Origin of the sequence: Aliterella atlantica CENA595 (assembly GCF_000952155.1) — a bacterium.
Lineage (GTDB): Bacteria > Cyanobacteriota > Cyanobacteriia > Cyanobacteriales > Chroococcidiopsidaceae > Aliterella > Aliterella atlantica.
The window spans coordinates 1-56,216 of the sequence record NZ_JYON01000032.1 but is presented as its reverse complement, the minus strand read 5'-3'; the positions used below and the strand labels follow the sequence as shown (position 1 = coordinate 56,216).

The following is a 56,216-nucleotide window of genomic DNA, read 5'->3' as shown; positions in this document are numbered from 1 at the left end:
TTTTTGGCTTTTCAACTATAATGTTTTCATGGTTCGGTGCGCTGCTAGTGAGTTGGGCACTCGCTTTGCTGTCTCCTTCCTCTCTGGCGCTTTACTAATGTAGCAATACTCCTTTGGCTTTGTCAACTGTTTTGTCCACTTTTTTTGAAAAAAACTTTGTTTTTGGTTGCAACCCTTATGTAGCAAGGAATTGAGTTAAATTATTCTTGTGAACGTATGGGGAAATAATTTTAGTGGTAAAGAAAGTTGGCATTTTGCCGCCTTGGATAGCAATCGATCCTTTATTGCGGGACTGGTTGTTAGAGGATATTGGTAGGGGCGATCGCACGACACAAAGTTTGCTTGCAATAGAAGTAAGACTGGGAACTGCTCAGTGGGTAGCTAAAGCTCCTGGAATAGTTGCAGGCTTACCAATAGCAGCAAGAGTATTTCAACTTCTAGATGAAAAAGTAAGCTTTGAAGCTATAGCTGATGAAGGAGAACGTTGTCAGCCAGGGCAGGTAATAGCTCAAATTGATGGAAAGCTGGGTGCTTTACTAACTGGGGAACGGGTAGCTCTAAATATAGCTATGCGCTTGAGTGGAATTGCTAGCTTGACTTACGATTATGCTGCTCAAATCGCGGACTTACAGGCTCGATTGGTGGATACGCGCAAAACTACACCAGGATTAAGACTATTAGAAAAGTATGCAACTGGAATAGGTGGAGCAATAAATCACCGAATGGGGTTAGATGATGCAGTGATGATTAAAGATAACCATATTGCCGCTGCTGGTGGAATTGGTGAGGCGATCGCCCAAATCCGCGATAGAATACCTTATCCTTTAACGATAGAAGTAGAAACAGAAACTTTAAAGCAGGTAGAAGAAGCCTTACAGCACGAAGCAGACATTATTATGTTGGATAATATGCAGCTTGAACTCATGCGGGAAGCTGTGCAGATAATTCGCGATCGCAATAGCAAGGTAAAAATTGAAGCTTCAGGCAATATTACTTTGGTAAATATTCGGGCTGTGGCAGAAACAGGTGTAGACTACATTTCTACTAGCGCACCTATTACTCAGGCAAAGTGGTTAGACTTGAGCATGAAAATACAAATGTAATGGTGTAGCCCAAAGCTAAGGCGATCGATATTAAAAATATGCAAAATACAGTAGAACTATTAAGACTTGAGTTTAAACGGGCTTTAATCGCTGCCTTTGGTGATGAATATGCAGCGATAGATTCTATGCTCGTACCTGCAAGCAATCCTAAGTTTGGCGATTATCAGTCAAATATTGCTTTATCTTTAGCTAAACGGTTAGGAAAGCCGCCAAGAGAAGTTGCACAGAAAACAGTCGAGCAACTGAATTTAACTGATATATGTCAAATGCCGCAGGTAGCTGGAGCAGGGTTTATTAACTTAACTCTAAAACCAGAATATTTAGAAGCACAGCTTAAGAGCATTTATGCAGATTCCAGATTAGGACTTATAGAAGCAAAAACGCCTAAACGGGTAGTGGTCGATTTTTCTGCGCCGAATATTGCCAAAGAAATGCACGTAGGACACCTGCGTTCTACTATTATTGGCGATTGTATTGCCCGTGTCTTGGAATTTCAAGGTCACGATGTACTTAGGCTCAATCATGTAGGCGACTGGGGTACTCAGTTCGGAATGTTGATTGCTTATCTACGAGAAGCTTATCCTGAAGCATTAACTACTGCTAATGCACTAGATTTAGGGGATTTAGTAACGCTTTACCGTAAAGCCAAGCAGCGCTTTGATGAGGATGAGGTATTTCGAGAAACGGCTAGGCAGGAAGTAGTAAGATTACAAGCAGGAGCAGAAGATACGCATAGAGCTTGGTTGTTGTTGTGCGAACAGTCACGGCGCGAGTTTGAAGTAATTTATAAGCTACTGGATATTCATTTAACTGAGCGGGGAGAATCTTTCTATAATCCTTTACTACCAGCAGTAGTTGCAGATTTAGATCGCTTAGGATTGCTAGTAGAAGATGCAGGAGCAAAATGCGTATTTTTAGAAGGGTTTACTAATAAGGAAGGCGAACCGCTACCGTTGATCGTGCAGAAGTCAGATGGCGGTTACAATTATGCGACAACCGATTTAGCTGCTGTACGCTATCGCATTGAGCAGGATCGGGCAAATAGACTAATCTATGTTACTGATGCTGGACAAGCTAATCATTTTGCACAAGTTTTTCAAGTAGCTAGACGCGCTGGTTGGATTCCAGATGATATTGAGATCGATCACGTCGCATTTGGTTTAGTTCAAGGTGAAGATGGTAAGAAGCTAAAAACGCGATCGGGAGAAACTGTCAAGCTAAGAGATTTGTTGGATGAAGCGATCGCGCGTTTTCGTGCTGAGTTGGAAACTAGATTGCAAAAAGAAGAGCGCGAGGAAACTGAAGAATTCAAAGCCAATGTTGCTAAGGTAGTTGGCATTAGTGCAGTTAAATATGCAGACCTAAGCCAAAACCGTACCAGTAACTATATTTTTAGTTATGACAAGATGTTAGCACCTCAAGGCAATACAGCGCCTTATATGTTGTATGCCTATGCTCGAACTCAAGGTATTAGTCGTCAGGGTGAAGTTGATTTTGAGCAGTTAGGAGACAACGTTGGTATTTTCTTACAGCATGAAACAGAATTGATATTAGCAAAACACTTGTTGCAATTAGATGATGTTATTGGTGCTGTAGAGCAAGATTTATTTCCTAATCGTTTGTGCGAGTATCTATTTCAACTGAGTCAGAAGTTTAATCAATTTTACGATCGCGATCGCGGTGTTCCAGTTCTAAACGCTGAGGAACCTTTACGAACATCTCGATTGGTGCTGTGTAATTTAACTGCTAGAACTTTAAAACTAGGATTGTCTTTGTTAGGAATACAAGTTTTGGACAGGATGTAAAACTTGCAAAAATCTCACAAAGCTTTGTTAAGGAGTGTTGGCAGCTAATAGCTTCTGATATTCTTGCTCTGTAATGAGATCGTAGGTACTTTGCAAGCGATCTACAAATACTATGCCATCTAGATGATCGAGTTCGTGTTGGAAGATACGAGCGACAAAATCTGTTAGTTCTTGTTTGTGCAATTTGCCATTGCGATCGCTATACTCGATTTCGATAGCTTGGTGTCTGGGAACTAAGCCTCTAATCCCTGGAATACTCAAACAACCTTCCCATCCTTTGGCTACCTCTGTTGAACTTGCTAGGATCTTGGGATTAATCATTGGGGTAGGTTCCATTTCTGGAGCGTTAGGATATCTGGGGTTGGGGCGAGAAGCTACAATAAATATGCGATCGCTCGATTGCACTTGCGGCGCAGCAATTCCTACTCCATTAACCTGGATGACGGTAGCAATTAAGTTATCGACTAATTTCTGAATGCGTGAAGATTTAATATCTTCGACTAACTGAGCTTGAGAACGGAGTAAAGGATGTCCTAGTTGGATGACTTCTAGTATTTCAGCCATGAGTTATGAAGCTAAATAGAGTATGCGAGGAGCGCTCGATCTGGGAAACAATCTCTAAGTTAACAATAATGCGATCGCCTTGCTATTAAAGGAAATTTTTAAGCCTTCTCAAAAGTGCGAGCTACTTGCGCTCAAAAGATGCAATTCCTTGCTGATGAGATTTTAATAGCTGATTTAGAGCTTCCAAAGCTGTAGTTTGAGAACGAACATGAGCATCGATAAATAAGCCAATTGCTTCCACTATCTTATTTCGCACTTCCTCTTCTGGTTGGGTAGCTGGAAAATCTAGCCAAGCTGTACCTGTAGTGTCATCTTTGGGATGAGTAATAGAGAAATGGTTTGCTCCTTCTAGCAGCAGTAGATAGCTATCATTTCTACCACCAGCGATCGCTTCAGTAAATGTGCGTTTAACTGGAATAGTAGCATCCTCCCAAGTTACTCCGTAAAGAGCGCCATTATTAGCAATTACTCCATCGCAGGTTCCGCCAATCAGCATTAGCGGTAAAACATCAGGTAAAGGTAAGATTATGCCTGCATCATAACCTAACTGCATAACTGCGGCTGAATGTGCGCCATAGGAGAATGCAGCTACAACTTGAGGAAAAAATTGTGGATTGGCATTTTCGATCGCAACTCTACCTCCAGCAGAATGCCCGCCTAATATAACGTGCTGTAAGTCAAGCATTCCTGCCAATACGCCCGTAGATTGCAAACTTTCTAATGCTGCTAGCAGTGTTGGCAAAGCTGAAGCTGTTGGACTTTTACCATAAGTATTTGGAGTTAAGTTTTTCAGATCAACACCTGGAGTAATAGCTACTATTCCAGGGAAGTTTTGGGCAACCCAAGAAAACGTTACTACTACAAGCCCGCGTTCTGCCAATTTAACAGCAAGCCATTGATACGAATCAATTCCACAATTGATGCCATTGAAGAAGATCGCAACTTTAAAAGGAGCGTGTTGAGAGTCGGCTGGAAAAATGCCCCTGTTTTGTTCTGGGTGACTTCCTAATACCTGGGCTGGATAGAAAATTTTCAGATGAATAGTGTCGTAGGGAGAGGAAGCGTTTTCGACTTTGACAGCTTGAAAAATTGCTTTAACACTCATGTCGCTAAGTATTTAGAATTTTTACTCTTACCCTTAACAGTATGAGTCTTTGTAGCTTAAAGACTTAGATGTTCAGATACAGTATCCAAAGGTTCGCAAAAGCTGTCTATGCCTTGTTGGATTACATACATGAGAACGGGAGTTACTAATAAAGCTGGGCAAAGCTTTGTTGCTGCTAGATGTCCCACCACTGGGGCAAAATTGTTTGCGAACAAGCTACTTCTAAATTCCTCAGCGCAAATAGCAGCGCGACACTTCTTTGCCAAACTATCTAACCATTCTGCATTTGCTATATCTGGTTGCTGCCCTACTCTAATTGCTAATACCACTGCTGCATCTTCTAAATTGCCTTCGCAATCTTCAATTTCTCTTAAAGCAGCGATCGCATCAGGATAGTCTCCTAATTGCTCCTGAAATCTAGCAATATCTTCTTGCGTAACTTGAGTCATAGCTTCCACACTTAAGTCAGGTAATTTTAATTTTGACGGACTTAAGGAATAATTGGCAAACAAAAAGCAGTGGAGTCGATCTTTCCACTGCTGTCGGAGCATAAGCTTTATTTATTTAATTACAAGCCAACTAATTCGCGCGATTCAAAGTCTGTTAGTTGTTGAGCGATCGCGCGTCTTGTCTCTAACTTGGCAACGCTAAACTGGTTGCGGAGGTATTCTAGGTGAGCTAAAGCATTGGCTTTCTCTGCTGTCAAACGCATTAGAGTATTAGTTGCTGTTTGGTACTCCCTATCTGTCAGCAGCACTTCAAACCGCCGCGATCTGCGTTGAGCGTCGTTTTTTAAATCTATATCGAAAGCCGATATCCGATCTGCATTACCTTCTACTCGATTGAGTAGTTGTTGTACTGCCATAATTTCCGAATCTAGCTCATTTACCCTTTGCGCCGCTTCTGCGATCGCTCCTGGGTAATGACTAAGTTGCATTGTCATCATATATGCTGGCTGCGAACTTGCAGTAGTTAAAATGGAATAAGATTAGGCGACTAACTCTTGCAATTGTGGATGAGCAGGGGTTACTGCTGCCGCACTCAATGGTAGTTGCTCGGCGTGCGCCATTGGTACTTGCTCTAGTACGTTGATTTCGATGTTTACAGACACTAAGTAACTGCCAGGTTCCGCGCCAATAGCATCAGCAATTAACTTAGCAAGTTCTGGGCGCTTGGCTGTAATTGGATCTCTGAGGCTGCAACGATCCCATTCATGCTTGGCAGTTGGGTTTAAATTGAGAATATAGTGCTTGGTCATAAGTCAAAAGCTTGCATTTATCTATCAGAACCTACAGAGCCACTGAGCAAAACTAGCTTCACGACCCTACCTCTATATTATAGTACATCTGTACTAAATAGAGTAGTAAATTAACGCTCTTTGGGCAGCTTTTTACCATCATTAGGAGCTTTAGACAATTCGCCAGGCTCGTTTAACCAGACAGATTGTTGCGGCAGTGGGATATCAATTCCTGCACTATCAAAAGCAATTTTGATGCGGCGGCGGTACTCCCTAGCTACCTCCCACTGCTTGAGAGGTTGAGTTTTAATCCAGACGCGAATCATCAAACCGCGATCGCTAAATTGTTCTACTCCTAATACTTGAGGAGGTTCCAAAATGTAGTCTTGCCACTGCGTTTCGCCATCCATCCCCAAGCCGATAGACTTAATTAAATTTAAAGCTGCATCAATATCAGTATTGTAAGAAATAGGAATATTGAGATCGGCACGCGACCATCGACTAGAAAGATTGGCTACAGTCTTAATTTCGCTATTAGGAATCGTAATCAAACGTCCCTCAGAGTCTCGCAACTGAGTAATCCGCAGATTTAAGTTTTCCACTAAACCGCCAAAAGTACCGACATTAATGACATCGCCGATCGCATACTGATCTTCTAAGATGATCAAAAAGCCATTGATTGCATCCTTGATTAGATTCTGCGATGCCAAAGAGATACCGACACCAATTAAACTAGCACCAGTTAAAATCGGTACAATATTCACGCCTAAAACAGATAAAGCAACTAGCGCACCGATGGTAAACCCGCTTAAAGTAGCAATACTTTTAGTTACGCCAGAAATTGTCGCTACTCGCAGTTGCAAACGCAGCGAATCTTCTTGCGTCAGCATCAGCGTATTATTGACTAAAACTGAAGTAGAGCGATCGATCAAAACATAACTCAGGCGGATAACCACATAAGTTCCTAACGCTACCAGTCCTACCATCATCGGATCTTTCAAAACCATGAAAAGCCATACGGGTACTATCCGCGTGTAGGGAAATAGTCTTAAAATTAGCAGCGTACCACCACCCCAAACAACCGCTTGAGCAAGTTGCGAAAGCCGTTGACGTATTTCTTGAATATTTCGCTGTTGCTGCTGGCTTAACTGCGTGCTTACAGCATCAGATGTAGACATAGTAGCCATAGGTATAGGTGGCAGCTTTATCCGATGTTGCCAGCGGCGAATTGCCCAGCTAGTTAAAACCATGCCGCAGAGAATTCCCCCAGCGATCGCTCCTTGAGTCCGCAAATAGCTGGCTTGACGTTCTTGTTTTGCTGTTTTTAATTCTTGTTCTAAAGATGTAGCAATAGTTTGAGCATACTTATCTACATCAGATTCTCCCTGCAATTTGGCATCTTGAGGCGTAATGGTCAGTAAGGTTTGGTTATCGACCACAATATCGCGAGAATTCTTATTGTTTTTGTTAAGCTGCGGCTCAACGTTAATATCTGCGGCATTACCAGCAAAGTATTGCTGGCTAATCGTCCGCAATCGCGTTTCAACTGTTGCCAAGCGCTGCAACAAAGAATTTCTATCTGTAGCTGTAATTTTAAATAAACGTCGCCCGTCTAGCCTTACCCAAGCATCAACAGGTTGGCTGCTAGGACTTGGCTGCGGAGAATTGGAATTACCAAATATATCTGGGATAGTTATCTGCGCTGATGCAGGAGAGATAACTAAGATAGTGAGTGCAATTGCTCCCATACTAACGCAAGCAGCTTTTTTGGGTGCGATCGCCCTAGATATAAATCGCATTATGACACCTCCTTTTAAGTACCCTAGATTATGATAGATGTTCACAATCTTAGTGAATACGGTTAAGCTAGGTGAGACTATTTAGTGAAAGTATTTAAGGAATCTTCTTAATGACTGCAACCTCTACACGTATAAAACATGAAGTAAAAGACTTATCCCTAGCGCCTTTAGGCAGACAGCGGATTGAATGGGCTGGGCGGGAAATGCCAGTTCTCAAACAAATTCGCGATCGCTTTGCCCAAGAAAAGCCTTTTGCGGGTATTCGCTTAGTTGCTTGCTGCCACGTTACCACAGAAACGGCACATTTAGCGATCGCTCTTAAAGCTGGCGGTGCAGATGCTTTATTGATTGCTAGCAATCCTCTTTCTACTCAAGATGACGTAGCTGCTTGCTTAGTAGCCGACCACGAAATTCCTGTATTTGCTATCAAAGGCGAAGATAATGAAACTTATCACCGCCACGTACAAACAGCGTTAGATCACCGTCCTAATGTAATTATTGACGATGGTAGCGATGTTGTTGCGACTTTAATCCAAGAACGTCAAGAGCAAATTGCTGACTTAATCGGTACAACTGAAGAAACTACTACCGGAATTGTCCGCCTCAAAGCGATGTTCAAAGATGGGGTATTGACATTTCCAGCAATGAATGTTAATGATGCCGATACCAAACATTTCTTTGACAACCGTTATGGAACGGGACAATCTACATTAGATGGAATCATCCGCGCTACCAATATTTTGCTAGCAGGTAAAACAATTGTCGTTGCAGGTTACGGCTGGTGCGGTAAAGGTACAGCGCTGCGGGCGCGGGGACTAGGCGGTAATATAATTGTTACCGAAATCGATCCTATTCGGGCAATTGAGGCGGTTATGGACGGCTTTAGAGTCATGCCGATGGCAGAAGCAGCCCCTCAAGGTGATATATTTATTACGGTTACTGGCAACAAGCACGTAATTCGCGCCGAACACTTTGAAGTGATGAAAGACGGTGCGATCGTTTGTAATTCCGGTCACTTTGACATTGAAATCGATCTAAAATCTTTAGGTGCAACAGCCAAAGAAGTCAAAGAAGTACGCAACTTTACCCAACAGTATCAATTACCCAACGGTAAATCTGTAGTAGTTCTAGGTGAAGGTAGACTAATTAACCTAGCTGCTGCGGAAGGACATCCTAGCGCAGTAATGGACATGAGTTTTGCTAACCAAGCTTTAGCTTGCGAATATTTAGTCAAAAACAAAGGCAAACTAGAACCAGGCTTGCACTCTATCCCTGTTGAAGTAGATGCGAACATTGCCAAGTTGAAGTTACAAGCAATGGGTATCAACATTGACAGCCTGACACCAGAGCAAACTGAATATATCAATTCCTGGGCTTCGGGAACTTAATTTAATGTAACATTGACTTTTAACAAGAGACATAGCAATCTATGTCTCTTTTTTACTACCTGTTGAGGCAAAGGAAATAGATTAATGGTCGAATGGATTACAAATACAATGACTTCTCTAGGATACTGGGGAATCGGACTATTAATGTTTTTGGAGAATCTATTTCCGCCTATTCCCTCTGAATTGATCATGCCTCTAGCTGGATTCACTATTTCTCAAGGTAAGATGGAATTTGCCCCAGCCGTGTTTGCTGGTGTAATGGGTACAGTTATAGGGGCATTGCCTTGGTACTATGCAGGTAAGGTACTAGGAGAGCAAAGGTTAAAGAGTTTAGCCGATCGCTACGGTAAATGGTTAACTATATCTAGCAAGGATATTACCAAAGCTACAGGCTGGTTTGACAGGCATGGCGGGATGGCTGTATTTCTGTGTCGTCTCGTACCAGGAGTTCGCACATTAATCTCGCTTCCTGCTGGCATTAGTCATATGCATATGCTGCCATTTCTACTTTATTCAACTATTGGCACGACAATATGGGTAGGCTTCCTTACTTATGCAGGCTACGCACTAGGAGATAATTACGAACTGGTAGATGAATATCTTGGTCCTATATCTAAAATTGTCCTAGCTATAATTGTTGCAGCCTTTGGCATCTGGGTAGCAAGAAGACTTATGCGCCGTCATACCTAAATATAGTTACAAAATCGCCTAAAGCTGATAGTTTCAGATCGAGACATCAATATTTGAGAAGTACAGCTTGAAAAAACGTTCTAACTACTGGCAATTATTACCTTATATCCGATCGCAGTGGCAAACTATCGCTAAAGGCTTTATTTGCATACTAGGCTATGTAATTGCGACTTTATGCTTGATTTATTTAGCCGGAAAGTTGCCAACTCCGTTTGCTCAAGGTAATGTAAAAGCGATCGCTCAAGTAGCGGCTGTTGCTTTAGCTGTATTTTTAGTTAGGGGTGTATCTCAATCTGGGCAAGATATTTTCATGGCGAAAGCAGCGTTAAAGGTTGCTTTAGATGTCCGCAAGCAAGTTTACGCCCACATGCATAAGCTTAACCTCAGTTACTTTGAAACTACCAAAGCTGGGGATTTATCTTATCGGCTGACAGAAGATGTAGACAGAGTTGGGGAAGTAGTTAACAAACTATTTCATGACTTTGTGCCTTGCGTACTTCAGTTAGTCGCAATTCCTATCTACATGATCTACCTCAATTGGCAGCTAACGCTAGCTTTACTTATAGTTGCGCCGTTGATGGGAATATTAATTGGTTGGTTTGGCGAAAGGTTACGTAAATTCTCCCACCGCAGTCAAAATCGCGTCTCTAACTTGTCGGCAATTTTAACAGAAGTATTTAGCGGTATTAGGTTAGTTCAAGCTTTTGCGGCGGAAAACTACGAAATTGCCAGATTTAGCCACGAAGCAGAAGCTAGCCGTCAAGCGAAGTATTCTGCAGAGAGGTTGAAGGCTATTCAAATTCCGATTGTGGGATTTCTAGAAGCCTTAAGCATCTTAATACTGCTGTGCATTGGTGGTTGGCAAATCGCCCAGGGCAACTTAACAGTACCAAAGTTTTTTAGCTTTTTGACAGCGGGAGTAACTTTACTCGATCCAATTAGTCACGTAACTAACAACTATAACGAGTTTAAGCAAGGCGAGGCATCAGTAGATCGAGTATTTGAAATATTAGCAGTTGAGCCAACAGTAGTAGAAAAGCCAAATGCGATCGCACTTCCTCCAGTTACAGGTAAAGTAGAATATCGTCGCGTTAGCTTTGCCTACAAGCACGAACAGCCCGTACTAAAAGATTTAAGCTTACTTGCCCTGCCTGGAGAAACGATCGCCCTAGTAGGTGCTTCTGGGGCAGGAAAAACGACATTAGTTAACCTTTTACCTCGTTTCTACAATCCTTCATCTGGCGAAATTTTCATTGACGGTATTAATATTGCTGATGTGACGTTAAGTAGTTTGCGACGACAGATTGGCATAGTACCGCAAGAAACTGTATTATTTTCTGGTACGATCGCCCAAAATATTGCTTTTGGGCAAACCAACTTAGATATAGAGGCAGTACAATCCGCCGCCGAAGTTGCTAACGCGCACCAATTTATTAGCCAACTGCCAGATGGATATTTTACGTGGGTAGGAGAAAGAGGCGTAAACTTATCAGGCGGACAAAGACAAAGACTTGCGATCGCTCGTGCTGTATTACTCAATCCGCAGATACTAATATTAGATGAAGCGACATCTGCATTAGATTCAGAGTCAGAGGCTTTAGTCCAAGAAGCACTAGAAAGAGTAATGCGCGATCGTACAGTATTTATTATTGCTCATCGTTTGACGACAGTGCGAAGAAGCGATCGCATTTTAGTAATTGAAAAAGGTCAAGTAGTAGAATCGGGTACTCATGAAGAGTTGCTAACACTTTCAAGACAATACGCACATTATTACAGCCAGCAGTTTAGTTAAGTGTTTTCGTAGCAATTAATGCGATTTAATGGTGTTTCCGAAGGTAGATGTAATAGCTTCTAGACTTTGTTTACTTGAGAAATGCAAGTTGAGCAATGTAAGCAAAACGGCTGAGGTTAATTATGGCGCTTCAAGGCGTGCTATTAGATATTGATGGTACTTTAGTATTGAGTAACGATGCTCATGCCCAAGCTTGGGTAGAAGCGTTCGCAGATTACGGATACGAAATAAAATTTGCAGATGTTCGTCCTCTAATTGGCATGGGGGGAGATCAAGTAGTACCTAGAATGGTATCAGAACTGTCAGGCGAAGAAGGAGCAGGCAAACAAATTGCTGATAGACGCAAAGAATTAATTATTGAAAAGTTCAGTCCAAATTTAGCACCTGCACCAGGTTCGCGCGAGTTGGTACAAAAACTAAAGCAAGATGGCTTCAAGTTGGTAGTAGCTAGTTCAGCGACTAGCGAAGAACTATCAAGCTTGTTAAAAGCTGCTGAAGTAGAAGATTTATTAGGTGAAGAACCAACTACAACCTCTGACGATGCAGATTCCTCCAAGCCTGCGCCAGATTTAGTAGAAGCAGCCTTAGAAAAGGGGCAATTGCAACCTAAACAAGCAATAATGTTGGGCGATACGCCTTACGACATTGAAGCAGCATCAAAAGCAGGTGTCGGTGTAATTGCATTTCGCTGTGGAGACTTTGATGATACACAACTTGCAGATGCGCTGGCAATTTACGACAATCCAGCAGACTTGCTAGAACATTACGAACAATCGCCGCTAGGAAAAAACGGTTCAGGTAAATAGGCAATAGACATCTCATAATCCTTAGAGTAGCCAAAAACATCTGCGTCCATCTGCGTTCGTACTCATCTTTGAAACAAAAAGGAAGCTGTATGGTGCGTTGCATGACAACGAACCATACTATTTTCTATTATCTGTGCGTAAATTCTCTAAAATAGCTTGACCAGTTTTATTTCTTAAGCGAGACTAAAGGCAAATTATTAGGCTGGAGGTCTTGACGATGACCGCCCCGCAAACGTGCCAAAATTATATTAATGGCGAATGGCTGCAAGCAAAGTCGGCAGCTACTTTAGAAAGTCGTAATCCCGCTGATAATCGCCAAATAGTTGCAACTTTTCCTCGTTCTGATGCAGTTGATGTAGATAAAGCTGTTGCAGCAGCAAGAATTGCTTACAAAACTTGGCGCTTAGTTCCCGCACCCGCACGCGCCGAACTTGTATTTAGATTAGGGGAATTACTACGCGATCGCAAGGAAGAACTTGCCCAGTTAATGAGTCAGGAAATGGGCAAACCCATCACAGAAGCGCGGGGAGATGTTCAAGAAGGTATCGATTGCGCCTTTTATAATGCAGGAGAAGGTAGGCGCTTATTTGGGCAAACAACGCCCTCAGAAATGCCAAATAAGTTTGCCATGACTGTAAGAATGCCTGTAGGCGTATGCGCTTTAATTACTCCCTGGAATTTTCCGATTGCTATCCCCTGTTGGAAAGCTTTACCCGCCCTTGTCTGCGGTAATACAATTATCCTCAAACCTGCGGAAGACACTCCTGCTTGCGCTACTTTTCTAGTTCAGCTTATGCACGAAGCTGGTTTTCCGCCAGGAGTTGTGAATTTAGTTCATGGTATCGGCGCAGAAGTAGGTGCAGCTTTAGTCGAACATCCTGGTATTGACTTGGTATCATTTACAGGTTCTTCAGAAACAGGTGCGTATGTAGGCGCAACTTGCGGGCGCACTCACAAGCGCGTTTGCCTGGAAATGGGCGGTAAAAACGCTCAAATTGTCATGGATGATGCTGACTTAGAACTTGCCTTAGAAGGTGCATTATGGGGCGCATTTGGGACTACCGGACAGCGGTGTACTGCTACTAGCCGCTTAATTTTGCACCACGATATTAAGGAAAAATTTACCAGTATGCTGCTAGAACGTACGGCGGCGTTGCAGATAGGTGCAGGTAATAATCCATCTACTGAAATAGGACCTTTAATTAACTCCAAACAACTCCAGCGCGTAAGTCATTACTTAGAAATAGCCCGCGCTGAGGGAGTTAAGGTATTAATTGGTGGAGAAATAGCCAAGGATGGCGAACTACAACACGGCTACTTTTTTCAGCCAACGATATTAAATAACGTTACTCCTCAAATGCGGATTGCTACTGAAGAGATATTTGGACCTGTAGTAGCACTAATTGAAGTAGATTCGTTTGCAGATGCGATCGCAATTCTCAACGATACACCTTACGGTTTGTCTTCTTCAATCTACACCCGCGATGTTAACCGCGCTTTTCAAGCGATGCGCGATATTGAAGCTGGAATTACCTATATCAATGGTCCTACTATTGGCGCGGAGGTACATTTACCTTTTGGTGGTGTTAAGCAAACAGGTAACGGACACCGCGAGGCTGGAACTACAGTTTTGGATGTGTTTACTGAATGGAAAACTGTGTATGTAGATTTTTCTGGTAGTTTGCAACGCGCCCAAATTGATAATCGAACTTAGAAGTTAGTTTAAGGTAAGAATTTAGGAACGCAGATGCACGCAGATGCACGCAGATGTAAGATGAAAACTTTTGCAGCTTATTACTGGTTAAAAGAACAACATATTTTCCTGCAAGAGTTCTATTATTTTAGTCTTCGTAGGCAGACTTCATTTGTGTAGTTGCGGTTTATAACCGCCTCTAATCTTGCACCAATTCTATTATCTAGAATTTCTAAATTGCAACATTCTTTCTAACTTTTTTTTCGCTGTTGCTTGCAAGTCTACAATTCTGTCTGTTTCATCGACAATTTCACCTGTTACTACTTCTAGTACGTCTTCTAGCGTTACTACACCTGCAACAACTCCATATTCATTTACTACTACAGCAAGATGTTCGCGGGCTTTTTGAAAGCTTTTAAGTAGCTTATCTGCTTTAATTGTCTCTGGGACAAAACTAACTTTACGAGTTAAGGTATCGACTTTTTGTTCTTGCTTACCTTCTACTATGGCTGTTAACAACTCATCTTTTAAAGCTACTCCAATTACTTCATCTATAGATTCGCCAACTACAATAATTCTGGTATGTTGGGAAGCAATAATCTCTCTTTTACTTTCGCGCAAGCTTAAATCGCCGCGTATATAAGTTAATGTTGTTCTCGGTGTCATTAATTCTGATGCGGTTAAGTCGTTCAACATAAAAACTTTTTCGATCATTTCTGCTTCATCACCAGCAATTATTCCTTCTTGCTGCCCAATATTGACCAAAAACTTAATTTCTGTTTCGTCAGTGGTTTGGCGTTTTCTACCCTTAGTAAAAGGTGCTGTAACTTTTTCTATTACCCATACTAAAGGTGTAAATACAAAAGTAAGTGCGGTAACAGGTATAGCGGCTAATAAAGATATTGTTTCTGCATAGCGTTCGCCTAGCGTTTTCGGAATAATTTCACCAAAAATAATGATGAGAAAAGTTAACACTCCAGAAAATATACCTATTGCTGCGTCACCAAGGATAGATTCAGCAACTCTAGCGATCGCAATACTACCAACTATATTAAAAATATTGTTAAGTACGACAATACTACCAATCGGTCGATTCATGTTCTCGCGAATGGCTAAAAGTGCTACTGCTGAACGGTTATTCGTCTGCGCTAACTGTCTTACTCTCAACGCCGAAACTGAAAACAATGCAGCTTCTACACTGGAACAAGTAGCAGAACCCAAAATCACAACAACCACAGCAATAATCAATAAAAACATAAAATTTCACACTACTGAAATTGGCAGCTAGATATAGCAATTTTACTTAAATAATAATTTTAGGCTAATTCCTAATACTACATATATCTCGCAAGAGTTGCTTCTAATATCCAATAGCTAACAAAGTTTTAAAAAACTAGGCTTAATTTCTGGATTTATAAAGCTAATTGTGCTATCTCAGACACAGAACAAATATATATTCGCAAATATAAAGTTATTTAGACGTTGCTAGTTATACGAGTAATGAAACTGATGCGATCGCAGTTTTGTTTTACTCTAGGAGGAACCTACAATATGCTAAGTTTGCCTACTAATCGCCCCTCACCGCATATTCCGCGTTTGGTGACTACTTTACCTGGTCCTCGCGCTCGTAGTATTATCGAACGCGATCGCAATGTTACTTCCCCATCCTATACTCGCGGTTATCCTTTAGTAGCAGCAAAAGGCGAAGGCTGCACGATTGAGGATGTAGACGGTAATATATTTTTAGACATGACAGCGGGAATCGCCGTCACTTCTACGGGACATTCTCACCCAGAAGTTGTTAAAGCAATTCAAAACCAAGCTGCTAACCTGCTGCATATGTCAGGAACGGATTTCTACTACGAACCAATGGTAGAACTAGCCGAAAAATTAGCCGCCCGTAGTCCCTTTCCTCTACCTTTAAATGGGGCGCAAGCTAAAGTATTTTTTACTAACTCTGGCGCAGAATCAAATGAAGGTGCAATTAAACTTGCTCGTTATTATACCGGACGCGCTGGCATAGTTGCTTTTTTGGGCGCTTTTCACGGGCGCACTTATGGCGCAATGTCTTTAACTGGTTCTAAAATCGTGCAAAGACAGCGTTTTGGACCTTTGTTACCAGGTATAACGCATATTCCTTACGGTACTCATGCAGGGCTAGATTATTTAGAAGAAAAATTATTTTCCACTGTATTACCGCCCCAAGAAGTAGCCGCGATGATTGTCGAACCCATCCAAGGTGAAGGCGGCTATATAGTACCAGAAGATGGTTTTTTGGCGCGGATACGCGATATTTGCGATCGCTATGGCATTTTGATGATAGTAGATGAAGTACAGTCGGGGATGGGTAGAACTGGTCGCTTATTTGCGATCGAACATTGGAATGTTATGCCCGATATTATCACCCTAGCTAAAGGCATTGCTAGCGGTTTACCACTAGGAGCAATCTTAGCGCGACCTGAGATTATGACTTGGACACCAGGATCTCATGCTACAACTTTTGGAGGCAATCCGGTTGCTTGCGCTGCGGCTAATGTGACGCTGCAACTGTTAGAAGCTAGCTTGATAGATAATGCAAAAGATATGGGCGAGTTATTAGTTGCTGGATTAACCCAACTTGCAGCTAAATATGACTGCGTTTCCTTACCGCGAGGTAAAGGACTGATGGTAGCAATCGATTTACTCGATAGTAGCGGTAATCTCGATTCTACCTTGCGCGATCGCCTTGTTGACGGTGCTTTCTACAAAGGCTTACTCCTACTCGGTTGTGGAAAAGCTGCAATTAGATTTTGTCCGCCTTTAGTTATTGATAGCGTCCAAATTCAAGTTGCTTTACAAATTCTTAGCGATTTATTGGCAGAAATACTATGAATAGCCAATTTACCCGTCAACTTTGGGATAGATTATGGCAAAACTACATTGCGAGAGTGACTTACGCTCAAACCTACCAGCAAATGATTTTAAACGCTGGGGGAACTATTGCTAACGATCATATTGCTTTTCGTTCGTTGCGACTATCTATTGACGGCAAAAATTTAGGCATTAACTATTTAGGGGCTATTGCTGAAGCTTTAGGGTACGAGGTAGCTGGAGAATATACATTTCCTGAAACGAAGCTATACGCCCGTCACTACCAACATAGCGACGATTTGCCCAAGTTATTTATTAGCGAACTGATTGTAGAAGAATTACCGGATGCGATCGCATCTTTAATCTACAACACTGTAAGTTCTGCTTCTATCTTAGAGCGATCGCAGATTGACAAATTAATTGCTGCATCAGATATAGAAACTATTGCTCAAATCTATACTCGTCCTTGGTTGCCTCCTAAACTGTCAATAGTTGAAAAAGTTAATGCTGCGACGCAATATGGGGCTTGGGTATTGCTACATGGATACGCAGTCAATCACTTTACAGGCTATATCAACAGCCAAAATACTCCTCAATACCCAGACATCGAAAATACCGCCAGCGCCCTATCAAAACTAGGCGTACCGATGAAAGCAGAAATTGAAGGTAGCAAAAGCAGCGGTTTACGCCAGACAGCAACTTTTGCGATTAATGAAATGGTTTCTGTTGTTGAAGATAGCAGCAATCAAGTTATCCAGATTCCTTGGACGTATGCTTACTACGAACTTGCCGAGCGCAGTATAGTTGAATTAGAGCCAGGTAAAAAGATGCTCTTTAATGGGTTTAAAGGCAATAATGCTCAAAATCTATTTGAAATGACTCGTAAATCATAAATTGTAGGGTGTGTTGACTTGCAACGCACCCTACCAGATTGGCGATCGCACTAAAAATAGGCGAAAATATTTTAACTAACAGCGTATTCGGTGAATTGACGTTTAGAGGCAGAATGGCAGCCAATGACAATATCGCTCTTAAATACTGCCATTTCTACAAGTTCTTGGGCGAGTCATGCTTGACAGTAACAGCTTGCTATAGGAATACCTTGTAGATTTCACTGCGATCGCCCAATTAAACCATAGAGCGAATTTTACAACGTTTCTAAGTATTTGAGCAAATCTGCCATTTCTTTAACATTGGGCTGAAACTGAGGCATGGGGGGAGTTTCGCCGCTAGTAACTTGGTGAATCAATCCATAACGAGATTTGCGCTTGGAAACTCCTTGCAAGCTAGGACCTACGCTACCATCTGCTTGCAAGCCGTGACAACCCGCGCAGTTCATTTGAAATATTGCTTGTCCTTGAACTAAGTCTCCTGGAAGTGTCAGTACGCTTTTTATATAAGGATCGGATAATTGAATCAGATGAATGCCAAAAATTACAATAGCCAGTGTCAGCAGCGCCGCCATAGCCAATAAAGCTAGCTGCTGAATGAAGTCAGGTTTGGAAAGCTGCTTGTCCAAATTTACAATTTGAATCAGAATTTACAAAAATGTTTTATCTACCTACACATAGCTTAAAAGTTCTTGAAGAACTCGGCAAGTAAATGACGATTATCAACAAAATTCTCAGGAGGCAAACTCTAGGATCGCTATGTGGCTGTACGCTAAATAAGTTTCACTACGTTTTTCTTAACATTTCCTTATCAAAAAGACTTGTTTCACTTATGGATTAGAGGCGAGCGCCTGCTGAGACTATAATTTTTAGTTTCAGGAAATATTTTTAACGAATTCTAAATTATCGTCATTTTTTAGTATATATTTAATAGTTTCTTTGCAAAACAGTTAGAAATTATTGATAAAACGTTACATTTTTCGCTATTTTTGCTCGATAAAGTAGTAAAAATTTCCTATTAATTAGGAAGTCATATTCAGTATAAAGGCTTATTATGATTGAAATTAGCTAAATATCAATCAATTAAACCAATAAAACCTTTTGACCAATTGCTTAACATTTACTTACAAAGCCTATCAGTAATGGTTGTGATAAGATATGAAGCGCTAGCAGAAAGAAGGGTAGTTGTAAATAAGTAGCAAGACAGAAGTAGAAAGCGATCGCTAATATTTCGATACAGCCCTGATAGCGAGAAAGTATGCAGACAAATTTGGGAATGCGATCGCAGCGCAATGTAAGTAGTGTTGAAACCTAGATAGAAGTTGTAATATCAACTACCTACTTTTGAGATCCAAACAAAATAGGAGAATTATGTATGAGTACCGAATTAAATGCACCAGCCATCGATTTAAGTAGTTTAGAAAAGGCAATTCATATTTCTAGCCAAATTCAACCGCATGGCTTACTGCTTGTTTTGCAAGAACCTGAGTTAAATATTGTCCAAGTTAGCAGCAATGCAGCAGATATTTTCGGTATATCTTTAGCAGAAATTCTCCAAAAGAACTTAGAGGACTTACTAGATCCATTTCAAGTAGAAAAAATTAGGTCAGGATTAAAAGAAGAAAATCTTGAATATATTAATCCTGCCAAAATTTGGATTAGAAAAAAAGGAGATGAATATTCAATATTTGATGGTATCTTCCATCGTAACGCTGATGGCTTCCTAATTTTAGAATTAGAACCTGCTCTTTCTCAAGACAATATTCCCTTTTTGAGTTTTTATCACTTAGCTAGAGCATCTATCAATCAATTACAAGCTACATCAAACTTACGCGATTTCTGCCAAATTATTGTGGAAGAAGTACGAAAAGTTACTGGCTTCGACAGAGTAATGCTGTATAAATTTGACGAAGACGGACATGGTTCAGTAATTGCTGAACAAAAACTAGCAAGCATGGAACCATATCTAGGCTTGCATTATCCAGAATCAGATATTCCCAAACCAGCCAGAAAACTATTCAGTTCCAACTGGATCAGACTAATACCAGATGCTTATGCCCAATCTGTAGAAATTTTACCAGCAATTAATTCAACTACACAACGCCCTCTAGATTTAACTTTTTCCATTCTCAGAAGCGCTTCAGGTTGTCACTTAGAATACTTACACAATATGGGTGTAGGTGCTTCTTTAACTATTTCCTTAACTAAAGATGGTAAATTATGGGGATTAATAGCTTGCCATCATCAATCGCCTAAATATGTATCATACGAACTGCGTAAAGCTTGCGAATTTTTAGGCAGAGTAATCTTCGCAGAAATATCTACCAGAGAAGAAACAGAAGATTACGACTATCGGATGCAGCTTACATATATTCAATCAGCTTTAGTTGAATATATGTCTCAGGCAGAAAACTTTATTGATGGGTTAGTAAAACACCAGCCCAATCTTCTATCTCTAGCTAGCGCTCAAGGAGCAGCCGTTTATTTTGGCGATAATTGTACGAAAATTGGTGAAACTCCCAAAGAAGAAGACTTAAATTACTTAGTCCAATGGTTGAAAAATAATCTCCAAGATGAAGTATTTTATACCGATTCTTTACCACAGATTTATCCAGATGCGGAGAGATTCAAAAATGTTGCTAGTGGGATGTTAGCCATTCAAATATCTAAACGCAATTATGTCATGTGGTTTCGTCCCGAAGTCATCCAAACTGTTAACTGGGGTGGAGATCCAAATAAAGCTTTTGCTGCAACCGAAACAGATGGAAACGTTCGTTTATCGCCGCGTAAATCTTTTGAACTGTGGAAAGAAACAGTAAGTTTAACTTCTTTACCTTGGAAGCAGGTAGAAATTAAAGCAGCTTTAGAACTAAGAAAAGCAATTGTCAATATTGTCTTGCGCCAAGCAGATGAACTTGCTCAATTAGCGCAGGATTTAGAGCGCTCTAACGCAGAATTGAAGAAGTTTGCTTATGTAGCATCCCATGACTTGCAAGAACCGCTCAATCAAGTAGCAAACTACGTACAGCTACTAGAAATGCGCTATCAAGAACAACTAGGAGAAGATGCTAAAGAATTCATCAACTTTGCTGTTGAGGGCGTAAGCTTGATGCAAACTCTGATTGATGATGTACTTGCCTACTCTAAAGTAGACTTACAGGGAGTAGAATTTCAGCTAACCGACGCAGCAACAGCTTTAAACCGCGCTTTGAACAATTTACGCGGGCGTAGTTTAGAAACTGGCGCGGTAATCACCCACGACGAATTACCAACGGTAATAGCTGACAATACGCAATTGATGCAGCTATTTCAAAATTTGATTGGTAACGCGATCAAATTCCGCAGCGACAAACCGCCGCAAATCCATATCGGTGCTTCTAGATTGGAAGATGCATGGCTATTTTCAGTCAAAGACAATGGTATTGGGATTGAACCACAATTTAGCGATCGCATTTTTGTGATTTTCCAACGCCTGCATACCCGCGACGAATACGCTGGTACGGGTATGGGGTTAGCAATTTGTAAAAAAATTGTAGAATGCCACCGAGGTAGAATCTGGGTAGAATCAGAACTGGATAAGGGCGCAACTTTCTACTTTACGATTCCAGTCGGGGGACGCGAACTTGAGCGTAGAAACGGACGAAAAGCACAAAACAATATTCTTAGTCGAGGACAATAAAGCCGATATTCGCTTAATTGAAGAAGCCTTAAAAAATAGCACCGTACCGCACCAAGTAATTGTGGTGAGAAACGGTATGGATGCTATGGCTTACCTGCGTCAAGAAGGCGAGTACGCCAATGCATCTCGCCCAGACTTAATTTTGCTAGATTTAAATCTACCCAGGAAAGACGGGCGCGAAGTTCTAGCAGAAATCAAAGCCGATCCCAAGCTCAAAAGTATCCCTGTAGTAGTGCTAACAACTTCTAGTAACGAAGAAGATATTTCTCAAAGCTACGAGTTGCACGTCAATTGCTACATCACAAAATCGCGCAACCTCAGCCAATTATTTACAATCGTCAAGGGAATTGAAGATTTTTGGCTAAAAACAGTTACTTTACCCTCAGCTTGAAGCAGGAGTAGAAGATTATGCCTGCATCAACAGAAATTTTGTTGATTGAGGATAGCTTGGCAGAAGCTAGACTACTACAGGAGTTTTTGCAAGCAGCTAAGAGCAAGCAGTTTAGACTTACCCACGTTAAAAGGCTGCAAGCAGGTTTAGAGCAACTGCGATCGCGTTCCTTTGATATCATCTTGCTAGATTTGACACTGCCCGATAGTCAAGGATTAGCATCGCTAGCACCCTTAAATAAAATAGCTCCTAGCCTGCCAATTGTTGTGTTGACAAATACCAACGATGAGGAACTAGCAATTGAAGCAGTACGCCAGGGGGCGCAAGATTACCTAGTAAAACGGCAAGTAAATACAGAAGTATTGGTACGATCGCTCCTATATGCGATCGAACGCAAACAAGCGGCTGAATCCTTGCGATCGGCAAACGAAGCGTTGCAAGTGCAGTTTCAAGAACGAAGTGTAGAACTTGCCAAGGCGCAAGAAGCAAATCAGGTAACGTCTGAATTTGTCTCGATGCTATCTCACGATTTTCGCAATCCCCTAACAACTATCTTGCTATCTACTGGCTTGCTGGAATATAACGGTCATAGATTGACCAATGAGACGAAACTTACTCACTTTCAACTCATTCGTTCGGCGATCGCTAACATGAATAATCTCTTAGAAGAGGTGATTTTAATTGGCAAAGCTGATGTAGGTAAACTACAATGCAATCCGACTGAGTTCTCATTAGAACCTTTTTGCCGTCAGTTGGTGAGCGAATTTCAATTGACTATAAGCGATCGCCATCAACTGATATTTAGTAGTTTTGGCGAGTTTCCCAAACAGTCATGGGACGAAAGTTTGCTCAGGCATATCTTAACTAATCTGTTATCTAACGCGATTAAGTATTCGCCAGCAGGTGGCTTAATTAAATTTGAGGTAACTGCTCAAGCAACAGCAGTAACTTTTAAAATTCAAGATTCAGGTATTGGTATTCCCCAAGAGTACCAAAAGCAACTGTTTCAACCATTTACCCGCGCTGAAAATACCGATACAATTCCTGGCACTGGTTTAGGACTTGCGATCGTAAAAAGATGTATAGAAGCTTATAAAGGTCAAATTAGCGTAAATAGCGAAATTGGACTTGGAACAACATTTACTGTCGTGTTGCCATTACCGGAAACGCTAACCTAAAATTCGTCTTCTTCCAAAGTAGGCGATCGCGCCCAAACTTAGCAACACAATTTCCTTCCCCTTGTCCCCTTGTCCCCTTGTCTCCTTGTCCCTTTGTCTCTTTGTCTCTTGAATTACAGACTTATGCAAGAGGTCTATCTGCTTGATAGCAGTAGGTTTGAGCGTAGTCTATCAACTCTGGAAAGAAAGCACAAAAGTCAGCTTCAAGTTGCTGGTAGTTGGCGATCAAATCTTCAATTCCATCTGCTAAATTATTTTGCCACCTAATTCTAGTTGCTATTCTTCTCAAAGCATTATCGATCCCCCCAATCTCTTGATAAGAGGCTAATAAGTCATAAGCCTTCATCATGGGGATTATTTGCAGCAGCGACGTAGGTAATATTGCTTGATTATCTACCAATATTTTATAAACGTGACTAGAAAAAGCTTCTAAAGCCACGTCTGAATATTCGCTCCAGTGTCTAGCTAGAAAATGGTCGTAGAATACATCCACCAGGATGCCAGAGAATTTACGTCTTGGCTGGGCAATTAACCTCTTACTAGCACGAAAGATGGGATGGGAGTCAGTATAGGTATCTACACTTCTATGCAACTCAATACCTTTTCTGATTTCCTCCGTATATAAAAACTTAACTGAACCTTTGGCAAAGTCTCCTAAAAGATTGCCAATCAAGGATTCTGGCGTATCTTTGGCTAAAAATAAGTGCGCTAGATAATTCATTTTTGCTATTTATCTTACCCTTGCCAAGACTGTATTGGCATCCCTTGGCAATTTATGCGATCGCCTTATCAATCCCACAAACTAAGTCAATAAGTCCTGACATTTTTGCTTGACAGTAAGAGCAAATGTCATATTTTCATAACATTACGATCCCCGAAAACTTAATAAACACGTAAAAAGCCTGGAAATCGTCCCTGACTCCCCTTGATCTCTAGTATGACTTCGAGCTAAATATTAATTAACAAAGCGATCCCCGCGATCCCAAAGAAATGCTGTTACGAGCATTCTTGACCAGTCAAGCCACCAAACGAATAAGTTTAACTAGGCTCAAGACTGAAGTAAGACCGTAGACCGCTATCACTCCAGCGTAAAAATTGCATAACTTACGGTTCTATGCTTTTTGCTAGTTAAACGAAGTTTTTGCCGCGAAGAAAAAGATCGACTGTCTATCGGAGAACACATCATGGCAAAAGAACGCCCACCATTAGAAGAGATGACACTGCGGCAACTACGTAAAGTTGCCAGCGAATGCAGCATCTCTCGTTATAGCCGAATGCGTAAATCGCAACTGCTGGCGGCAATTCAACAAGTCCAGCGCACGAAAGTTCCTGTCATCCCCACCCAATCACTGGAGGCACAAGAAGCAGTGGAAGCAGCAAAATTTGAATTAGGTCAAGAAGATCGCCTTGGTGGTTCTCTAGCTGATGTAGACGAGGGTTTAGCCGATTTGCCAGCAGGTTACGGCGAAAGTAGAATTGTCCTCATGCCCCGCGATCCGCAATGGTCTTACACATACTGGGACATCCCCAACGAGCATAAAGAAGAAATGCGCCGTCAAGGCGGACAACAATTAGCTCTGCGGATTTATGACGTTACTGATATTAATATCGAGTACCAAAGCCCCCACAGCATTCAAGAATATCCTTGCGACGAACTAGCGCGGGAGTGGTATTTACCAATTCCAGTCAGCGATCGCGATTATGTTGTCGATATCGGTTATCGTTGTCCTGACGGTCGTTGGCTAGTTTTAGCTCGTTCTATTCCCGTCCACGTTCCGCCTGTATATCCCAGCGATTGGATTGAAGACCAATTTATTACCGTCAACTTTGAAGAAGACTTACGCGGTAAAACCTTGTACGAACTCGTACCCCCAGCAAAACGCATGGGAATGGCAGCCAGTCAACAAGGTACTGCTTACGGCAACCAAATTTACGATGATATTTTTGGTATGGCTCAAGGTGCGGAAGCTCAACGGGTTGCAGGTTCGCTATTCGGGTCGATGCAGCAAGCACCAATGCACGAGCAAACTATTAGTTCCTACGTCTTCCCTTCTGGCGTAGGTATGTGGGCAGTTCCTACCGCATCTGGCTTAACGATGTCTGGCGTAGGAATGTCTGGTGCTGGTTTTGCGTCAATGGCTCCTATGCGTCCGCGCCAGTTCTGGTTAGTTGCTGACGCTGAATTGATTGTTTACGGTGCAACTGAGCCAGATGCTACGGTAACAATTGGCGGTCGTCCAATTAAGCTCAATCCCGACGGTACTTTCCGCTTCCAAATGTCATTCCAAGACGGCTTAATTGATTACCCAATTCAAGCTGTTGCAGTAGATGGAGAGCAAACCCGCTCGATCCAAATGAAGTTTAACCGCGAGACTCCTTCGCGCAATACTAATACTAAGGAAGAGGCTGTACCGGAGTGGTTCGCCTAAAGTATAAGTAATAAATTGAGTTAGAGTCCCTGGCGATCGCCAGGGATTTTTTCTTGTTTAAAACAAAAGTGGAGGGCAAATAAAATTCGCGATTACCAAACAAAGTACGCCTGTGCGAACTACTAAAATTTTAAACAATCGCTGCACACTTACAGCTTTTTCAATAAATCCACTGGTCACTGGTCACTGATTACTGCTCACTGTCAAAAACCCACCCCGCGATACAAGTAAGCAATGTGAAAATTAATTACCATCAGTAAGTATTACCTATTTCACCCCAATAGCAGAGTTAAGGTAGTAGACCTTTTGCACAAGATCGAGAAAGGGTTAAAAACTTTTACTTCGTTGCTCCTCACACAAATTTATGACACCTCAAGAAGTTGCCAGCACGCTTGTACAATTATTTGAGCCAGCAGCAATAACAACGATCGCTCCTGGTTCGTGGCAGGTAGAAAGCGCAAATTTTCGGCTATTGGTTTTGCTCTCTGAAGATCAATCTTGGCTGCGAGTATTGCTACCAATTATTTCTGCTCAAGTAGCGCAGCCATTTATGGAACAATTTTTAGAAGCAAATTTTGACGAAACTCAAGAAGTGCGCTATGCCTTACACCAGGGTGTAGTTTGGGGTGTTTACCAACACAGTCGCGAGAGTTTAACGCAAAACGATCTAGCACAGGCGATCGCGCGTTTGATATCTTTACATCAAACCGGATTAACAGGGGTATTCAATCAATTAGTTGAAACTCGCATCGGTCAAATTGTGCAAACAGCCAAGCAACAAGGGCAAACTCTAGAAGCAACATTGCAAACTCTAGATCGTTTTTATGAGGAAGGTATACTAGGCGACCTCGAACAAAGCCCAGAATCGCGCGAGCAAACACTAACCGCTTGGCGGCAACAGTTAGAACGTCTCTGGTCGCAAAAATGAAACTTTTATGGATTTAGTTAGCATTCTCAAGCAAGATTACCAGCACTTTCCAGCCGATCAAACCTACAGCATTTATGCCCAAGATATTTTTTTTCAAGACCCAATGAATAAATTTCGCGGCATAAATAAGTACAAAACAATGATTAAGTTAATCGATACCTTATTCATTGCGGTAAAGATGGATTTGCATGATATTTCCCGCCAAGGGGATACGATCAAAATGCAATGGACTTTAAGCTGGAATACTCCCTTACCCTGGAAACCGCGCATTGCTGTTCCAGGCTGGAGCGAAATGAAAGTCAACCAAGACGGATTAATTAATTCTCATGTAGATTACTGGAATTGTTCGCGTCTTGATGTCTTGAAACAACATTTTTTCCCCCGCAAGCAATAGAATTGCTTTTCTAACCCGCGATTAGGCGGGTTTTTAAGTGTTGATTCATAACTAAGGATAGCGATCGCATTTTCGCAAACTTGGTAAAGTAAATAAATATTACAAATTCTCATACAGGACAAAACTATCTATGCGCGTAATCCTCATGACAGGTAAAGGGGGAGTCGGAAAAACCTCTGTAGCTGCGGCGACAGGGCTGCGTTGTGCCGAACTTGGCTATCGCACGCTAGTTTTAAGTACCGATCCTGCTCATTCCTTAGCAGATAGTTTTGACCTAGAACTAGGACACAATGCCCAACAAGTACGCCCCAATTTGTGGGGAGCCGAATTAGACGCATTAATGGAATTAGAAGGCAATTGGGGAGCAGTAAAGCGCTATATCACCCAAGTATTGCAAGCTCGTGGTTTAGACGGCGTACAAGCTGAAGAACTCGCTATTTTGCCAGGAATGGATGAGATATTTGGTTTAGTACGGATGAAACGCCACTACGACGAAGGCGAATTTGACGTATTAATTATTGATTCAGCGCCTACAGGTACAGCTTTGCGACTTTTGAGTTTGCCAGAAGTGAGCGGCTGGTATATGCGCCGTTTCTACAAACCCTTACAAAATATATCGGTAGCCCTAAGACCGCTAGTAGAGCCATTTTTCAAACCCATTGCTGGTTTTTCCTTACCCAATAAGGAAGTAATGGACGCGCCTTATGAATTTTACGAGCAGATTGAGGCATTAGAGAAAGTATTGACAGACAATACTCAAACATCAGTGCGTCTAGTCACCAATCCAGAAAAAATGGTGATCAAAGAATCTCTCCGCGCTCATGCATATCTGAGTTTGTATAACGTAGCAACCGATTTAGTTGTAGCTAATAGAATTATCCCCGCCGAAGTTCAAGATCCATTCTTCAAGCGCTGGAAGGAAAATCAAGAGGAACACCGCCAAGAAATTCACGAAAACTTCCATCCGCTACCAGTCAAAGAAGTTCCTTTATATTCTGAGGAAATGTGTGGATTAGCAGCTTTAGAGCGATTGAAGGATACTTTGTACAAAGATGAAGATCCTACCCAAGTTTATTACAAAGAAACAACCTTAAAAGTAGTGCAAGAAAACAATCAATACAGCTTGCAACTCTATTTACCTGGAATTCCCAAAAATCAAGTAAACCTGAGCAAAACAGGCGACGAACTTAACATTACAATCGGCAATCATCGCCGTAATTTAGTTTTGCCGCAAGCTTTAGCAGCATTGCAGCCTACAGGGGCAAAAATGGAGGAAGATTATCTAAAAATTCGCTTCTCTGAGCCTGTCAACGTTTAGTTTTCGTAGGGTGCGTTGCTCCAGCAACATACCCTACACTCTATCGTCCAGAATTATAGGGTCATCGGCACAAATTCCATAGAAGGCTTCTAAGGATGGCGCAGCAGCAGTTGATGACTCAATAGGCTGGTAAATTACCACTACTTCTATATCGCGATCGCTTAATCCAACAGGAATATCAAGATGAAGAATACCATCTTGCCCAACTCGTTGATATATCTTAATGCTCTCCATCAGTAATTCATCCTGTTTCTTGCTTTAGACTGCCTCTGGCGATCGCAGTTTTAACCGTACTATTACCATTTTTATATTGAAGTGCGATCGCATATATTTTAGGGTGCGCTGCTGGAGCAAAGCACCCTACATTCTTATTAAATTTTATGCATAAATTATCTTTACTGCCTCTGTATTAATATTAATACATTACATCAATGTATTAATATTTAAATGAGGTAAAAGACTGTGAATGATAAGTTTACAGAAATTGTAAATCAGTGTAGAAAACCAAATACTGAGTTACTGAGGAAAGCACTTATAGGTAGAAGAGAATTTTCTGAAGCTGAAAGTAATTTCATAACTTACATGGCTGGATATTCTCACTATGAATTTGCTGAAAGTTTATTTCCAGCTTTTAACCTAGCTTTTATAACAGGTACGGCACTATTGTTCGATAGAAATAATAAAAAGCTCCATGTCAAGATTCTAATCAACGATCAATCTCATTACTGTAAGAAGTTACATTTTGGTAATATAGAGCGTGATTACAGATCTCCAGTGTTTTGGAGTCGCACGGCTTTTAGGGATCGAGATGGTTTATATATTGATAGCCTGGGCAAGAGATTACGCGGAGCGTCTGGAGAGAAGGTTAGAGCTTACATTGCACAAGGAATATCAAGCGTACATGAAAACGTCATATCTTATCAACAAGCCATACAAGGTTATTGTTTAGTTACTCATTTCGTGAAGGCGGCTGAACCCAATGTAGATATAAATTTGAAAACTCTTTTTAGTAGAGCCACAGCTTGTATATTTGTTAACTGTCTATCTAATTCTCGTAATGTATCGATTGAGAAGTTGCAGCAGAGAGACGACCTTTATCAATCACTGAAAAGTATATACTGGTATGTACTAAATACCCGAAAACCTGAATTAGTTACTTATTTTTTACAAAAGATAGAAGCCAATTTTCAACTAATTCCCTATATAGACACAGGGCATGACTATCTCCAAGAAGTAAGACATGAAATTGAGACAAAAATATTAGCAATTCTTTCCTGTAGTTGGGTTGAGGAGAGAAAACCAACACCTTGATGATTCACCTATGAGGAAATAAATGCGAAGCTACTACCAAGGATAATAAGCAAGGATTTTGTTGCGTAGTGCGATCGCCTCTCCTGTAACGTTGCTCTGGCAAAGAACTCTACTTTGTTACTTTCAAGAACTACTTTGCCGTTGCTTGTTGCTGAGTGTATTCCTGGATTAACCGTTGACAATCAATGGATGCTGCTACTGCTTGTGCCATCAGACGCTTACCAGTAGCAAAGTTCTTAGCTCTAAAGGCAATTGTTGCTTCTTGGCTGAGTTGTGAAGCTTGAGCAGATTTAGCTCTAATTTGTGCTTGAATCTCGTTCATTGGTCAACCTCTGCAATTAAAAATCCTAAGTTTTCAGCTACTTGATACAAATTATCAGCCTGACTTTGCAGCAAGCTTGCATCTGCAAAGTTATCTTCCATAACAGCTTGTTCTGCCTCTACATAAAGATTAGCAACAATTTCTTGTAGAGCAACATAGGCTTGCTCTAATGCTGCTTTTGTTCTTGCTTCTATCTGAATTACCTCAGCCTAAATTTGTTGCTGTTAATTGTAATTCATCGCTGTATAGTGCGATCGCCTCTCCCATAGGCACGTTGCAAGTCAACGTACCCACTTTGTTACGCTATAGTCAAGTTCAACTTCAAAACTGCGCTAACTATGTCAAAAACTATCACGGCTGTCTACTCTAATGGCGTACTGCACCCTGAAGATCCTTTACCACTAAAAGATGGGCAAACTGTACTGATTCAAGTTTTACAAGTTTTAACTGATGAAACGGCTTCGTCAATCGAAGAGGTAATTCAGTCTCTAGTAGCAGCAGGTATAGTCACTCCTCCTTCTCGTCGTGATGATATCGAACCAGTTTCCGAAGAAGCCTGTCGGGAACTAGCGCAAAGGCTTGGGCAATATTCTGGTAAGCCCCTATCAGAGATAATTATTGAAGAACGAGGCTCAATTTGACTTTATCTATTACACAACAAATGCAATTAGTTTTTCTGTCTGCGGATAACCGCTTGGGTAATGTAGCGATCGCACAAGGATTGCTGTTTGACAATCCTAACAATTATCCCTAATTAACTCTTAAGTGCGAATTTGTACGGGCATAATCAAATATGTCATTTTCAAGCTACCCAAGGGTGTCAAAATAATCGGGCTAGTAGCTGTATTTACTTCCATTGTAATTTCATTGGTAGGTAAAGCTTTCAACCCATCCATCAGATACTTAATATTAAAAGCAAAATCTAAATCTTCTCCAGATATTTGCGCTTTGATTGATTCTCTCCCACTACCAACGTCTTGAGCTTCTACAGATAAAGACAATTCTTCATTTAAGCTGTCAATACTAAATTTGACAATATTGTTCTTCTGGTCTGCCATCACAGCAATTCTCTCCAAAGCACTTAGTAGCTGCTTGCGCTCTAGAGTAATTTGGCGCTCAAATTGGCGGGGAATTAATTGCCGATAAGCTGGATATTGTCCTTCCAATATTCTGCTAGTTAAGCGTTGCTCTGCCCACTCAAATATAATCTGCCCTTGCCCTTGATGCATTGCTAATGGCTCGGTAGCATCGCCTATCCCTAACATCCGTTCTAATTCGCGCAGCGATCGCGCTGGTACTGTTACCTCTAGCCCCGCAGCCGCATCGCCAGTATTAGTAGTTTCTACTACCGCCAATCGGTGTCCGTCAGTAGCCGCAAATTCTAAGGAGTCTTGCTTAACTGTCAAATGCAACCCTGTAAGAATTTGCTTGGTATCATCGCTACTGGTTGCAAATAAAGCAGAGCGCAGCCCATCCATTAAGGCTTCTACTGGTAGATATATAGCCTCTCCCTCTTCAATTACTGGTAATTCGGGAAATTCATCTACTTCCATACCGCGCACTTGGTAGCGCCCAGAGGCAGAAATAAGGCTAACCCCTAAAGCCCCCTCTTGCGTTTGTTCTAGCCTGATTTCTCCTGCAGGGAGACGCGAAACAATATCGCCCATCAATTTAGCTGGTAGGGCAATTTCTCCGCCGACTTCTACTTCTGCATTAAAGCTTGTTTTTATCCCCAAACTCAAATCAAAAGCTGTCAAACTTAATTGCTGTGTTTGCGCGTTTGCTATCAACAACACGTTTGCCAAAATTGGATGCGTCGGGCGTGAAGGTACGGCACGACTTACGAGGGAGAGATGAGCGTTTAGGTCAGTTTGATTGCAAACTAATTTCATTGATGTTGAATTCCCTGTAAGAGCGTGTGAAAACTTGGCAACTTCTCTAAGCTAATAATTTAACTGTTTTGTGGCTTATTCCCACACTGCTAAGTTATTGCTAACCCAGCAATGCTACAAATCCAATTTGGTTGAGAAAAATATCCTAGCATCTATAGTGTATAGTATATATGTACTAAATATCAATTACTGCATATAGACTATTACTATCTAAATAATATTTTTAATTAGTAGTAGTAGGGGCTGTGGAAACTGTGGAAAAGATCCTGTTTTCTGCTCTGCAAGCACTCTCAAGAGCGTAGCTGCCTGTGGAAAACTTGTGGAAAAAACCTTAAGTTTTCCACAGAGTAATTATACTTAGTCAAGTTTTCCCTGCAAAAAGACGAGTTTTCCACAGAGTTTTACCCAAGTTTTCCCCAAAAAAAAGTGGTTTTTCCACAAGGCATTTAGATTAATAATTTTTTATACGTTGGTTAAGTTAGAGATAAGTTTCAAGAACGAGTCGCCAAATTAATCCGATCGCTCAACTGTCGTAAAGTTTGACCTAGATGCGGATCGGTGGTAGACATTTGGGCAATTTTGTCGCAACTGTACATCACAGTAGTATGGTCTTTGCCGCCAAATTCTTCGCCAATTCTCGGCAAGCTCAGTTTAGTATGTTGCCGCATCAAATACATTCCTATTTGCCTTGCCCAACTAATTTCTCGCCGCCGCGAAGCACCTTTAAGCTCCTCAATCGAAATATCAAACTGCTCGGCGATCGCCTTTAAGATTATTTCTGGCGAAGAATCAAGTTTTTCTCCCACAGGATGCAATACAGGCGCGAGATTTTCTACTGTCATTGGCAATCCGGAAATCGAAATATAAGCAACAGCCCGAATCAAAGCTCCCTCTAGCTCTCTAATATTAGATGTGTAATTGCAAGCAATATACTCAATCACATCTCTAGGCAAGCGCATATTTTCATATTCGGCTTTCTTTTGCAGAATTGCCATCCGAGTTTCCAAATCAGGCGATTGAATATCAGCAATCAAACCCATCGAAAAGCGCGAACATAACCGCTCTTGCAAACGCGGGATTTGGTTGGGTAAGCGATCGCTAGCAATGACAACTTGCTTGCCAGCCTCATGTAAAGTATTGAAAGTATGGAAAAACTCTTCTTGAGTAGATTCTTTACCCTCAATAAATTGAATATCATCTACCAACAGCACATCTGCAGCGCGATAATGTTCGCGGAAGCTTTGCGTACTATTGTTGCGAATCGAGGCAATTAGATCGTTAGTAAACTTTTCTGTAGAGACATAAAATATTTTAGAATCGGGGCAAATTTCCCAGCGATAATGTCCGATCGCTTGCATTAAATGAGTTTTCCCCAATCCTACACCACCGCATAGAAACAAAGGATTAAACTCGCGTCCTGGCGATTCGGCAACTGCTAGCGAAGCTGCATGAGCCATACGGCTATTTGCACCGACAACAAATCGAGAAAATACATATTTAAGATTCAATTCTGTAGGTCTAGAATGCGTATGCGATAAATTTTGCGGCATCAATTCAGGTTCGGCAACTTCGGTTTCTCTAAATTGAGTTACCCCTTCACCATTAGCAACCGTAATTTGAATTTCAACAGGACAACCAATGATATCTTGGACTACATCGGCGATCGTTTTGACATAATACTTTTGCAACCAGTTACGAGCAAAAGGGTTAGGCGTGCAAATTACCAAACAATTATCCTCCAACTGTTTAGCACTAGCAGTTTTAATCCAAGTTTCAAAGGTAGGTCTGCTCAACTGTACTTGTAAGCGTTCTAGTACCTGACTCCAAAGAGTCTCAAGCGTAAGTTCCACCTTTAACCACCTCTGCTGTTAACTGTCACAATTAAAAAATACGAGCAAGCAACCAATTTAGCAAAAATAGAAATATGAGATTGGCAAAGCAATACAATACGGAACCGGACTAAGTATTTTTATACTTGTATGCTTATAAGTAGCTGCTAACTCATTAACAGAGCATATTACTACCCACCAACTTAATTTGATAGAGAAAAAAAGACAGATGAGGACAAGCGATCGCAATTTTCCGCTCCCAAACCAGGCTGTAAGTATTTTGAAGAACCATAACAGCCAGAAAAATAACTCTAGAATTGGCAAATCCCATCGGCAAGTAATATACCTGTTTGCTGGATTAGCAATGTCATTAGGTGGATGCTCGTTACCTCAAAGTCGTCAAAATCCAGCATCACCTCAGCCTTTAAGTATTTCTCCACAAAGCGATCGCACCGCAGCAATTCCCGCCAATCCTACCGATCCTAACTTTGTAGTTGCCGCTGTGCAAAAAGTAGGACCTGCGGTAGTGAGAATTAATGCCGCTAGAACTGTTAGCAGTCAAATACCTGATGAATTTGACGATCCGGTAATGCGGCGATTTTTCGGTTCTGCGCCACCTGCAAGGCGCGTAGAGCGCGGTACTGGCTCTGGCTTTATTATCAATGCCAATGGGCAAATTCTCACCAATTCCCACGTCGTAAATGGCGCGGATACAGTTAGCGTTACTCTCAAAGATGGGCGGGATTTTCGGGGGGAAGTAGTAGGGGAAGATCCAGTTACAGACGTGGCTGTAATAAAAATTGACGCGAGCGAGCTACCAGTTGTCCCTATTGGCAACTCCAGCGTGCTGCAACCTGGAGAATGGGTAATTGCGATCGGCAATCCTTTAGGTTTAGATAATACAGTCACAGCAGGCATTATTAGCGCCACAGACCGTTCTAGCAGTGCTATTGGCGTTGCAGATAAGCGTGTCGGCTTTATTCAAACAGATACAGCAATCAATCCTGGTAACTCTGGCGGACCGTTATTAAATGCTCGTGGCGAAGTTATCGGCATGAATACAGCCATTATTAGCGGCGCTCAAGGTTTGGGTTTTGCTATTCCCATTAATACAGTCCAAGGAATTGCCCAACAGTTAATTACCAAAGGCAAAGTAGATCATTCCTATTTAGGCGTGCAGATGGTAACGCTCACACCAGAAATTAGGGAACAATTAGAAGTAGAATCGCGCGGTCGTATTCGCGTAGCTGCTAACCAAGGAATTTTATTGACTCGGATTGTCCCTAATTCGCCAGCAGACGATGCAGGCTTGCAAGCAGGAGATGTAATTCAATCGATTAACAACAGTCCTGTAACCAAAACAGAACAAGTACAGCAGCTAGTAGAACGCGCTGCAGTAGGCAGTCAACTGCAACTAACTATTCAACGCGGTCAAAAGTCGTCGCAAGTAGCTGTGACCCTAGAATCATTACCTGCACAACAACGCGATCAATAATCGTAAGGATTCTTCGGCTGTGGAATAGGTTTGAGAGAATTTGCTTGAATTGTTAATTGGCGCTTGTTTTGCAAGTTCTCTGTAATCATTGTCCCTTCCACTTCTAACCAAGCATCGGGCGGGTATGCCTGACGGTTTTGGCTAAGTTTAACTGGCAATCCTACCGGATATGCATCAGCTGCACAGCAAGTAATTACAAACCGCGACAGCAAAATATAATCCTGCGGTAGTTCTGAAGGATGGATTGCAAAGCCTTGAACCTTGACTTTTTGCCCAGTATATGCGTCAGGTTCGGGGTAAACATTGAGAGTACGTACCCAGTCGATAAGACTGCGTTCTTCAGGGCGGACTGAGGCGCGAAAAGCTTGAGGTTGAGATCGCGTTGACTGCAAAAAATCAGTTACGCCGCGTTGCAGCGCAGTTTCGCTAGCAAATACGCGGGGTGTCACTGTCAAACCTAAAATTGCTGTTGCTAGCAGTAAAGCGCTACTTAAACCAGGTGGAAATAAAGTTACGTGCTGGGGATCGGGTATGGTAGTACGCCGACGCAATAATTCCAACGCCTTTAAGCTGCTAACAATTGTTAACCCAATACCCCCAGCAATTACCAGCCAAAAGTAATCGCGGTGAATGAGTAAGTTCAATTTGCCAGTATGCCAGTATTTCAGCATCAAAATACCCCAAGCGGCGATCGCCAGTACATCGAGCCAAGGTAGTAGTTTAGTTTTCAGTTTCATAAAAGGTAATCAAACAATGTAGAGACGTAGCACTGCTACGTCTAACCGCCAGAACGAACAATAAGCCAGATTTTCAAATAACGTACAAATTGACAATTAAAGTAAATAAAAACGTTAATTGTGCAGCTAAAGCAAACAAGTAGAATATAGCTTTAGGTTTGAATATAGATAGCATCAAACCTACACCCTTGAGATCGATCATCGGTCCAAAAACCAAAAAAGCTAACAAAGAACCGCTAGTAAAAGTAGAAGCAAAAGAAAGAGCGAAAAAAGAATCTACAGTAGAACAAATCGATACAACTGCCGCCAGTACCATCATGGCAACAATTGATGTAATTGGACTACCACCCAAACCAAGGATAAACTCACGCGGGACAGCAACTTGAATAAAAGCAGCGATCGCGCTACCAATTACTAATACAGCCCCTAATTCGCGCAATTCCTGAACTGTGTTGTCTAACAATAGACGCAACTTATAAGTTAGAGGTTTAGCAGGAGAAGTTGCAGCTAAATCTGCTTGCAGTACCGTAGCATCCATGCGTACAGGTTGACCAGCACCAGCGAGTAAATACGTTCCTGACTGCAATAAAGTTGGTAGAGAATCTTCTTTTTCTGGTAGAGATGCTTTTGGTTCGGGCTTGACTTGGCTTGCTTTCCAACTTCTTGAGGTCGCAGGTTGTAAGATTTGGCTTAAGTCAGCTTGAGCGCTAAATACCCATCCGACAATAGTTGCGATCGCTAAAGAAAATATCACGCGCAGAACGACAATTTCTGGCTGATCGCGAAAAGCCGTCCAAGTTGCCCAAATTACAATCGGGTTAATTGTTGGTGCTGCTAGTAAAAATCCTACTGCTACTGGTGCTGGTACGCCCTGCATTAGCAACCGTCTCGCTACAGGTACGTTACCGCATTCGCACACCGGAAATAAAAAACCAATAGAACTACCCATTAATGCCCCTAGTAACGGGTTTTTAGGCATTTTCGCCATCAATTGGCGTTCGTCGACAAATAACAGGAGCAAACCAGAGAACAAAACCCCCAGTAGCAAAAATGGCATTGCCTCAACGAGCAAGCTTAAAAAGAGAGTAAAAGCATTGTTCAGTTGTTGTTGATTCATGCGTTTTGCACGTCAAGAGCGTTTTCGCGAATGTCTGCCAAGACATTTTAGACTAAAAAGGTTAAAGGCGAAGAAGGGACAAGGGGGTTAGGGGGATCACGGCGTTACAGTTACGGGCGTACCAATATCTACCTGAGCGTATAAAGATAAAATGTCTTTATTTCGCATCCGCACGCAACCATGTGAAACTGCTTGTCCTATGAGCTTTTCTTGCGGAGTACCATGAAACCCGATAAAGTTTTTTCCATCTGTCCAAAACCCGATCCATCTTGCTCCTAAAGGATTATCTGCACCAGGAGGAATTATTTTACCCGTCCAGGGATGTTGCCAGGAAGGATCGCGTTGCATTTCTATAACTTTGTATTTGCCTACTGGTGTCTCCCAACCAGCTTTACCGATAGCAACTGGATAACTTGTTGCTAGTATATTGTCCCGATATAAATAAACGCGGCGATCGCTCAACTTAAGGACTAAATTTGTTGTCTGCGTGATATTTGTAGGTGGCTGCTGCTGATAAATAGGTATATTTTGGGCAGGTGCAATCTCTGGAGTCAAATTGTTTTGTGGAGCGATCGTTTGAGCAATTTTCTCGGCAGCAGTTTGTGTTTGCATACCCAAAACTAACGCCAGCGCGTACAGTGGTACTAAACTTCTAAGTAGCAAATTAGATTTCACCATGCTCTTTTTCCTTACCGTTTCTAGATAATAAATACTCTATCCAAACTTTTTTGTTTTTATCCTATTTAATATCTATATAGCTATTTTGCAAATTTAAAATTCAACTGCATATTACATATAAAGAAGTTAAGAAGATATATATATAGATAGATTTAGTATTTTGTATTTAACGTTACAGTTAGCGGAGCAGATAACTACATCAAAAAGATAGTTAATACGAAAATCTATTGATAGCTGTAGTTATAAAATTGGTGTCAAAGTGAGGGTTTAGTGAGTATGCGTCAAATCAAGCTAATGACTGGGACAATGCTTTTAGTATTGACCTCTACATTAACAATCAATTCCGCAAATGCACAGCAATCTCCAGCAGGCAATTCGGACGGAATTCACAGCCAAATGAATATGGATGCAGGTCAATCTCCAAGTCAAACACCTACGCAGTCCGTACCAACTACCGCTCCAACGAATACCCAAGTTGCGCCAGGTCAAACACCTACGCAGTCCGTACCAACTACTCCAACAAATACCCAAGTTGCTCCTAGTCAAACTCAAACCGCGCCTGGAAACACTGTAGCAGGAACTATTACAAACATTAACGGGCAAATAGTTACAGTTGAGAAGGCAGACGGTACAACCCAGAGAATGACTGTTTCAAGAGCCGATATCCAGCGGTTGAATCTACAACAAGGTATGCAGGTTACAGCAACCTTAAATGCTCAATCAGTAGCTTCAAATATCACTGTAGCTCAATCAAATTCAACTACTGGCGCTGAGGCGACAAGCCAAACAGGTACAACAACAACTGGCGAAACTACCAGCCAAACAGGTACAAGTCCAACTACTACTGGTACTGAAGCAACAACTCAAACAGGTACAAGTCCAACTACTACTGGTACTGAAGCAACAACTCAAGACAATGATGATACTGAAGAAGCTCAAGCTACTCCAGCAAATCGTCCTGTGAGAGCGCTTTGGTAAATTAGTTAACACACAGCTTGCAATTGATAGATGATGCTGTTTTTAGAAATGGCATCGTTTTTCATGTGTGTAAACACGCGAGCGCTCTTTAACCGCACCAACTTTATATTTTCCTATGCTAAATTGGCAATCTCTGATTTTTTTCCATAGAGTCGCCAAGTGAATAATTCGCAATTAGTCAAAATCAGTAGATATCTCAGCAAGCACCTACGCCATCAACCCGATCGTTTAGGTATTACACTATTACCTGGTGGCTGGGTTGCTGTAGAAGAATTATTAGCAGCTTGTAAAAAGAATGCTTTTCCTATCAGTTGGACGCAATTAGAGGAAGTAGTTGCAAAAAACGATAAACAACGCTTCTCCTTTGACTCTACAGGTACGTTAATCCGCGCCAATCAAGGACATAGCGTAGAAGTAGATTTGCAACTAGAACCTGTTATTCCTCCAGATGTGCTTTATCACGGTACAGGTGCAAGTGCAATTGCAGCAATTATGCAAACAGGCTTGTGTAAAATGTCTCGCCATCACGTCCATTTATCTCAGGATACAGCGATCGCTCGTAATGTGGGTGCAAGACACGGTAAGCCAGTAGTATTAGCTGTAAATGCTGCTGCTATGCACCAAGCTAGTTATACTTTCTACTGTTCTGATAATGGTGTTTGGCTAGTCGATAGCGTTCCGCCAGAGTACATCGAATTGCAGTCTCAGCAATTGATTTAAGTGCTAAAATACTATTATTCCTACTTTTAGTATTCCGTCATATAACTAATGCAGGTAGATAAAATATCAGTATCTTTACCTCAACATCTAGTCAAGTTTATTGAAAACTATAAAGACACTTATAACTGCAAATCGCGCTCTCAAGTAGTTGAAGTAGCCTTACATTTGCTTCAAGAAAAAGAATTAGAGATAGCCTACAGCGAAGCGAATCAAGAAATAGATCCAGATTGGGATGTAACTATTGCTGATGGACTTAGAGATGAAGCGTGGTGATATTTACTATGCCAATCTTAGCCCAGCGCTAGGCTCAGAGACAGATAAGCGTCGCCCTGTTCTAATTATCAGTAACAATGCTAACAATCGTGCTGCCGATACTGTAACGATTTTGCCGATTACATCTAATGTTATTCGTGTTTACCCGTTTGAAGTTTTTCTCGAACCAAATGGTACAGGGTTGTCTAAACCATCAAAAGTCCAAGCTCAACAAATTCGGACGATTTCTAAGCAAAGGTTAGATAAAAATAAGTTAGGAACTTTGAGTTCAGAAACGATGCAATTAGTCAAAGCAGCTTTAATTTTACACTTAGCACTAGAGTAAAAGGCGAGCGCTAATCTTTTCAAAATATTACAGCGCAGGGAATTACCTTGCCTGCAAACAATTTGCAAGTAACAATTGATACATTAACTGCAATGAGTTGATAGATCGCGTTCAAAATTTTGCATCAATTGACGAAATACCTATTAGGTAATGGTTTAATAGCGATCGCAACTGCATTGTTAGTAACCTCAGTCCTACAGCCAACCACCTAATTAGCACCAAATTGCTCGATCAAACGCTCCGCAATCCTCTGGGCTGCTCCTGGTGCGCCCATGCGCCTGTAACCATTGGCGGCAATTTGCGCTAGACGATCGCTATCTACTAATAAAGATTTAATCGCTTCTCCTGCTTGCTGTGGCTGCTGCAATAATATGACAGACGAACCTAAAAGACGGCTTTGGGCTTCAGCAAAATTATAAGTAAATTGAGGACCTTTGCCAGGAATTAAAATTGCAGGTTTACCTAAGCCTACAAATTGTTCTGTTGCTGTTCCTGCCATCGCGATCGCAATGTCTGCCAAATGCAAGCAATCGTTATAAGCTTTTTGTGTCAATACTATAGATGCATTTTTGTAATTAAATGTCAAGTCTTTTGACAGACAAAAGCCAGCACTAACAAGCATTTGACATAAAGGTTCCGTACTTACTCCAGGAGCGATCGCACCGAGAAATTGTAAGGAGCGATCGCTAAAAGTTTCACTTAAATTAACTACAGCTTGTAAAATTTGTTGCCAATTAGCGTATGCTTCGGGAGTTCTAGAACCAGGTAGAAGCAGAATAGTTAAAGATGGTTGATGAGGTAATTGTAGCGATCGCGTCGGTTCTAATCGATCCATCATGGGATTACCCAAGTCAAAAACCGGAATAGACCATTTTTGCAAATTCTTGGCTGTCAGCGAGTCTCTAGGAAAAACAGCTTTGCAACGAGGATGAAACATTAGCCAGCGATAAAAAGGATGGTAAACAGACTCAGATAAACCTAAGCACCGATCTAAGATAGAGGGTTTTGCCAGCATTTTCACATCATCGCGGATGTAGTATTCTGATTGTGCTGTACCGACAAAGGCATAATCAACACCACTCCACCAAGCGAACAATAACGGCACAATGTCCCCTACAGCTAAAACTACCCCACCTTGTTTTAGCCAGGTGCGTAATGCTTTAGTTTGAGTCAAAGTTAATTGGAGTAAACCACCTTGCAAATCTCGCATCAATTGTCGCCCACTCATGTAGATGAACCCACCAGAAGGCATCACTTGCACCGAACCAACTATGGGAATACCCGCAGTAATATATGCCCTACCTTCGCCAACTATCGGTAAAGCAGCAATATCTAAATCGACTGAGCATTGCTGTAATTCCTGCAAAATCCGCACAGCAATGATATCCTCTCCATGACCATTACTGAGGCAAAGTAACCGAAATTTAGAGGCAAGGTGGGACATTGGCAGCAAATATTAATAAGGAACCAGAAGTGAAAAACTTAACTAACCAGTGTCTTAGGTAGTGGCAGTGAAGCGATCGGGTGATAGGGAAAAATATAGTAGCTGAAAATGGTATCTGACAACCCTGTTTGAAAACTTAACTCTATAAATAGACACATTAACTTTATGCGTGTTTCTTCTACAGCGATTTGGACTTTGGCAGCGATTGTAACCTTTGATTTAAGCTGGGTAGAAATATCTGCAGCGCAAAACCTTCCTACCATTCCTCAAATTACAGCACAAGAACAAACACCACAAAGCGATCGCTCTACTGATGTATTTGTTTTAACTACAGACGTACAAATTGTAGGCGCAAGCGAGGAGTTAGCAGCACTCATCCGCGATACCATCAAAACTCGCGCTGGAGAAGATACAAGCGATCGCCAATTGCAAGCAGACGTACAAGCAATTTTAGCTACTGGCTTGTTCGCAAATGCACGAGTAAATACTACCAGCAATCCAGCCGGAATAAATGTAGGCTATGAAGTAGAACCGATAGTAATTCAATCTCTCCAACTTGCTAACGCCCAAGTTTTGACTCCAGAGGTAGCGACAAAGCTATTTCAGCCGCAGTTAGGCAACGCAATTAGTCCATCTGCTATTAGCCAAAGCGCAGACAAGATTAAGCAATGGTACATAAGAAATGGTTATATAGCAGCAAAAGTAATATCAGTAAGTCCCAGCCCTGAAGGAATATTAACTATAGACGTTTCTGAAGGAATTGTAAATAGCGTTAGTTTTCGCTTTTTAAATAGAGATGGTAAGCCAACTAACGATCGCGGCGAACCAATTTTAGGACGTACCAAGCAAGAGTTTTTGCGCCGCGAAGTGAAAATCCAACCAGGAGATGTATTGAGCGATCGCGCTATAGAAGAAGACTTGCGTCAATTGTATCGTACAGGACTATTTAGAACTGTTAACGTAGTTTTGCAAAACGCTCCAAATCAAGTTGATGTGATTTACGATTTGACTGAAAAACCAACGCGCAATATTGGCGGTGGCGGGGGTTATGACGATGACACGGGAATATATGTCGAACTTGACTATCAAGACTTTAACTTTGGCGGTATCAACGATTCTGTAGGTATAGACGTACAAGCTAGTCGCCGCGAATTACAATTTGCAACCAATTTTACCAGTCCTTATCGAGCCAGCGAACCAAACCGACTAGGCTATCAAATTACCGCTTTTCGGCGGCGCGGTACATCACAGACATTCGATGGCATTATCGATTTAGCCAACGGTAGCAACCCCCGTGAAGGACGATTTGGCGGCGGGATTAGCGTACAGCGCCCGATAAATGATTGGCAAGCTTCATTAGGATTTAACTATACCCGCGTTAGTATTCGCGATCGCGATGGCAATATTTCGCCAACCGATGAGTTAGGCAATCCCCTATCATTTAGCGGTACGGGCATTGACGATATATTAGCTTTATCATTTAGCGCCACCAAAGACGATCGCAACGATCCCAAAAATCCCACCCAAGGATCGGTAATTAGTTTTAGCACCGAACAATCGATTCCGTTTGGTGAAGGTAATATTGCCATGAATAGATTGCAGGCAAACTATATTCAGTACATACCAGTAGAAATTTTAGGTACAAGCGATCGCGAAGTATTAGCTTTCAATCTCCAAGGCGGTACGACAATTGGAGATTTGCCACCTTATCAAGCATTTAACTTGGGCGGGCTTAATTCAGTACGGGCTTATGGTGAGGGTGAAGTTGGCAGCGGTCGTTCTTATGTACTAGCATCAGCAGAATATCGCTTTCCTATTTTTCGCCCTGTAGGCGGCGTAATTTTTGCTGACTTTGCTTCAGACTTAGGTTCAGGCGATACAGTATTAGGCGAACCTGCGGTAGTTCGCAGCAAACCTGGTTCTGGTTTTTCTTATGGCGCAGGCTTGCGTATAGAGTCGCCCATTGGACTATTACGGGCTGACTTTGGCATCAACAATCGCGGCGAAAGTCAAGTTCAATTCGGTATTGGACAAAGATTTTAAAATAATGCATTGCGCCTACATCTTTCACGGAACATATTACGCCCTGTTTGACGACAAGAAAGTTAGAATGCAAAGAGTTTCAAGGACAATATTCATCCTTTAGATGACATGATAGCTGGTAAAACATTGCAGGGCGGCAAATATACCCTAGAACAAGAATTAGGGCGCGGTGGTTTTGGCATTACATTTAAAGCCACTCATCACTATCTCAATCAGATAGTAGTAATTAAAACCCTCAATGAATCGCTACGCCTAGATCCGCAGTTTGCCAAGTTTCAAAACCAATTTCAAGGCGAAGCAAGAAGGCTAGCTGCTTGCGTTCATCCGAATATTGTGCGGGTAAGCGACTTCTTTGTTGAAGACGGTTTGCCCTATATGGTAATGGATTATATTCCTGGAGAAACATTAGATCTCGTTGTATTTCCCGATCGCCCTTTACCTGAAACCAAGGCAATTCACTACATCCGCCAAATTGGGGCAGCATTGCAAGTAGTACACCAAAATAACTTGCTACATCGAGATGTTAAACCGCAAAATATTATTCTCCGTCAGGGTACAGACGAAGTAGTATTAATAGATTTTGGCATTGCGCGGGAATTTACCCCAGGTTCGACGCAGACACATACAGGTATGGTATCTGAAGGCTACGCACCTATAGAACAATATCTCTACCAAGCGCCCCGCACGCCTGCAACCGACGTTTATGGGTTAGCAGCAACTTTGTATGCCTTACTCACAGCGCGAGTTCCTGTAGCGGCAAGTTTGCGCGATCGCATTCCTATGCCAGCCCCTATCGATATTCAACCGCAACTTAGTAAAGCTACCAATCAAGCTGTAATGCGCGGTATGGCTGTAGAAGCACGTTTTCGCCCTGCTACGATTGGCGAGTGGCTGGCACTTTTACCTACTGCATCTATGCATCTAGCCACGCAAACAGTTAAAACTATTCCTTTAATTCCCCAGCATCAACAAAAAGTAGTTGCAACGCCTAATTCTCCACCACCAACTATAGTTTCACCCAAAAAGCGCTCTTCCCCTGGCTTGTTGATTGGTGGCGGTATAGCCCTAGCTGCGATCGCTGGTATTGCCTTTAGCAGCGTTTCCTCTTACTTACAAAGGCAATCTAGCGACGATGTACCAGTTATCCAGCCTTCTCCTATAGCTAGTCCACCAGTAACAACTTCGCCGCCTGTAGTAGAATCTAGTCCTACAGTAGAACCTGCAATTTCTAACTCACAACGTCGCCTGCTGCGGCGATTGCGTCGCCGCGCTGCTACAACTCCATCTCCTAGCGTTTCTCCCACACCTGTAGAAGCGTCGCCAACCCCCAGCGTTTCACCTTCTCCAACTTTGAGGGATAAATTACGTGCAGTGCGTCAATCGCAAGAATCACCGCTTCCGTCTCCTTCTCCAACTACCGATCCTTCTACTAATCAAGCGCCTACAGTTGTAGTTCCTACAGAGGAAGTTCCCGCTTCTCCAGAGGTAGTACCCGCCCCCAGTAACAGCATTCAAGAAAATGATGAAAGCGACGATTCAAGCCAGCAAAATATAGATGACGATCGCCAAGGGAAGCAAAATAGAGAAGACGAAAAGCAAAAACAGCGTGGTAAAGATAAAAAAGATTAGTTAGATTTTGCCTCGAATCAAAATTATGGTAGATATTGCTAAATTTTTAGCTCAAGAACTTACACTCAAACCCTCTCAAGTTAGTAACGCTTTAGAACTTCTAGCTGAAGGTGCAACAATTCCATTTATTGCCCGTTACCGCAAAGAACGCACTGGAGAAATGAATGAAATCCAGTTGCGCGAACTATCAGACAGGTTTACTTACCTCAGCGAACTAGAAGAACGCAAAAACGCAATCTTAAATGCGATCGCAGAACTTGGCAAACTTACTGACGATCTTAAGTCAAAAATTACCGCTTGCTTGCAGAAAAACGAACTTGAAGACCTTTATCTACCCTACAAGCCTAAAAAACGTACCAAAGCAACAATTGCTAAAGAAAAAGGCTTGCAGCCTCTAGCAGATTTTATCAAATCTTTAAATACAAAAGCGTCAATTGATGCATCTTTAGAAACAGAAGCAGCAAAATATATTTCTGAAGAAAAAGCTGTGAAAACAGCAGCAGATGCGCTTAAAGGTGCGGCTGATATTTTAGCTGAAGAAGTAGCAGAAAAAGCTAACTTACGCGCATATTTAAGAGATTATTTAATGCAAAACGGTGTATTTACTTCACAAATTAAGAAGGAGCATCCAGAAGGTAGCACCAAATTTGAAATGTATCGCGATTATAGAGTCAAAGTCAAAGGTATTGCTCCGCACAATATGCTAGCTTTACTACGGGGAGAAAACGAGAAAGTTTTAAATTTAGAACTTACTTTCGATGAACTAGAAGTATTAGCCTACTTAGAATCGCAAGAAATAAAAACTAAAGTTAGAGCTATCCGAAACTTTTATCAAGCAATGCTCAAAGATGCCTTTAACCGCTTGATGAAAACATCTTTGACTAGCGAAGTAATTGGCGATCGCAAAAACTACGCCGACATTGAATCAATCAAAACATTTGAGACTAATTTACGAGAATTATTGCTATCATCTCCAGCGGGAATGAAGCCAACTTTAGCTATAGATCCAGGTTTCAGAACTGGTTGTAAAACTTCTGTAATTGATAATACAGGCAAATTTTTAGAATATCAAACTATATTCCCTCATACTGGTAGTCACCAACGCATTCAAGCCGCACAAACAATCGAGAAATTAATTAAAAAGTACAATATAGAACTAATAGCAATTGGTAACGGTACAGCGGGAAGAGAGACAGATGAATTTGCAAGTGAAGTCATCAAAACCTTAGAACGCAAACCAGTTAAAGTAATGGTAAACGAATCAGGGGCATCAATTTATTCAGCAAGTGAAGTGGCGATCGCCGAATTTCCCGATCTAGATATTACAGTACGCGGCGCTATTAGTATCGGTCGCCGTTTGCAAGATCCACTAGCAGAACTTGTCAAAATTGACCCTAAATCTATCGGTGTAGGACAATATCAGCATGATGTCGATCAAAAGCTACTCAAGCAAAAGTTAGACGAAACTGTAGAAAGCTGCGTTAACTACGTAGGGGTAAACCTTAATACAGCCTCCAAAGAACTGCTATCCTTTGTTTCTGGGATTACACCAACAATTGCTAAAAATATTATTACTTATCGAGATAGCAACGGTGCATTTAGCGATCGCAAACAACTATTAAAAGTCGCCAAACTAGGACAAAAAACATTTGAACAGTCAGCCGGATTCCTGCGAATTAGCAGCGGAAAGAACCCTTTAGACAATACCGCAGTGCATCCAGAAAGTTACGGAGTAGTAAAAGCGATCGCTAAAGACTTAAATCTACCCTTGACTCAGATATCCCAAGCGAGTCAAAAGCTAAAGTCAGTAGATTTAAAAAAATACGTAACCGACATAGTAGGCGAACCCACATTACGCGATATTATCAGCGAACTAGAAAAACCAGGTAGAGATCCAAGAGCAGAATTTAAATACGCCACCTTCAAAGAAGGAATCAAAGAAATAGGCGACTTAAAAGTAGGCATGGAACTAGAAGGAATTATTACTAACGTCGCTAACTTTGGTGCATTTGTAGATATCGGCGTGCATCAAGACGGATTAGTACATATCTCCCAAATCGCCAATCAATTTGTGGACGATCCTAAAAAGTTCGTCAAAGTAGGGCAAGTTGTAAAAGTGCGAGTATTAGAAGTAAAAGAGAATTTAAAGCGCATTAGTTTGTCAATGCGATCGCCTTAATTATCTCCTATTGCAACACCGCACAATTCTTCATCTGCGTTCATCCGCGTCCATCTGCGTTCGCTATTTCTTAATCCTTCAGCGCATCCACAATAGGCGCAGTCAGCCAATTGAAACCAACCTTCAATTGATGCTCTAATGTAGGCATACGATACAAATAAGCCAGACGACGAGCAACATAGGCTAAAGGACCATCTAACTTTACCCCTAAACCTGTAAAAGTTGCATTGTTTGTCCCCAAAGTCATCATTTCCCCCAAATGCTGATAGCGAAACGGTAACAAAGGACGATTAGTCAACGAAGCCCAAATATTCCAACCAACATAATCAGCCTGCTGGAAGGCTGCTTGAGCAGTGATTGGTACTTGTTGACCATCTGCATCAACGCAATCAGCCAAATCGCCTAGAGCATATATTTCTGGGCGGTCAACTAACTGTAGAGTTGGGGTAGTAGTCAGCGAACCGCGTTGATTTTGCTTGACAGGAAGACTTTGTACTACCGGATTTACCCTTGTGCCTACAGTCCAAATTACCAAATTTACTGGAATAGTATCTACTTGATTTTTGTATTCTAAAGCGATCGCATCTGCTGTAATAGACTCTACTTTAGTCTCCAAATCAACCCATACACTCCGCTTTTCTAAAGCATTATTCGCGGCATTACGGTTAAATTCTGGCGACGTGCGTAAAATTTGGTCAGATAGTTCAACTAATCGCAATCTACCTCGTTCTTGCAACCGATCTGCTAGCTTGCAAGCAAGTTCTACACCGCTGTACCCACCACCAACAATTGCTACACGAATTTTGTCAGCATCAGATTCTTCTAACAGCCTTAACCTTTCTTCCAAGCGGTAAGCATCTGTAATCGAACGAAACGGAAAAGCGTAAGATGTAGCCCCAGGAACCATATCTAGAGGAGTTTCGCCGCCTAAAGCCAGTACCAAGCGGTCATAAGGAATTTCTGGACCATCTTGTAAGCGGACTCTTTGCTCGTCGATATCGATATCAGCTACCCTACCTTGATAGAAGCGAACGCCAGTACCAGCAAGGACTTCCACAAACGGCGGGGCAATTTCCCAAGTTTGTAATTCGCCTGTCAGCAGTTCGTACAAAAGCGGAGAAAATAAAAAGCGATCGCTTTTATCCACCAAAACAATTTCTGGTTTTTGCGCTTCTTCCCAGGGTAATTGACTAAGGCGCAGTGCAGTATAGAGACCGCCAAAGCCTCCACCAAGAATACATATACGTGCTGGTTGCTGGGTTGTCATAGGTCTAAGCAAGTGCTGGGTATCTTCTTTCAGGATAGCAAGGCATTTCATTGACGAGCGATCGCGCCCGCTAATTTTATGCTCACCATTGCAACAATCGTGGATCTTCATCTGCGTTTATCTGCGTGCATCTGCGTTCAAGTAAAAATCGATTGTGCAAAAAAGACAAAATTACCCATAATCCAATAAATAGGAACGCTAAGAACGTTATTTAGTCGTAGCGTGCGTTGCGGATAACGCACCCACAAGATTAGCAAGCGCACTATTTTCAACTTGGTTCTATAATCTGGGCGATAGTCTGCAAAGGTAAAAACATTTCTAGAGGCGTATCTTTCAAGCTAATAAAACCATAGCGCTCGTAATACGCTTTAGCTGCATTATCTTTGGCATCAACAAACAACCCAACAATTCCTGCATTATTTGCAACTACTACAGCACGTTGCATCGCTTCAATCATCAATATCGATCCTATTCCTTGCCGTTGCATTGATTTGGCTACAGCCAATCTTGCTAGTTTTACCCCAGAAATGAGAGATGGATATTTTTTAGCAAATTTTGGTGGTAACTTCTCAGTGCGAACTTCGCATAATGATAAACTAAAAAATGCTAAGACATTTTCTGATTGCTCTGTATCTACAAGCACAAATGTACGAGAAAGCCCTTTTTGAATATGCTGTCGCGCTGTCTGCTTGAAGAATTGATTTAACGCTTCATTACCACAGTCAAAGCTATCCCTGTCGTGCAGTTTATCTAGTAGTTGAATTACTCTCACTAAAGTATTGTTTGTGTTTCAAAGCTGCTGCTTTTAGGAGTTCGTTGGGTGCTGGGGGATTTTCTATCAAATTAAAAACTGTCTCAGCATCCCTTGCTGATAAGGTAATTATCCTCTCTGCTTCTAAAACTCTATGAGCTTCCTTAAGCGCTGCCTGTACTATAAATTGATTTATAGTCGCTCCTGATAACTCTGCTGCCTCTTGTAGAGTAGCTTGCACGCGCGGCGTAACTCTAGCTGTAATTCGCGTCTCTTTTTTGACGCTATCAACCATATCTACCTCCTGTTTGCTATATATCAATTTTAATATTATGGTGACATTTTGCCACCATCTATAGAAATGCACTCACAAGATTAGCAATCGCACTACTCTAATCAAAAGCTATTTTAAATCTAGACTTACAATTGTTCGTTAGAAAAGATATTTTTTATTTATGAATAGGATAGAAAGACTGTCTTTTACTTCAGCAAGTGAGCAAAGAGGTGCTAGGATTACAGTTGCGATGCAGGCAGAAGATTTAGCACTCTTTTACTCTCTTCTAAAAAAATGGAAACCTTCTGGTGAGGTAGAAGTTATCCTTAAGCAAGTATTGCTTAAAGATATTTGTGAAGCACTAAGTGTAGATGATGCGTTTATACCTTGATATAAGAGCAGCTATAGTAGGGTGCGTTGTCATGCAACGCACCCACAAGATTAGCGATCGCACTAAGTTATTACCAGGTGACGCGATCGCCAATTTTCTGCAACAATTTATCACCAACTCCTGGAACTCTATCCAAGTCTGACAATGAGGTAAAGGGTTTTTGCTGACGCGCTTGAATTATCCGCTGCGCTAGTTTTTCTCCTACACCTGGTAAAGCCGCAAGTTCTGCTTCAGTTGCGGTATTGAGGTTCACTTGTACTGCTGGTTGCGGGCTAACAGTAGTTTGAATGCTAGGACATTGTTTTTGTGCTTTCTCAATCTTCTGTTGCAGGCTATCTGGTAAGCCTAGTTGAGCGTTGCTATACAGCCGCTCAAATTCTTGCTTGTAATGAGCAGCAACAATTGGACTATGAATAACTAACAGCGCCTCGTCATTGCTATGATTAGCTGCTTGCGACCAATTGTGAGAACCTGCGATCGCAATTTGCTTATCTACAACAGCAAACTTGTGGTGTAGCAAATCGCCTTTAACTAATAAAGGTACGCCAACAGTGGCGATCGCATTTTGCCAGGGACGGTTATCTGCTTCATACTTGCATTTATTAGCGAGGCTGACTCCCATCATGTCTAAAGCCTCGCTATATGGTCTATAGATAAAATCTGGATCGATTAAAGCGCGAATCTGTACGCCGCTATCATGCTCTGATGCCAAAATATTAGCAAGGCGCTGTTCGGAAAATACAAACAAAGCCATATCTACAGATTGAGTAGAAGAATTTAAGGTTTTACCGATTAAGCCGTTAGTGCTTTGACTCCAAGGTAAAGTCGCAGAATTAGGAGAAAATTGCACGTCAACAGCTATATTACCTACTTGTAGTTGCCTAGCAGGGCGAACAGGCTTTTGGATGCCAAATTTACTATCAGGTAATTTGCCTACACCATCGCCCCACATCGAGTTAAATTCATCAGTAAATAAACTTGCAAGTTCAAGGCTATCAATTTGCAATAAGTTATTAGCATTGCCCGTACTTTGGGGATTGGTAATGTCGCCGTGAATATCTGAGCTAGTAAAATTGGCTGAAGTAACGATTAAAGTGCGATTATCAACAACAACAAATTTATGATGCATCAAATTGCTACCAGCCGAACCGTCTGCTGTATCGTCAATTAAAGGCACTTTGGCTTGACGAAGAATTAGAACTGCATCCCCTTGGCTAATTTCCTCGGTACTAAGTTCGCCGTCTCGATTTAAGTCGCTTAGTTGCCTTAATTCTGCATATCTTAAGCGATCGCGCGGTGCTAATTTATCTAACTCAGTCGCAGTAAGTTCGCTCCAAGGACGATTATAAGTATTTTCTAAAATTACTCTAACTTTTACCCCAGCTTGCTGCTTTTCTACCAAGGCGCGAGCAATTCTAGGTAGACGTAATTCTTGCACTGCTACATCTACAGTAAACTTGGCAGCAGAAATCGCATCAACGATCTTTTGTTCTAAGTCGTCTCCCAATCTTTGCTGCTGGCGAAGTGGAGCTTGATATTTTGAGGACTCAGTATGATTGAAGTAAACTTGAATTAAAGGATCTTGAGGTAAGGGCAGCGGATGCTGTGAAGCAGGTAATCCTTGACAAGCAACTAGAAAAATAGATATCGAAGCATAAAAATAGCGCTTAACAAACTGCATATAAAGAGCGATCGCCTACTATATATAGAATTCCCAATTTTTGCCTTGCGATCGCCACAATAAAATCTCCTAAAAAAATGTCTATTTCCTCAACAGCGTTCTAAAGTGAAAGAAGCAGCCCCGATAACTGTTTAGGATCTGATGCAAATTTATCTCGACTACAGTGCAACAACACCGCCGCGCCCAGAAGCGATCGCTGCTATGCAAGCGGTTTTCACTTCTTCTTGGGGCAATCCCTCTAGCTTGCATGAATGGGGAGGACGGGCGGCAACTGTGTTAGAACAAGCAAGGATGCAAGTCGCAGCCTTTTTAAATGCAGCCGATCCAGAATCAATTATCTTTACTTCTGGTGGTACTGAAGCAGATAATTTAGCAATTATGGGTGTTGCTCGTAGTTACACTACGCCCCAACATATCATTATTTCTAGCGTAGAGCATTCTGCCATTACTGAACCTGCCAAATTACTGCAACAATGGGGTTGGGATGTTACCTATTTGCCTGTAGATAGCAATGGGCGAGTCAATCCGCTAGACCTGCAAGCCGCACTGCGATCGAATACAGTTCTTGTCTCCATAATCTACGGACAAAGCGAAGTCGGAACAATTCAACCGATTGAAACTTTGGGCAATATAACTCGTTCTGCTGGGGCTTTATTTCATACCGATGCCGTACAAGTAGCGGGACGTTTGCCGATAGACGTGCAGAACTTACCTGTAGATTTACTTTCTCTTTCCAGTCACAAAATTTACGGACCTCAAGGTGCAGGTGCGCTGTACGTTCGTCCTGAAGTTAAATTAGTACCTTTATTGTGTGGCGGCGGACAAGAAATAAAATTACGTTCGGGAACGCAAGCCGTACCCACGATCGCCGGATTTGGCACAGCAGCACAATTAGCAGCCGAGGAAATGCCCGCAGAAACAGCAAGATTAATTGCTTTACGCGATCGCTTATTTGCCCACATGAGCGATTTACCTTATCTAATTTCTACAGGCGATCGCCTTGCTCGTTTGCCCCATCATGTCAGTTTTTACCTAAATAGCAAACAAATAACCGGAAAAACTATCGTGCGCCAGCTAAATTTAGCAGGAATCGGTATTAGTGCGGGTTCTGCCTGTCATAGTGGCAAACTTTCCCCTAGTCCTGTACTCTTAGCAATGGGATATTCTGACTTAGCGGCGTTAGCAGGTATTCGCCTAACTTTAGGGCGCGAAACTACCCAAGCCGATATAGATTGGACGGCAATGGTACTCAAGCAAGTAATAGAACGCTTAATCCCAACTCATACATCCAACTCACTTTTTACTCCTCATCTGTTACATGGCTGAAATTCCTCAATCCCTAACCGATGCGATCGCCCAATCTCGCGCTGCTACCCAAGCAGCTATTGCTGACGGCAAGTTGCGATTGCAAGTAGAAATCCGCTTAATCGAACTTAACCCGATGCCTGTTGCCGAACAGTTTTTAAGAGATGGTGACAGTTTTTCTAGTCAATTTAATAAGGTATTTTTCCCTGATGCGGGTGCGGCGGCTTTAGCGCGTCGAGACTGGGGCGATGTGCCATTTGAACTATTAGATATTAGTACCAAAAGATTGCTGGTAGAAGACCAAATTCAGCCAGATGATGAAGCTTTTTTATTTATTGCCCCCACAGCCCAAGAAGTAGTGCAACTAGAAAAGCTGTGTCAAGCCGCAGGCGAACATCGTCCGGTAGTATTGCTAAATCCTCGCTTAGAAGATGTCTCGATTGTCGGAATTGGTTATGCTGGTAGGCAATTGCGCGATCGCTTCCTCAACAATATTGAGTCTTGCTACTACTTACAACCCCTAGATGAAGCAACTTTATTTCGCTGCTATCCTTCTCCTTGGCAAGTTTGGCGCGAAACTGCTGAAGGCTATCAGCTAGTTACTGAATTAGAGAAAAAACCAGTAGGCGACGACTTAGATTTAATTTTGGCAGGGGGAAACAATACGGCAACTGATGCGCCCAAGCCCAAAAAGCAGAATATATTTGCTAGTATGCAAAGATTTATGCGGACTTTAACCCGCTAAACTACGGCAGACTCTAACATGGCGATCGCGCCTTTTGTGGCATCAATTTCAGCTTCTAAGCCGATAGGCAATGTCACTATATTTTCCAAGTGACCGATCGCTGCGCCATAAAAAGCAGGTATTTTTAAAGGCTGAATATGTCCCCAAACTACTTCTTCTAAAGTCAAAGAACCATAATCAGCATCCGGCATACATCCTGGACATTGCCCAAATACAAACCCTGCTAGCTTGTCTAATAATCCTGCAACTTTGAGATGAGTCATCAATCGATCTAAGCGATAGATATTCTCGCCTGTATCTTCTAAAAATAAAATTGCTCCTTCAAAGTTAGGTAGATAAGGAGAACCAACAATACCTGAAAGCACCGATAAATTACCACCGATTAATTTTCCTCTAGCTTTACCTGGTGTAATAGTTTGAATGCGATTTTTTACCTGCATCAAACGGTCGGCATCGTCGCCATCTTTGCTGTTAACATAAGTTACCCGTTCGCCATTAAATAGGACGCGGCGGAAATAATCGCTTTGAGTTGTGCGCCACGAACTGAAGCCATGAGGACCGTGAAAAGTTACTAATTGCGTCTGAGCGTTAATACCTAAAATTAGTGATGTTATATCGCTGAAACCGATAATAATTTTGGGATTTTGACGAATCGTTTGATAATTTAAGTACGGCAACACCCGACTGCATCCCCAACCGCCGCGAATTGGCAACAACGCCGCTATTTGTGGATCTTGAAAAAATTGGTTAATGTCTGCAGCGCGATCGCTATCTGTTCCTGCTAAATAGCCGTAGCGACTTCTTACGTGCGGCGCAAGCTTAGGTACAAGCCCTAACCCGCGTACGGCATCGATAACGATATTTAACTCCTCGCGGACGAATGTAGCGCTTGCAGGGCTAATAATGCCCACTACAGCACCAGCTTTTAACCGAGGTGGCTTGAGAATAGAGCGATCGCCTCTGGCGCTACGCCCTGCGTAATCGCTTGCTCTAGTTACCTTTAGCGGTAAAGTTAGGGTAGAAGCAGCAGTAATCTGGATAAATTGACGACGATTTAGCATTTAATGTCAGCACAGTTTCATTTCTCGATCCTAAAACGTGCTATTGCATATAAATATTAATTCTCGTGAAAGAACCAGCTAGTAAAAGCATATTTACATCCTGCAATCACTGGTAAAGATTGATGGGGATGCGTATAATAAGACTGAAAAAGTAAAACGCTACATTGCTAAGGTTTGACTTTAAGATTTTGGCGATCGAAATATATTTATCCGCCCGTAAAGTCATCATTGAAATAGCCAACAATACTAATATCTCTGGTCGGTACGCCTTGCGACGCTTCTTCTCTGCGGCTAGCTAAGAATAAGTTGTCAACATGAGGCTTATAAAATTCCCCTGGGAGATAGAGTAACATTGAACAAGTTTTAATTTGAGCAAATTTTATTTTATATATTTGATAAGGTTTAATCTCATACCTAGATTGTAAAATTACGGTCTTTGCTTACATAAAAGTTTTCCTGTGTTATCGCCTTTTGCAAGAGGTTTAATGTTTTCAAGCGTTCCAGGTTTAAAAATGGACGGTCAATCGTCGATAATTTAATAACATTAAATACTTTGTCTTCTATTAATAGAAAGCAGTTTATTTTCCCACTGTAGATTTACTGAAATAATTTATCCTTAGAGCTTGAGTAGAGAAACTTTCCGTAAAATTTCGCTTTAACACACAGCAGAGGAAGGTTAACTTTGTGGTGTCTTTTCTTAACTAATTGATATGCAAGCTACTTACAATCCCTATCTTGTTATTGTTTCAGCTTTAGTTGCTCTGCTTGCTTCGTACACAGCACTTGATATTGCTGGTCGAGTGGCAACAGCGCCAGCAATTGGGCGCAAAATGTGGTTGGTCTGGGGTGCAATCTCTATGGGAATAGGTATTTGGTCAATGCACTTCCTGGCGATGCTAGCCTTTTCCCTACCCGTATCTGTTAGCTACAATTTCTTACTTACAGTGATATCGCTGATAGCGGCTATTCTTGCCTCTGGCTTGGCACTTTCGCTCGTCACCCGCCCTAAAGTCGGTGTTTCTACTTTGCTCACAAGTGCCACTTTTATGGGTATTGGTATTGGCGTAATGCATTACGTCGGTATGGCTGCTATGGAAATGAGTGCAACAATTCGCTATAAACCAGTGTTTTTTGTGGCTTCTATCGTGCTGGCTGTTGTAGTATCAACAGTAGCTTTAGAGCTTTTTTTGAAATTTCGTCGGCAAACTCAGGAAATGAATAAAGCTCTACAGATGGTCAGCGCAATAGTAATGGGTTCGGGAATTTTAGCTTTGCATTATACTGGTATGGCAGCAGTACAGTTTGAGGCTAACTCTAGTATTGCTCCTGATGGTATGTCTTCTATTTCGCTGACGTTTTGGGTTGCCATATTTACATTTGCAATTCTTGGTGGAACTTTGTTGATTGCTGCTGATGCTGCTGCTAAAGCTGATGCTCGAAAATATCTCAGGTAAGTGCTAATGACGAATTGCCGCTTTGCGGCTTGACCAACTCAAAAATATTTCTCAAATCGAGCATTCTCACCATCGCAGTCCTATCGACTATGCTGTTGATGAGAAAAAATAAGCGACCTGCGAAACTTAGTTTTACAGGTCGCTAAATGTAACGTCAGTTCGGGTTAAGCAGAATAAAGCAAATTATGAATGGTAGCAATACCTGGCTTTTTGGGCTGATGGCAATAAGCAATCAATCCACAAAGAATGTTAACAAAGCAGTTGACTGGAGAACGA

53 protein-coding genes and 2 pseudogenes are annotated in these 56,216 nt (G+C 41.8%); 30 read left to right on the top strand and 25 right to left on the bottom strand.

Annotated features, from left to right (window positions below):
• The first annotated feature begins 233 nt into the window (after positions 1-233).
• Both nadC and argS read left to right on the top strand, forming a co-directional pair.
• The gene (nadC, locus tag UH38_RS21460; RefSeq protein WP_045056738.1) at positions 234-1,103 is read left to right on the top strand and encodes a carboxylating nicotinate-nucleotide diphosphorylase; all 870 of its coding nucleotides are present in this window, start codon (positions 234-236) and stop codon (positions 1,101-1,103) included.
• A gap of 38 nt (positions 1,104-1,141) precedes the next feature.
• A complete protein-coding gene (argS, locus tag UH38_RS21455) occupies positions 1,142-2,908 on the top strand; it encodes an arginine--tRNA ligase (protein ID WP_045056737.1) in 1,767 nt (588 codons plus the stop codon).
• Between the two features lie 27 nt (positions 2,909-2,935).
• Here argS and def read toward each other — a convergent pair whose 3' ends face one another.
• The 6 genes from def to UH38_RS21425 all read right to left on the bottom strand — a co-directional run bounded on the left by def (position 2,936) and on the right by UH38_RS21425 (position 7,613).
• Complete coding sequence (def, locus tag UH38_RS21450; RefSeq protein ID WP_045056736.1) at positions 2,936-3,472, bottom strand: peptide deformylase; 537 nt, start codon at positions 3,470-3,472, stop codon at positions 2,936-2,938.
• A gap of 121 nt (positions 3,473-3,593) precedes the next feature.
• Positions 3,594-4,577, bottom strand: a complete 984-nt coding sequence (locus UH38_RS21445; RefSeq protein ID WP_045056735.1) for an alpha/beta hydrolase family protein — start codon at positions 4,575-4,577, stop codon at positions 3,594-3,596.
• Between the two features lie 56 nt (positions 4,578-4,633).
• Positions 4,634-5,026 carry a hypothetical protein gene (locus tag UH38_RS21440; RefSeq protein ID WP_045056734.1) on the bottom strand — a complete coding sequence of 131 codons (393 nt, stop codon included), beginning with the start codon at positions 5,024-5,026 and terminating at the stop codon, positions 4,634-4,636.
• 119 nt (positions 5,027-5,145) lie between these two features.
• Positions 5,146-5,520: a hypothetical protein gene (locus tag UH38_RS21435; RefSeq protein ID WP_082065472.1), complete on the bottom strand. Its 375-nt coding sequence runs from the start codon at positions 5,518-5,520 to the stop codon at positions 5,146-5,148.
• A gap of 45 nt (positions 5,521-5,565) precedes the next feature.
• Entirely contained in the window at positions 5,566-5,835 is a 270-nt protein-coding gene (locus tag UH38_RS21430) for a hypothetical protein (RefSeq protein WP_045056733.1), read from the bottom strand.
• A 110-nt stretch (positions 5,836-5,945) separates the two neighbouring features.
• Positions 5,946-7,613 (bottom strand): mechanosensitive ion channel family protein, encoded by a 1,668-nt coding sequence (locus UH38_RS21425; protein ID WP_045056732.1) that lies wholly within the window; start codon positions 7,611-7,613, stop codon positions 5,946-5,948.
• A gap of 110 nt (positions 7,614-7,723) precedes the next feature.
• Here UH38_RS21425 and ahcY point away from each other — a divergent pair, with 110 nt between their 5' ends.
• The 5 genes from ahcY (at position 7,724) to UH38_RS21400 (ending at position 14,003) form a co-directional block, all read left to right on the top strand.
• A complete protein-coding gene (gene ahcY / locus UH38_RS21420; RefSeq protein WP_045056731.1) occupies positions 7,724-9,001 on the top strand; it encodes an adenosylhomocysteinase in 1,278 nt (425 codons plus the stop codon).
• A gap of 84 nt (positions 9,002-9,085) precedes the next feature.
• Positions 9,086-9,691: a DedA family protein gene (locus UH38_RS21415; protein ID WP_045056730.1), complete on the top strand. Its 606-nt coding sequence runs from the start codon at positions 9,086-9,088 to the stop codon at positions 9,689-9,691.
• 67 nt (positions 9,692-9,758) lie between these two features.
• Complete coding sequence (locus UH38_RS21410; RefSeq protein WP_045056729.1) at positions 9,759-11,483, top strand: ABC transporter ATP-binding protein; 1,725 nt, start codon at positions 9,759-9,761, stop codon at positions 11,481-11,483.
• Positions 11,484-11,605: 122 nt separating this feature from the next.
• On the top strand, positions 11,606-12,289 hold the full coding sequence (locus tag UH38_RS21405; protein WP_045056728.1) for an HAD family hydrolase: 684 nt from the start codon (positions 11,606-11,608) through the stop codon (positions 12,287-12,289).
• Between the two features lie 217 nt (positions 12,290-12,506).
• Entirely contained in the window at positions 12,507-14,003 is a 1,497-nt protein-coding gene (locus tag UH38_RS21400; protein WP_045056727.1) for an aldehyde dehydrogenase family protein, read from the top strand.
• Between the two features lie 198 nt (positions 14,004-14,201).
• On the opposite strand, the gene UH38_RS21395 is transcribed toward UH38_RS21400, so the two are convergent.
• On the bottom strand, positions 14,202-15,239 hold the full coding sequence (locus tag UH38_RS21395; protein ID WP_045056726.1) for a hemolysin family protein: 1,038 nt from the start codon (positions 15,237-15,239) through the stop codon (positions 14,202-14,204).
• Positions 15,240-15,533: 294 nt separating this feature from the next.
• Here UH38_RS21395 and UH38_RS21390 point away from each other — a divergent pair, with 294 nt between their 5' ends.
• Complete coding sequence (locus tag UH38_RS21390; RefSeq protein ID WP_045056742.1) at positions 15,534-16,853, top strand: acetyl ornithine aminotransferase family protein; 1,320 nt, start codon at positions 15,534-15,536, stop codon at positions 16,851-16,853.
• Positions 16,850-17,725: a DUF1338 domain-containing protein gene (locus UH38_RS21385; RefSeq protein WP_045056725.1), complete on the top strand. Its 876-nt coding sequence runs from the start codon at positions 16,850-16,852 to the stop codon at positions 17,723-17,725. The genes UH38_RS21390 and UH38_RS21385 overlap by 4 nt, the downstream gene beginning before the upstream one ends.
• 71 nt (positions 17,726-17,796) lie before the next feature.
• On the opposite strand, the pseudogene UH38_RS28355 reads toward UH38_RS21385, so the two are convergent.
• Positions 17,797-17,883 (bottom strand): annotated as a pseudogene (locus UH38_RS28355) (element excision factor XisI family protein); the annotation flags it as partial.
• Positions 17,884-17,979: 96 nt separating this feature from the next.
• Positions 17,980-18,351 carry a c-type cytochrome gene (locus tag UH38_RS21380; protein ID WP_045056724.1) on the bottom strand — a complete coding sequence of 124 codons (372 nt, stop codon included), beginning with the start codon at positions 18,349-18,351 and terminating at the stop codon, positions 17,980-17,982.
• Between the two features lie 746 nt (positions 18,352-19,097).
• On the opposite strand from UH38_RS21380, the gene UH38_RS21375 reads away from it, so the two are divergent.
• From UH38_RS21375 to UH38_RS21365, 3 genes are read left to right on the top strand one after another with little or no spacing between them, the layout of a single operon-like run.
• Positions 19,098-21,401 (top strand): sensor histidine kinase, encoded by a 2,304-nt coding sequence (locus tag UH38_RS21375; protein ID WP_045056723.1) that lies wholly within the window; start codon positions 19,098-19,100, stop codon positions 21,399-21,401.
• Complete coding sequence (locus UH38_RS21370; RefSeq protein ID WP_045056722.1) at positions 21,346-21,792, top strand: response regulator; 447 nt, start codon at positions 21,346-21,348, stop codon at positions 21,790-21,792. The genes UH38_RS21375 and UH38_RS21370 overlap by 56 nt, the downstream gene beginning before the upstream one ends.
• Before the next feature lie 17 nt (positions 21,793-21,809).
• The gene (locus UH38_RS21365) at positions 21,810-22,970 is read left to right on the top strand and encodes a hybrid sensor histidine kinase/response regulator (RefSeq protein WP_200892560.1); all 1,161 of its coding nucleotides are present in this window, start codon (positions 21,810-21,812) and stop codon (positions 22,968-22,970) included.
• 121 nt (positions 22,971-23,091) lie between these two features.
• On the opposite strand, the gene UH38_RS21360 is transcribed toward UH38_RS21365, so the two are convergent.
• Positions 23,092-23,691: an acyl carrier protein phosphodiesterase gene (locus UH38_RS21360; RefSeq protein WP_045056720.1), complete on the bottom strand. Its 600-nt coding sequence runs from the start codon at positions 23,689-23,691 to the stop codon at positions 23,092-23,094.
• Positions 23,692-24,154: 463 nt separating this feature from the next.
• On the opposite strand from UH38_RS21360, the gene UH38_RS21355 reads away from it, so the two are divergent.
• The 4 genes from UH38_RS21355 (at position 24,155) to UH38_RS21340 (ending at position 28,039) form a co-directional block, all read left to right on the top strand.
• Positions 24,155-25,399 (top strand): DUF4912 domain-containing protein, encoded by a 1,245-nt coding sequence (locus UH38_RS21355; protein WP_045056719.1) that lies wholly within the window; start codon positions 24,155-24,157, stop codon positions 25,397-25,399.
• Between the two features lie 364 nt (positions 25,400-25,763).
• Positions 25,764-26,327, top strand: a complete 564-nt coding sequence (locus UH38_RS21350; RefSeq protein ID WP_045056718.1) for a hypothetical protein — start codon at positions 25,764-25,766, stop codon at positions 26,325-26,327.
• 7 nt (positions 26,328-26,334) lie between these two features.
• A complete protein-coding gene (locus UH38_RS21345) occupies positions 26,335-26,721 on the top strand; it encodes a DUF2358 domain-containing protein (RefSeq protein ID WP_045056717.1) in 387 nt (128 codons plus the stop codon).
• A gap of 130 nt (positions 26,722-26,851) precedes the next feature.
• A complete protein-coding gene (locus tag UH38_RS21340) occupies positions 26,852-28,039 on the top strand; it encodes a TRC40/GET3/ArsA family transport-energizing ATPase (protein WP_045056716.1) in 1,188 nt (395 codons plus the stop codon).
• A gap of 33 nt (positions 28,040-28,072) precedes the next feature.
• Here the strand turns inward: UH38_RS21340 and UH38_RS21335 are convergent, their stop codons facing one another.
• A complete protein-coding gene (locus tag UH38_RS21335) occupies positions 28,073-28,273 on the bottom strand; it encodes a hypothetical protein (RefSeq protein WP_045056715.1) in 201 nt (66 codons plus the stop codon).
• A 228-nt stretch (positions 28,274-28,501) separates the two neighbouring features.
• Between UH38_RS21335 and UH38_RS21330 the strand changes: the two genes are divergently transcribed.
• Complete coding sequence (locus UH38_RS21330; protein WP_045056714.1) at positions 28,502-29,350, top strand: hypothetical protein; 849 nt, start codon at positions 28,502-28,504, stop codon at positions 29,348-29,350.
• Between the two features lie 130 nt (positions 29,351-29,480).
• Here UH38_RS21330 and UH38_RS21325 read toward each other — a convergent pair whose 3' ends face one another.
• Positions 29,481-29,672: a hypothetical protein gene (locus tag UH38_RS21325; protein ID WP_045056713.1), complete on the bottom strand. Its 192-nt coding sequence runs from the start codon at positions 29,670-29,672 to the stop codon at positions 29,481-29,483.
• A gap of 338 nt (positions 29,673-30,010) precedes the next feature.
• Here UH38_RS21325 and UH38_RS21320 point away from each other — a divergent pair, with 338 nt between their 5' ends.
• Positions 30,011-30,313, top strand: coding sequence for an antitoxin family protein (locus tag UH38_RS21320; protein ID WP_045056712.1), 303 nt, complete (start codon positions 30,011-30,013; stop codon positions 30,311-30,313).
• A gap of 120 nt (positions 30,314-30,433) precedes the next feature.
• On the opposite strand, the gene dnaN is transcribed toward UH38_RS21320, so the two are convergent.
• Complete coding sequence (dnaN, locus tag UH38_RS21315; protein ID WP_045056711.1) at positions 30,434-31,564, bottom strand: DNA polymerase III subunit beta; 1,131 nt, start codon at positions 31,562-31,564, stop codon at positions 30,434-30,436.
• Between the two features lie 491 nt (positions 31,565-32,055).
• Positions 32,056-33,414 carry a chromosomal replication initiator protein DnaA gene (gene dnaA / locus UH38_RS21310; RefSeq protein WP_045056710.1) on the bottom strand — a complete coding sequence of 453 codons (1,359 nt, stop codon included), beginning with the start codon at positions 33,412-33,414 and terminating at the stop codon, positions 32,056-32,058.
• Between the two features lie 208 nt (positions 33,415-33,622).
• Between dnaA and UH38_RS21305 the strand changes: the two genes are divergently transcribed.
• Positions 33,623-34,888, top strand: a complete 1,266-nt coding sequence (locus UH38_RS21305) for an HhoA/HhoB/HtrA family serine endopeptidase (protein ID WP_082065471.1) — start codon at positions 33,623-33,625, stop codon at positions 34,886-34,888.
• Here UH38_RS21305 and UH38_RS21300 read toward each other — a convergent pair.
• From UH38_RS21300 to UH38_RS21290, 3 genes are all read right to left on the bottom strand, one after another.
• Positions 34,882-35,625: a TIGR03943 family putative permease subunit gene (locus UH38_RS21300; RefSeq protein ID WP_045056709.1), complete on the bottom strand. Its 744-nt coding sequence runs from the start codon at positions 35,623-35,625 to the stop codon at positions 34,882-34,884. The genes UH38_RS21305 and UH38_RS21300 overlap by 7 nt on opposite strands.
• 73 nt (positions 35,626-35,698) lie before the next feature.
• Positions 35,699-36,742: a permease gene (locus tag UH38_RS21295; RefSeq protein ID WP_045056708.1), complete on the bottom strand. Its 1,044-nt coding sequence runs from the start codon at positions 36,740-36,742 to the stop codon at positions 35,699-35,701.
• 96 nt (positions 36,743-36,838) lie between these two features.
• Positions 36,839-37,420: a L,D-transpeptidase gene (locus UH38_RS21290; protein ID WP_045056707.1), complete on the bottom strand. Its 582-nt coding sequence runs from the start codon at positions 37,418-37,420 to the stop codon at positions 36,839-36,841.
• A gap of 276 nt (positions 37,421-37,696) precedes the next feature.
• Here UH38_RS21290 and UH38_RS21285 point away from each other — a divergent pair, with 276 nt between their 5' ends.
• From UH38_RS21285 to UH38_RS21270, 4 genes are all read left to right on the top strand, one after another.
• Positions 37,697-38,398, top strand: coding sequence for a superantigen-like protein SSL4 (locus tag UH38_RS21285; RefSeq protein WP_045056706.1), 702 nt, complete (start codon positions 37,697-37,699; stop codon positions 38,396-38,398).
• Between the two features lie 159 nt (positions 38,399-38,557).
• Complete coding sequence (locus UH38_RS21280) at positions 38,558-39,118, top strand: RNA 2'-phosphotransferase (RefSeq protein WP_045056705.1); 561 nt, start codon at positions 38,558-38,560, stop codon at positions 39,116-39,118.
• Between the two features lie 48 nt (positions 39,119-39,166).
• Entirely contained in the window at positions 39,167-39,391 is a 225-nt protein-coding gene (locus UH38_RS21275; protein ID WP_045056704.1) for a ribbon-helix-helix domain-containing protein, read from the top strand.
• Complete coding sequence (locus UH38_RS21270; protein ID WP_045056703.1) at positions 39,378-39,716, top strand: type II toxin-antitoxin system PemK/MazF family toxin; 339 nt, start codon at positions 39,378-39,380, stop codon at positions 39,714-39,716. Before UH38_RS21275 ends, UH38_RS21270 begins: the two co-directional genes overlap by 14 nt.
• Before the next feature lie 208 nt (positions 39,717-39,924).
• Here UH38_RS21270 and UH38_RS21265 read toward each other — a convergent pair whose 3' ends face one another.
• The gene (locus UH38_RS21265; RefSeq protein ID WP_045056702.1) at positions 39,925-41,160 is read right to left on the bottom strand and encodes a lipid-A-disaccharide synthase-related protein; all 1,236 of its coding nucleotides are present in this window, start codon (positions 41,158-41,160) and stop codon (positions 39,925-39,927) included.
• A gap of 165 nt (positions 41,161-41,325) precedes the next feature.
• Here UH38_RS21265 and UH38_RS21260 point away from each other — a divergent pair, with 165 nt between their 5' ends.
• The 3 genes from UH38_RS21260 (at position 41,326) to UH38_RS21250 (ending at position 47,011) form a co-directional block, all read left to right on the top strand.
• Positions 41,326-43,203, top strand: coding sequence for a BamA/OMP85 family outer membrane protein (locus UH38_RS21260; protein WP_045056701.1), 1,878 nt, complete (start codon positions 41,326-41,328; stop codon positions 43,201-43,203).
• A 108-nt stretch (positions 43,204-43,311) separates the two neighbouring features.
• Positions 43,312-44,832: a serine/threonine protein kinase gene (locus tag UH38_RS21255; protein ID WP_072044965.1), complete on the top strand. Its 1,521-nt coding sequence runs from the start codon at positions 43,312-43,314 to the stop codon at positions 44,830-44,832.
• Positions 44,833-44,857: 25 nt separating this feature from the next.
• Positions 44,858-47,011 carry a Tex family protein gene (locus tag UH38_RS21250; protein ID WP_045056700.1) on the top strand — a complete coding sequence of 718 codons (2,154 nt, stop codon included), beginning with the start codon at positions 44,858-44,860 and terminating at the stop codon, positions 47,009-47,011.
• Positions 47,012-47,081: 70 nt separating this feature from the next.
• Here the strand turns inward: UH38_RS21250 and UH38_RS21245 are convergent, their stop codons facing one another.
• The 3 genes from UH38_RS21245 to UH38_RS21235 all read right to left on the bottom strand — a co-directional run bounded on the left by UH38_RS21245 (position 47,082) and on the right by UH38_RS21235 (position 49,324).
• On the bottom strand, positions 47,082-48,278 hold the full coding sequence (locus UH38_RS21245) for an NAD(P)/FAD-dependent oxidoreductase (protein WP_045056739.1): 1,197 nt from the start codon (positions 48,276-48,278) through the stop codon (positions 47,082-47,084).
• Between the two features lie 268 nt (positions 48,279-48,546).
• Complete coding sequence (locus tag UH38_RS21240) at positions 48,547-49,050, bottom strand: GNAT family N-acetyltransferase (protein WP_045056699.1); 504 nt, start codon at positions 49,048-49,050, stop codon at positions 48,547-48,549.
• On the bottom strand, positions 49,025-49,324 hold the full coding sequence (locus UH38_RS21235; protein WP_045056698.1) for a type II toxin-antitoxin system TacA family antitoxin: 300 nt from the start codon (positions 49,322-49,324) through the stop codon (positions 49,025-49,027). The genes UH38_RS21240 and UH38_RS21235 overlap by 26 nt, the downstream gene beginning before the upstream one ends.
• Before the next feature lie 160 nt (positions 49,325-49,484).
• Between UH38_RS21235 and UH38_RS26465 the strand changes: the two genes are divergently transcribed.
• Positions 49,485-49,694, top strand: coding sequence for a hypothetical protein (locus UH38_RS26465; protein WP_144405738.1), 210 nt, complete (start codon positions 49,485-49,487; stop codon positions 49,692-49,694).
• Between the two features lie 70 nt (positions 49,695-49,764).
• On the opposite strand, the gene UH38_RS21230 is transcribed toward UH38_RS26465, so the two are convergent.
• Positions 49,765-51,375 (bottom strand): DUF655 domain-containing protein, encoded by a 1,611-nt coding sequence (locus tag UH38_RS21230; protein ID WP_045056697.1) that lies wholly within the window; start codon positions 51,373-51,375, stop codon positions 49,765-49,767.
• 141 nt (positions 51,376-51,516) lie between these two features.
• Between UH38_RS21230 and UH38_RS21225 the strand changes: the two genes are divergently transcribed.
• Both UH38_RS21225 and UH38_RS21220 read left to right on the top strand, forming a co-directional pair.
• The gene (locus UH38_RS21225; RefSeq protein WP_045056696.1) at positions 51,517-52,701 is read left to right on the top strand and encodes a cysteine desulfurase family protein; all 1,185 of its coding nucleotides are present in this window, start codon (positions 51,517-51,519) and stop codon (positions 52,699-52,701) included.
• Complete coding sequence (locus tag UH38_RS21220; protein ID WP_045056695.1) at positions 52,694-53,425, top strand: DUF1995 family protein; 732 nt, start codon at positions 52,694-52,696, stop codon at positions 53,423-53,425. The genes UH38_RS21225 and UH38_RS21220 overlap by 8 nt, the downstream gene beginning before the upstream one ends.
• On the opposite strand, the gene UH38_RS21215 is transcribed toward UH38_RS21220, so the two are convergent.
• Both UH38_RS21215 and UH38_RS27475 read right to left on the bottom strand, forming a co-directional pair.
• Positions 53,422-54,486 carry a S66 peptidase family protein gene (locus tag UH38_RS21215; RefSeq protein ID WP_045056694.1) on the bottom strand — a complete coding sequence of 355 codons (1,065 nt, stop codon included), beginning with the start codon at positions 54,484-54,486 and terminating at the stop codon, positions 53,422-53,424. The genes UH38_RS21220 and UH38_RS21215 overlap by 4 nt on opposite strands.
• Positions 54,487-54,692: 206 nt before the next feature.
• On the bottom strand, positions 54,693-54,839 hold the full coding sequence (locus UH38_RS27475; RefSeq protein WP_200892559.1) for a 2OG-Fe(II) oxygenase family protein: 147 nt from the start codon (positions 54,837-54,839) through the stop codon (positions 54,693-54,695).
• Positions 54,840-55,196: 357 nt separating this feature from the next.
• On the opposite strand from UH38_RS27475, the gene UH38_RS21210 reads away from it, so the two are divergent.
• Positions 55,197-55,940, top strand: coding sequence for an MHYT domain-containing protein (locus UH38_RS21210; RefSeq protein ID WP_045056693.1), 744 nt, complete (start codon positions 55,197-55,199; stop codon positions 55,938-55,940).
• 164 nt (positions 55,941-56,104) lie between these two features.
• Here the strand turns inward: UH38_RS21210 and UH38_RS28350 are convergent.
• A pseudogene (locus tag UH38_RS28350) lies at positions 56,105-56,216 on the bottom strand (IS982 family transposase); the annotation flags it as partial.

Bases quoted from the DNA above. Each gene is read 5' to 3' on its own strand.
- UH38_RS21320 (WP_045056712.1), top strand. From the start codon at position 30,011: ATGTCAAAAACTATCACGGCTGTCTACTCTAATGGCGTACTGCACCCT.
- UH38_RS21365 (WP_200892560.1), top strand. From the start codon at position 21,810: ATGCCTGCATCAACAGAAATTTTGTTGATTGAGGATAGCTTGGCAGAA.
- UH38_RS21215 (WP_045056694.1), bottom strand. From the start codon at position 54,486: ATGCTAAATCGTCGTCAATTTATCCAGATTACTGCTGCTTCTACCCTA.
- def (WP_045056736.1), bottom strand. From the start codon at position 3,472: ATGGCTGAAATACTAGAAGTCATCCAACTAGGACATCCTTTACTCCGT.
- UH38_RS21400 (WP_045056727.1), top strand. From the start codon at position 12,507: ATGACCGCCCCGCAAACGTGCCAAAATTATATTAATGGCGAATGGCTG.
- UH38_RS21245 (WP_045056739.1), bottom strand. From the start codon at position 48,278: ATGACAACCCAGCAACCAGCACGTATATGTATTCTTGGTGGAGGCTTT.
- UH38_RS26465 (WP_144405738.1), top strand. From the start codon at position 49,485: ATGAATAGGATAGAAAGACTGTCTTTTACTTCAGCAAGTGAGCAAAGA.
- UH38_RS27475 (WP_200892559.1), bottom strand. From the start codon at position 54,839: ATGTTACTCTATCTCCCAGGGGAATTTTATAAGCCTCATGTTGACAAC.
- UH38_RS21345 (WP_045056717.1), top strand. From the start codon at position 26,335: ATGGATTTAGTTAGCATTCTCAAGCAAGATTACCAGCACTTTCCAGCC.
- UH38_RS21250 (WP_045056700.1), top strand. From the start codon at position 44,858: ATGGTAGATATTGCTAAATTTTTAGCTCAAGAACTTACACTCAAACCC.
- UH38_RS21395 (WP_045056726.1), bottom strand. From the start codon at position 15,239: ATGTTTTTATTGATTATTGCTGTGGTTGTTGTGATTTTGGGTTCTGCT.
- UH38_RS21340 (WP_045056716.1), top strand. From the start codon at position 26,852: ATGCGCGTAATCCTCATGACAGGTAAAGGGGGAGTCGGAAAAACCTCT.
- argS (WP_045056737.1), top strand. From the start codon at position 1,142: ATGCAAAATACAGTAGAACTATTAAGACTTGAGTTTAAACGGGCTTTA.
- UH38_RS21335 (WP_045056715.1), bottom strand. From the start codon at position 28,273: ATGGAGAGCATTAAGATATATCAACGAGTTGGGCAAGATGGTATTCTT.
- UH38_RS21325 (WP_045056713.1), bottom strand. From the start codon at position 29,672: ATGAACGAGATTCAAGCACAAATTAGAGCTAAATCTGCTCAAGCTTCA.
- UH38_RS21430 (WP_045056733.1), bottom strand. From the start codon at position 5,835: ATGACCAAGCACTATATTCTCAATTTAAACCCAACTGCCAAGCATGAA.
- UH38_RS21300 (WP_045056709.1), bottom strand. From the start codon at position 35,625: ATGAAACTGAAAACTAAACTACTACCTTGGCTCGATGTACTGGCGATC.
- UH38_RS21355 (WP_045056719.1), top strand. From the start codon at position 24,155: ATGGCAAAAGAACGCCCACCATTAGAAGAGATGACACTGCGGCAACTA.
- UH38_RS21260 (WP_045056701.1), top strand. From the start codon at position 41,326: ATGCGTGTTTCTTCTACAGCGATTTGGACTTTGGCAGCGATTGTAACC.
- UH38_RS21290 (WP_045056707.1), bottom strand. From the start codon at position 37,420: ATGGTGAAATCTAATTTGCTACTTAGAAGTTTAGTACCACTGTACGCG.
- UH38_RS21415 (WP_045056730.1), top strand. From the start codon at position 9,086: ATGGTCGAATGGATTACAAATACAATGACTTCTCTAGGATACTGGGGA.
- UH38_RS21385 (WP_045056725.1), top strand. From the start codon at position 16,850: ATGAATAGCCAATTTACCCGTCAACTTTGGGATAGATTATGGCAAAAC.
- ahcY (WP_045056731.1), top strand. From the start codon at position 7,724: ATGACTGCAACCTCTACACGTATAAAACATGAAGTAAAAGACTTATCC.
- UH38_RS21425 (WP_045056732.1), bottom strand. From the start codon at position 7,613: ATGCGATTTATATCTAGGGCGATCGCACCCAAAAAAGCTGCTTGCGTT.
- dnaN (WP_045056711.1), bottom strand. From the start codon at position 31,564: ATGAAATTAGTTTGCAATCAAACTGACCTAAACGCTCATCTCTCCCTC.
- UH38_RS21350 (WP_045056718.1), top strand. From the start codon at position 25,764: ATGACACCTCAAGAAGTTGCCAGCACGCTTGTACAATTATTTGAGCCA.
- UH38_RS21375 (WP_045056723.1), top strand. From the start codon at position 19,098: ATGAGTACCGAATTAAATGCACCAGCCATCGATTTAAGTAGTTTAGAA.
- UH38_RS21230 (WP_045056697.1), bottom strand. From the start codon at position 51,375: ATGCAGTTTGTTAAGCGCTATTTTTATGCTTCGATATCTATTTTTCTA.
- UH38_RS21220 (WP_045056695.1), top strand. From the start codon at position 52,694: ATGGCTGAAATTCCTCAATCCCTAACCGATGCGATCGCCCAATCTCGC.
- UH38_RS21270 (WP_045056703.1), top strand. From the start codon at position 39,378: ATGAAGCGTGGTGATATTTACTATGCCAATCTTAGCCCAGCGCTAGGC.
- UH38_RS21285 (WP_045056706.1), top strand. From the start codon at position 37,697: ATGCGTCAAATCAAGCTAATGACTGGGACAATGCTTTTAGTATTGACC.
- UH38_RS21305 (WP_082065471.1), top strand. From the start codon at position 33,623: ATGAGGACAAGCGATCGCAATTTTCCGCTCCCAAACCAGGCTGTAAGT.
- UH38_RS21210 (WP_045056693.1), top strand. From the start codon at position 55,197: ATGCAAGCTACTTACAATCCCTATCTTGTTATTGTTTCAGCTTTAGTT.
- UH38_RS21295 (WP_045056708.1), bottom strand. From the start codon at position 36,742: ATGAATCAACAACAACTGAACAATGCTTTTACTCTCTTTTTAAGCTTG.
- UH38_RS21440 (WP_045056734.1), bottom strand. From the start codon at position 5,026: ATGACTCAAGTTACGCAAGAAGATATTGCTAGATTTCAGGAGCAATTA.
- UH38_RS21225 (WP_045056696.1), top strand. From the start codon at position 51,517: ATGCAAATTTATCTCGACTACAGTGCAACAACACCGCCGCGCCCAGAA.
- UH38_RS21445 (WP_045056735.1), bottom strand. From the start codon at position 4,577: ATGAGTGTTAAAGCAATTTTTCAAGCTGTCAAAGTCGAAAACGCTTCC.
- UH38_RS21265 (WP_045056702.1), bottom strand. From the start codon at position 41,160: ATGTCCCACCTTGCCTCTAAATTTCGGTTACTTTGCCTCAGTAATGGT.
- UH38_RS21235 (WP_045056698.1), bottom strand. From the start codon at position 49,324: ATGGTTGATAGCGTCAAAAAAGAGACGCGAATTACAGCTAGAGTTACG.
- UH38_RS21435 (WP_082065472.1), bottom strand. From the start codon at position 5,520: ATGACAATGCAACTTAGTCATTACCCAGGAGCGATCGCAGAAGCGGCG.
- UH38_RS21255 (WP_072044965.1), top strand. From the start codon at position 43,312: ATGATAGCTGGTAAAACATTGCAGGGCGGCAAATATACCCTAGAACAA.
- UH38_RS21390 (WP_045056742.1), top strand. From the start codon at position 15,534: ATGCTAAGTTTGCCTACTAATCGCCCCTCACCGCATATTCCGCGTTTG.
- UH38_RS21275 (WP_045056704.1), top strand. From the start codon at position 39,167: ATGCAGGTAGATAAAATATCAGTATCTTTACCTCAACATCTAGTCAAG.
- UH38_RS21405 (WP_045056728.1), top strand. From the start codon at position 11,606: ATGGCGCTTCAAGGCGTGCTATTAGATATTGATGGTACTTTAGTATTG.
- UH38_RS21360 (WP_045056720.1), bottom strand. From the start codon at position 23,691: ATGAATTATCTAGCGCACTTATTTTTAGCCAAAGATACGCCAGAATCC.